This window comes from Geotoga petraea (genome assembly GCF_900102615.1).
Classification (GTDB): domain Bacteria; phylum Thermotogota; class Thermotogae; order Petrotogales; family Petrotogaceae; genus Geotoga; species Geotoga petraea.
The window spans coordinates 173,014-230,684 of the sequence record NZ_FMYV01000003.1 but is presented as its reverse complement, the minus strand read 5'-3'; the positions used below and the strand labels follow the sequence as shown (position 1 = coordinate 230,684).

At 29.2% G+C, this 57,671-nt stretch carries 55 protein-coding genes and 1 riboswitch (1 of these 56 running past the window's edge); of the genes, 39 read left to right on the top strand and 16 right to left on the bottom strand.

Features of this window, described 5'->3' with window-relative positions; genetic code table 11:
• Window positions 1-293, top strand: the end of a protein-coding gene (locus BLS00_RS05020) for a methyl-accepting chemotaxis protein (protein WP_091403310.1). Its footprint begins 1,648 nt before the window's first position; only the last 293 of its 1,941 coding nucleotides appear in the window; its start codon lies beyond the left edge, outside the window; it ends in the stop codon at window positions 291-293.
• A 38-nt stretch (window positions 294-331) separates the two neighbouring features.
• Here BLS00_RS05020 and BLS00_RS05015 read toward each other — a convergent pair whose 3' ends face one another.
• On the bottom strand, window positions 332-1,111 hold the full coding sequence (locus BLS00_RS05015; protein WP_091403309.1) for a hypothetical protein: 780 nt from the start codon (window positions 1,109-1,111) through the stop codon (window positions 332-334).
• A gap of 270 nt (window positions 1,112-1,381) precedes the next feature.
• Here BLS00_RS05015 and trpS point away from each other — a divergent pair, with 270 nt between their 5' ends.
• Both trpS and BLS00_RS05005 read left to right on the top strand, forming a co-directional pair.
• Complete coding sequence (trpS, locus tag BLS00_RS05010; protein ID WP_091403307.1) at window positions 1,382-2,437, top strand: tryptophan--tRNA ligase; 1,056 nt, start codon at window positions 1,382-1,384, stop codon at window positions 2,435-2,437.
• Window positions 2,438-2,603: 166 nt separating this feature from the next.
• The gene (locus BLS00_RS05005) at window positions 2,604-2,864 is read left to right on the top strand and encodes a hypothetical protein (protein WP_091403306.1); all 261 of its coding nucleotides are present in this window, start codon (window positions 2,604-2,606) and stop codon (window positions 2,862-2,864) included.
• A 265-nt stretch (window positions 2,865-3,129) separates the two neighbouring features.
• On the opposite strand, the gene BLS00_RS05000 is transcribed toward BLS00_RS05005, so the two are convergent.
• Both BLS00_RS05000 and BLS00_RS04995 read right to left on the bottom strand, forming a co-directional pair.
• Window positions 3,130-4,686 carry an ABC transporter permease gene (locus tag BLS00_RS05000; RefSeq protein WP_244885738.1) on the bottom strand — a complete coding sequence of 519 codons (1,557 nt, stop codon included), beginning with the start codon at window positions 4,684-4,686 and terminating at the stop codon, window positions 3,130-3,132.
• On the bottom strand, window positions 4,665-5,633 hold the full coding sequence (locus BLS00_RS04995) for a thiamine ABC transporter substrate-binding protein (protein ID WP_091403304.1): 969 nt from the start codon (window positions 5,631-5,633) through the stop codon (window positions 4,665-4,667). The genes BLS00_RS05000 and BLS00_RS04995 overlap by 22 nt, the downstream gene beginning before the upstream one ends.
• Before the next feature lie 67 nt (window positions 5,634-5,700).
• Window positions 5,701-5,799: riboswitch (TPP riboswitch) on the bottom strand.
• A gap of 315 nt (window positions 5,800-6,114) precedes the next feature.
• Between BLS00_RS04995 and BLS00_RS04990 the strand changes: the two genes are divergently transcribed.
• From BLS00_RS04990 to BLS00_RS04945, 10 genes are all read left to right on the top strand, one after another.
• Window positions 6,115-6,975, top strand: coding sequence for an amidohydrolase family protein (locus BLS00_RS04990; RefSeq protein WP_091403372.1), 861 nt, complete (start codon window positions 6,115-6,117; stop codon window positions 6,973-6,975).
• Entirely contained in the window at window positions 6,975-8,012 is a 1,038-nt protein-coding gene (locus BLS00_RS04985; protein WP_205742384.1) for an oxidoreductase, read from the top strand. Before BLS00_RS04990 ends, BLS00_RS04985 begins: the two co-directional genes overlap by 1 nt.
• 21 nt (window positions 8,013-8,033) lie before the next feature.
• Entirely contained in the window at window positions 8,034-9,278 is a 1,245-nt protein-coding gene (locus BLS00_RS04980) for a MerR family transcriptional regulator (RefSeq protein WP_091403301.1), read from the top strand.
• A gap of 1 nt (window position 9,279) precedes the next feature.
• A complete protein-coding gene (locus BLS00_RS04975) occupies window positions 9,280-10,665 on the top strand; it encodes a hypothetical protein (protein ID WP_091403300.1) in 1,386 nt (461 codons plus the stop codon).
• Window positions 10,666-10,709: 44 nt separating this feature from the next.
• Window positions 10,710-11,054, top strand: a complete 345-nt coding sequence (locus tag BLS00_RS04970) for a hypothetical protein (protein ID WP_091403298.1) — start codon at window positions 10,710-10,712, stop codon at window positions 11,052-11,054.
• Window positions 11,055-11,267: 213 nt separating this feature from the next.
• Window positions 11,268-12,245 carry a LacI family DNA-binding transcriptional regulator gene (locus BLS00_RS04965; protein ID WP_091403297.1) on the top strand — a complete coding sequence of 326 codons (978 nt, stop codon included), beginning with the start codon at window positions 11,268-11,270 and terminating at the stop codon, window positions 12,243-12,245.
• Between the two features lie 5 nt (window positions 12,246-12,250).
• Window positions 12,251-13,465: an ABC transporter substrate-binding protein gene (locus tag BLS00_RS04960; RefSeq protein WP_091403295.1), complete on the top strand. Its 1,215-nt coding sequence runs from the start codon at window positions 12,251-12,253 to the stop codon at window positions 13,463-13,465.
• Between the two features lie 56 nt (window positions 13,466-13,521).
• Window positions 13,522-14,691: a carbohydrate ABC transporter permease gene (locus tag BLS00_RS04955; RefSeq protein WP_091403293.1), complete on the top strand. Its 1,170-nt coding sequence runs from the start codon at window positions 13,522-13,524 to the stop codon at window positions 14,689-14,691.
• Window positions 14,692-14,702: 11 nt separating this feature from the next.
• Entirely contained in the window at window positions 14,703-15,593 is an 891-nt protein-coding gene (locus BLS00_RS04950) for a carbohydrate ABC transporter permease (RefSeq protein WP_091403291.1), read from the top strand.
• A gap of 134 nt (window positions 15,594-15,727) precedes the next feature.
• Window positions 15,728-18,010 carry a glycoside hydrolase family 65 protein gene (locus tag BLS00_RS04945; protein WP_091403290.1) on the top strand — a complete coding sequence of 761 codons (2,283 nt, stop codon included), beginning with the start codon at window positions 15,728-15,730 and terminating at the stop codon, window positions 18,008-18,010.
• Between the two features lie 16 nt (window positions 18,011-18,026).
• Here BLS00_RS04945 and pgmB read toward each other — a convergent pair whose 3' ends face one another.
• The 4 genes from pgmB to BLS00_RS04925 form a co-directional block, all read right to left on the bottom strand.
• Window positions 18,027-18,677, bottom strand: coding sequence for a beta-phosphoglucomutase (gene pgmB, locus BLS00_RS04940; protein ID WP_091403288.1), 651 nt, complete (start codon window positions 18,675-18,677; stop codon window positions 18,027-18,029).
• 99 nt (window positions 18,678-18,776) lie between these two features.
• Window positions 18,777-19,511, bottom strand: coding sequence for a DUF6320 domain-containing protein (locus tag BLS00_RS04935; protein WP_091403287.1), 735 nt, complete (start codon window positions 19,509-19,511; stop codon window positions 18,777-18,779).
• Between the two features lie 4 nt (window positions 19,512-19,515).
• Window positions 19,516-20,229 (bottom strand): hypothetical protein, encoded by a 714-nt coding sequence (locus BLS00_RS04930; protein ID WP_091403285.1) that lies wholly within the window; start codon window positions 20,227-20,229, stop codon window positions 19,516-19,518.
• 20 nt (window positions 20,230-20,249) lie between these two features.
• Complete coding sequence (locus tag BLS00_RS04925; RefSeq protein WP_091403284.1) at window positions 20,250-20,774, bottom strand: hypothetical protein; 525 nt, start codon at window positions 20,772-20,774, stop codon at window positions 20,250-20,252.
• 219 nt (window positions 20,775-20,993) lie between these two features.
• On the opposite strand from BLS00_RS04925, the gene BLS00_RS04920 reads away from it, so the two are divergent.
• The 6 genes from BLS00_RS04920 to phaZ (BLS00_RS04895) all read left to right on the top strand — a co-directional run bounded on the left by BLS00_RS04920 (window position 20,994) and on the right by phaZ (BLS00_RS04895) (window position 28,524).
• On the top strand, window positions 20,994-22,325 hold the full coding sequence (locus BLS00_RS04920) for an FAD-dependent oxidoreductase (protein ID WP_091403282.1): 1,332 nt from the start codon (window positions 20,994-20,996) through the stop codon (window positions 22,323-22,325).
• 95 nt (window positions 22,326-22,420) lie between these two features.
• Window positions 22,421-24,268 carry a response regulator gene (locus BLS00_RS04915; protein ID WP_091403281.1) on the top strand — a complete coding sequence of 616 codons (1,848 nt, stop codon included), beginning with the start codon at window positions 22,421-22,423 and terminating at the stop codon, window positions 24,266-24,268.
• Window positions 24,269-24,458: 190 nt separating this feature from the next.
• Window positions 24,459-25,067, top strand: a complete 609-nt coding sequence (locus BLS00_RS04910) for a histidine phosphatase family protein (protein ID WP_167848922.1) — start codon at window positions 24,459-24,461, stop codon at window positions 25,065-25,067.
• A gap of 102 nt (window positions 25,068-25,169) precedes the next feature.
• Window positions 25,170-25,991, top strand: a complete 822-nt coding sequence (gene phaZ / locus BLS00_RS04905) for an intracellular short-chain-length polyhydroxyalkanoate depolymerase (RefSeq protein ID WP_218119795.1) — start codon at window positions 25,170-25,172, stop codon at window positions 25,989-25,991.
• A gap of 168 nt (window positions 25,992-26,159) precedes the next feature.
• Complete coding sequence (locus BLS00_RS04900; protein WP_091403278.1) at window positions 26,160-27,554, top strand: ATP-binding protein; 1,395 nt, start codon at window positions 26,160-26,162, stop codon at window positions 27,552-27,554.
• A 28-nt stretch (window positions 27,555-27,582) separates the two neighbouring features.
• Window positions 27,583-28,524, top strand: a complete 942-nt coding sequence (phaZ, locus tag BLS00_RS04895; RefSeq protein WP_244885737.1) for an intracellular short-chain-length polyhydroxyalkanoate depolymerase — start codon at window positions 27,583-27,585, stop codon at window positions 28,522-28,524.
• Window positions 28,525-28,571: 47 nt separating this feature from the next.
• On the opposite strand, the gene BLS00_RS04890 is transcribed toward phaZ (BLS00_RS04895), so the two are convergent.
• From BLS00_RS04890 to BLS00_RS04875, 4 genes are all read right to left on the bottom strand, one after another.
• Window positions 28,572-29,135, bottom strand: coding sequence for an NUDIX domain-containing protein (locus BLS00_RS04890; protein WP_091403276.1), 564 nt, complete (start codon window positions 29,133-29,135; stop codon window positions 28,572-28,574).
• 27 nt (window positions 29,136-29,162) lie between these two features.
• The gene (mgtE, locus tag BLS00_RS04885; protein WP_091403368.1) at window positions 29,163-30,485 is read right to left on the bottom strand and encodes a magnesium transporter; all 1,323 of its coding nucleotides are present in this window, start codon (window positions 30,483-30,485) and stop codon (window positions 29,163-29,165) included.
• A gap of 157 nt (window positions 30,486-30,642) precedes the next feature.
• Window positions 30,643-31,146, bottom strand: coding sequence for a hypothetical protein (locus BLS00_RS04880; RefSeq protein WP_091403275.1), 504 nt, complete (start codon window positions 31,144-31,146; stop codon window positions 30,643-30,645).
• On the bottom strand, window positions 31,143-31,919 hold the full coding sequence (locus tag BLS00_RS04875) for an amidohydrolase family protein (RefSeq protein WP_091403273.1): 777 nt from the start codon (window positions 31,917-31,919) through the stop codon (window positions 31,143-31,145). Before BLS00_RS04875 ends, BLS00_RS04880 begins: the two co-directional genes overlap by 4 nt.
• Before the next feature lie 479 nt (window positions 31,920-32,398).
• Between BLS00_RS04875 and BLS00_RS04870 the strand changes: the two genes are divergently transcribed.
• The 3 genes from BLS00_RS04870 (at window position 32,399) to BLS00_RS04860 (ending at window position 34,806) form a co-directional block, all read left to right on the top strand.
• Entirely contained in the window at window positions 32,399-33,100 is a 702-nt protein-coding gene (locus BLS00_RS04870; RefSeq protein WP_091403271.1) for a nucleotidyltransferase domain-containing protein, read from the top strand.
• 127 nt (window positions 33,101-33,227) lie between these two features.
• Window positions 33,228-34,061 (top strand): glycine betaine ABC transporter substrate-binding protein, encoded by an 834-nt coding sequence (locus BLS00_RS04865; protein ID WP_218119793.1) that lies wholly within the window; start codon window positions 33,228-33,230, stop codon window positions 34,059-34,061.
• Window positions 34,062-34,170: 109 nt separating this feature from the next.
• Window positions 34,171-34,806 carry an acetoacetate decarboxylase family protein gene (locus BLS00_RS04860; protein ID WP_091403270.1) on the top strand — a complete coding sequence of 212 codons (636 nt, stop codon included), beginning with the start codon at window positions 34,171-34,173 and terminating at the stop codon, window positions 34,804-34,806.
• Window positions 34,807-34,853: 47 nt separating this feature from the next.
• Here BLS00_RS04860 and BLS00_RS04855 read toward each other — a convergent pair whose 3' ends face one another.
• Window positions 34,854-35,657, bottom strand: a complete 804-nt coding sequence (locus tag BLS00_RS04855; protein ID WP_091403268.1) for a type I phosphomannose isomerase catalytic subunit — start codon at window positions 35,655-35,657, stop codon at window positions 34,854-34,856.
• Window positions 35,650-36,279, bottom strand: coding sequence for a hypothetical protein (locus BLS00_RS04850; RefSeq protein WP_091403267.1), 630 nt, complete (start codon window positions 36,277-36,279; stop codon window positions 35,650-35,652). The genes BLS00_RS04855 and BLS00_RS04850 overlap by 8 nt, the downstream gene beginning before the upstream one ends.
• Before the next feature lie 122 nt (window positions 36,280-36,401).
• Here BLS00_RS04850 and BLS00_RS04845 point away from each other — a divergent pair, with 122 nt between their 5' ends.
• The 9 genes from BLS00_RS04845 (at window position 36,402) to BLS00_RS04805 (ending at window position 44,673) form a co-directional block, all read left to right on the top strand.
• The gene (locus BLS00_RS04845) at window positions 36,402-37,193 is read left to right on the top strand and encodes an energy-coupling factor transporter transmembrane component T family protein (protein ID WP_091403266.1); all 792 of its coding nucleotides are present in this window, start codon (window positions 36,402-36,404) and stop codon (window positions 37,191-37,193) included.
• Window positions 37,194-37,225: 32 nt separating this feature from the next.
• Window positions 37,226-38,635, top strand: a complete 1,410-nt coding sequence (locus BLS00_RS04840) for a clostripain-related cysteine peptidase (RefSeq protein WP_091403264.1) — start codon at window positions 37,226-37,228, stop codon at window positions 38,633-38,635.
• 42 nt (window positions 38,636-38,677) lie between these two features.
• Window positions 38,678-39,496, top strand: coding sequence for a GNAT family N-acetyltransferase (locus BLS00_RS04835; protein WP_091403263.1), 819 nt, complete (start codon window positions 38,678-38,680; stop codon window positions 39,494-39,496).
• 98 nt (window positions 39,497-39,594) lie between these two features.
• Entirely contained in the window at window positions 39,595-41,322 is a 1,728-nt protein-coding gene (locus tag BLS00_RS04830; protein ID WP_091403261.1) for an ABC transporter ATP-binding protein, read from the top strand.
• Between the two features lie 149 nt (window positions 41,323-41,471).
• On the top strand, window positions 41,472-42,350 hold the full coding sequence (locus BLS00_RS04825; RefSeq protein ID WP_091403260.1) for a metal ABC transporter substrate-binding protein: 879 nt from the start codon (window positions 41,472-41,474) through the stop codon (window positions 42,348-42,350).
• 19 nt (window positions 42,351-42,369) lie between these two features.
• Entirely contained in the window at window positions 42,370-42,750 is a 381-nt protein-coding gene (locus tag BLS00_RS04820; RefSeq protein ID WP_091403258.1) for a NusG domain II-containing protein, read from the top strand.
• Window positions 42,751-42,760: 10 nt separating this feature from the next.
• A complete protein-coding gene (locus tag BLS00_RS04815; protein WP_091403257.1) occupies window positions 42,761-43,153 on the top strand; it encodes a Fur family transcriptional regulator in 393 nt (130 codons plus the stop codon).
• Window positions 43,137-43,874: a metal ABC transporter ATP-binding protein gene (locus tag BLS00_RS04810; RefSeq protein WP_240724307.1), complete on the top strand. Its 738-nt coding sequence runs from the start codon at window positions 43,137-43,139 to the stop codon at window positions 43,872-43,874. Before BLS00_RS04815 ends, BLS00_RS04810 begins: the two co-directional genes overlap by 17 nt.
• A gap of 19 nt (window positions 43,875-43,893) precedes the next feature.
• Complete coding sequence (locus tag BLS00_RS04805; protein ID WP_244885736.1) at window positions 43,894-44,673, top strand: metal ABC transporter permease; 780 nt, start codon at window positions 43,894-43,896, stop codon at window positions 44,671-44,673.
• 23 nt (window positions 44,674-44,696) lie between these two features.
• Here the strand turns inward: BLS00_RS04805 and BLS00_RS04800 are convergent, their stop codons facing one another.
• On the bottom strand, window positions 44,697-46,373 hold the full coding sequence (locus BLS00_RS04800; RefSeq protein ID WP_091403256.1) for an HD domain-containing phosphohydrolase: 1,677 nt from the start codon (window positions 46,371-46,373) through the stop codon (window positions 44,697-44,699).
• A 189-nt stretch (window positions 46,374-46,562) separates the two neighbouring features.
• On the opposite strand from BLS00_RS04800, the gene ftsH reads away from it, so the two are divergent.
• Window positions 46,563-48,425: an ATP-dependent zinc metalloprotease FtsH gene (gene ftsH, locus BLS00_RS04795; RefSeq protein WP_091403254.1), complete on the top strand. Its 1,863-nt coding sequence runs from the start codon at window positions 46,563-46,565 to the stop codon at window positions 48,423-48,425.
• A 10-nt stretch (window positions 48,426-48,435) separates the two neighbouring features.
• Window positions 48,436-49,095, top strand: a complete 660-nt coding sequence (locus BLS00_RS04790; protein ID WP_091403253.1) for an HAD family hydrolase — start codon at window positions 48,436-48,438, stop codon at window positions 49,093-49,095.
• A gap of 40 nt (window positions 49,096-49,135) precedes the next feature.
• Here BLS00_RS04790 and BLS00_RS04785 read toward each other — a convergent pair whose 3' ends face one another.
• Window positions 49,136-50,806, bottom strand: coding sequence for a DEAD/DEAH box helicase (locus tag BLS00_RS04785; protein ID WP_091403251.1), 1,671 nt, complete (start codon window positions 50,804-50,806; stop codon window positions 49,136-49,138).
• A 209-nt stretch (window positions 50,807-51,015) separates the two neighbouring features.
• Between BLS00_RS04785 and BLS00_RS04780 the strand changes: the two genes are divergently transcribed.
• The 6 genes from BLS00_RS04780 (at window position 51,016) to BLS00_RS04755 (ending at window position 56,264) form a co-directional block, all read left to right on the top strand.
• Window positions 51,016-51,912 carry an alpha/beta hydrolase gene (locus BLS00_RS04780; protein ID WP_167848920.1) on the top strand — a complete coding sequence of 299 codons (897 nt, stop codon included), beginning with the start codon at window positions 51,016-51,018 and terminating at the stop codon, window positions 51,910-51,912.
• 12 nt (window positions 51,913-51,924) lie between these two features.
• Window positions 51,925-53,286 (top strand): aldehyde dehydrogenase, encoded by a 1,362-nt coding sequence (locus BLS00_RS04775; RefSeq protein ID WP_091403247.1) that lies wholly within the window; start codon window positions 51,925-51,927, stop codon window positions 53,284-53,286.
• Between the two features lie 235 nt (window positions 53,287-53,521).
• Window positions 53,522-54,913 (top strand): tyrosine-protein phosphatase, encoded by a 1,392-nt coding sequence (locus BLS00_RS04770; RefSeq protein ID WP_091403245.1) that lies wholly within the window; start codon window positions 53,522-53,524, stop codon window positions 54,911-54,913.
• A gap of 146 nt (window positions 54,914-55,059) precedes the next feature.
• A complete protein-coding gene (locus BLS00_RS04765; protein ID WP_091403244.1) occupies window positions 55,060-55,617 on the top strand; it encodes a sugar O-acetyltransferase in 558 nt (185 codons plus the stop codon).
• Window positions 55,618-55,666: 49 nt separating this feature from the next.
• The gene (locus BLS00_RS04760) at window positions 55,667-55,927 is read left to right on the top strand and encodes a DUF4160 domain-containing protein (RefSeq protein WP_091403242.1); all 261 of its coding nucleotides are present in this window, start codon (window positions 55,667-55,669) and stop codon (window positions 55,925-55,927) included.
• A gap of 19 nt (window positions 55,928-55,946) precedes the next feature.
• Complete coding sequence (locus BLS00_RS04755) at window positions 55,947-56,264, top strand: DUF2442 domain-containing protein (RefSeq protein ID WP_091403241.1); 318 nt, start codon at window positions 55,947-55,949, stop codon at window positions 56,262-56,264.
• A gap of 25 nt (window positions 56,265-56,289) precedes the next feature.
• On the opposite strand, the gene BLS00_RS04750 is transcribed toward BLS00_RS04755, so the two are convergent.
• Window positions 56,290-57,459 carry a type III PLP-dependent enzyme gene (locus tag BLS00_RS04750; protein WP_091403239.1) on the bottom strand — a complete coding sequence of 390 codons (1,170 nt, stop codon included), beginning with the start codon at window positions 57,457-57,459 and terminating at the stop codon, window positions 56,290-56,292.
• Between the last annotated feature and the right edge of the window lie 212 nt (window positions 57,460-57,671).

Here is a 57,671-nt window from a genome sequence, read left to right as displayed (position 1 = left end):
TAAAAGCAATAGAAACAAACTTTAAAAATATCGAAAGTTCAGTAAACAAAATGAACGATAGTATAGAAAACCTTTCAGCAACTGCACAAGAACAATCTGCAAGCTCTGAAGAAATAAATTCAAGTATACATGAAATAAACGAATCTATAACTGATATAGCAAAAGATATAGCAGAAATAAAAAAGAGTTCAGATGAACAATCAAGTTCCTCTCAGAGTATCAGTGCAAATAGCGAAGAACTATCCGCCTTAGCAGACAATTTAAACGAGCAAATAAAAAGATATAAATTCTGATTCTAACTAAAAATAAATCCCCTAAAGGGGATTTATTTTTAGTATAAATTTATTGAGAAATTAATTCTTTCAATTTTCATCTCTTCTCCAGTGAAATCTAACATTAATTCCAAATAACCTAATCTGTCTGCGTGATAAAATCCAGAAACGGACTTTAACACTCTGGCCATGTTCTTGTCTCCCCACTTTTGCACTTCAAATGCACCAATTCCACCTATCATTAGGTCTGTCCATTCATTTGATATTTTTCCCTCTGATGTGTAAAAACCTTGTTCAATGTACATTTCTTTTTTATGAGAAAGGTTTAGATCATAACTAAAATAATCTTCCATTACTATGTTGGCGATAAAATTTTCTTTGAAGTTCCCTTTTACATTGAAATAACTGTTTTCTGTACTGAAGAGCTCTTCTAAATACGTCCCATTAAAAGAGAGAAGTTTTACGTTAATGTATCCACCACTACCTCCTGTCGCATTTTTGATCAAAATATCCTTAATTCCATCTCCATCGAAATCAACTAATTCAAAATATGGGTCATAACCATCAGAAATGGCGTTTTTATAGAGAATAAATGTATCTTCTCTATTACTTATTACTAATTTAATGTTTTGAATAAATGGAGTTTCTGAAGAAATCTCTCCTATTAGTATAATTCTCTCTACTTTCCCATCTTTATCTATATCCTCATTTTCCTGTGTAATAATATAGTTAACTCTGTCAAAAGTTAACTCTTCAAATTTTTGATATGATATCTCTGTTTCCGCTGAGAAAATGAAAATAGATAAAGTTAAAAATAACACCATGTATAATTTTTTCATATAGCACCTCCACTAAAAGTTTTTAAAAGTTGACAATAAAATTCTTTCAAGCTATAATAAAATTGTACCAGAAAAAGGATGTGTTAAGATGAAAAATCAATTAAAACAATTAAATAAAAAATTATGGTGGTGGCATCTTTAAGGATGCCTAAAAAATGAATATAATCGGGCATCCATACAGGATGCCCTTAAATTTTTAAGGGCTTTCCGAAAGGAAAGCTTTTTTATTATAAAAAATTAATTTTTAAAATATATCGAGGAGGAAATCATATGGATAAGAAAAGAATTCTAACTGGAGATAGGCCAACCGGAAAATTGCATTTGGGACATTATGTTGGAACATTAAAAAATAGGGTTAAATATCAATACGAGTATGACAGCATATTTATAATAGCTGACTTACATATGCTTACAACAAAAAACACAAAAGAAGATATTGAAAAATCAGAAGAAAATGCCAGAAGTCTTGTTTTGGACGCAATATCTGCAGGTATAGAACCAGAAAATGTAAAATTCTATCTTCAATCAGCTATTCCAGAAGTACATGAATTATACACACTTTTGCAAAACTTAACAACTGTTGCAAGATTAGAAAGAATGCCAAGCTTAAAAGATATGGCGAGAGACGCAAACATTGAAATGCCTTTTGGTTTACTTGGATATCCAGTTCTTCAAACAGCAGATATTATAGGAGTAAAATCCCATTTAGTCCCTGTTGGGAAGGACAACGTAGCCCACGTAGAAATAGCCAGAGAAATAGCAAGAAGATTTAATAGTTTGTATGGTGAACTTTTCCCAATTCCAAAAGTTATACAGGGAGAAGAGGCAGCTTTAATCGGTATATATGGTGAAAGAAAAATGAGTAAAAGTGCTAACAATGCTATCTTTTTGAGTGATGATGCCAATACCGTAAAAAAAATGGTTATGAAAATGAAGACAGACCCTAATAGAATTAGAGCAGATATTCCAGGAAAAGTCGAAGGAAATCCAGTATTTATTTATCATGATTTATTCAACCCAAACAAAGAAGAAGTTCAGGATTTAAAAGATAGATACAGAAGGGGTAAAGTCGGTGATGTTGAAGTGAAAGAAAAATTAGTAGTAGCATTAAACAACTTCCTTGACCCATTTAGAGAAAGAAGACAAAAATATGAAACATCCGGGATGGTAGAAGAAATAATAGTTAGAGGAACTGAACAGGTAAGAGAAGAGGTTAGAAATACAGTACTTGAAATGAAAAAACTTATGGGTCTCTCAGGAGTTTACAAAAGAATCAGAAGAAAAGCAGAAAGATATCTAAAAAAACAAGAGAAAAAAGATAGATAAAAATATAATAACTATTCAAAAGCATGCATTTTTTAATGCGTGCTTTTTTTAATCAAAAAAATTTATTTTAACATGTAATACATAATCATTATACTATATTTAACCTTTATTTTTTAATCATGTGAAAATTATGCTTTTGTTTTAACTTACTTTTGGTTGAATAGAAATGAAAATAACAAATTTAAATACTTCAACCGAAGACATGACTGCAGTTAGTGAAGAGCAAAGTGCTGGAATTCAAGAGATAAATTCAAATATAGAAGATATATCAAAAAATATCGAGAACATTTCTGCACAACTTAAAGAAGCATCAACTTCAGTTAATGCTCAAGCACAGGCATCACAACAAGTTAGCGCAAGTGCAGAAGAATTATCTGCTTCTGCTGAAAGTTTAAATGAACTAGTCAAAAAATTCAAAACAAAATAATATCTTGATTCAAAATCAGCCCTTATTTAAATAAGGGCTGATTTTTATGTTTTAATGAAATTACTTATATTATTTTTTAAAAGTTTTTAAATAAAAAAGTAACCTTTACTTTTTTATTTAATCGAGGTATATCTATGTTTTTATCTTATATATTTTTATCTTAAATGCCAAACCCTCAAAAAATCTTTGGCACTTCTTTAGTGATTTTTGCTGCTGCAATAATTGCCAGACAAAAGAATTAATTTTTGAAATCAATAGGAATGGATTAAAGAGTTTTATAAAATCTATTTTTTATTCTATTGGATAGAACAAATATTATTATTATAATGGCTATGTTAAAAGCACTTAAGGCATTTGCTTCTAAATATTGTCTATTTGCAGAAAGAGAATAATTCACCACACTTACAAGAGGGAAAAAATCCCTAACCTGCATTGTATAGGTTATGGTGAATTCACCATAAATAATGGCAAAAATCTGTAAAAATACTGAGATCATAGAAGGAAGGATTAACGGAAGTTCTATGTTCCAAAAACTTTGCCATCTATTCGCTCCATCTATACTTGCTGCTTCCAAAAGAGACTTGTTAAACCCTACAACATGTTGAAATAAAAAAGAGTAGGTTATTGGTATTGTTATCATCATAAACCCTATTATTAAAAGGATGACAAAAGGAATTCCATATAAAATGTTTATATAAAGCAACCCCATAGCTAAAAAAGCAGAAGAAATACCTAAAAACGGTAAAATAACTCTATCTGTAAATTTGGTATAGTTTTTTAAAATAATATAGGTAAAAACAATACTCAAAGTAGCTGCTATGAGGGCTACAAAAAGAGAATTGAATATAGATTCAACTATTGGGTATTTATTATTAAACTCTTTCGAAAACAAATTAAGAAAACCTGAAATATCGAATTTCATGTCAAAAAAGTTGAAAAATGCTGAAAAGACTCCTACAAAAACTATTGAAAATTCAAATATCAAATAGATTATAGATGTACCCGTTACAAATTTAGAAACTTTTTTAGGGTGAGAAATGTCTCCCTCAAAAGAAAGGATATCAATCTTTGAAATAACGTAATTCAACACAAATAATATTGCAAATTGAATCAATGCATATCCCAAAGCTTTTGAGAAATCAAATGACCCTCTCAAGGTGTTTGCAATAGCTACTTCTAAAGTTGAATATTTTATTCCACCTAAGTTTAAAACTACAGCAAAACTCATAAAACTGTAAGAAAACACCAAAAAAAATGCTTTCATTATTGACGGCATTATCATTGGGACTTCTATTGAAAAAAATGTTCTTACTTTACTGGCTCCATCTATTTTTGAGGCTTCGACAACTCCATTTGGAATCTTTCTCAAGGCTTCCCCTATGTATTTTACAAATATGGGAGAATTATAAAAAACATGTGCCAAAACAATTGCTTTCATGGTATATAAAATGTTCAAATCGATCCCGAGTTTTGAAAACAATCCTGCGTTTGAATACAATAAACTAAAAGCCAGGACCATTGAAACTGGAGGAAAGAAGAAAGGGATGAATATACTTCCTTCCAAAATATTTGATATTAAATTTTTCTTTTTATATATGTAATAAGAAGGTATTATAGCTATTGCTAATGATATTAAAGTGGATAGAATTGATTGTAAAAAAGTAACCCCAAGGATTCGCGACAAGCGCGAATCCATTATGAGGGTGAAACTATTAAGTTCAAAAAAATCTCTGAATAAAAAAATGAAAGGAGTAACCCATAATGCAATATAAATTATGGGAATTATTTTTTTCTTGTTCATTAATACATTAGTTCTTCCCATTCATTCAACCATTTATTTAAATTATTTGCAATTTCTTCTGATTCTATGGTCAATATTTTTTCAGGTTTTAAAGCATATTCATAAGATTCTGGTAGTTCTACATTAGTTACTGGAAACATCCATTGGTTCAGAGGGACCTTTTTTTGAAATTCATCCATTAAAAGAAATTCAATAAATCTTTTTGCTAACTCTTCATTTTTTGTTCCTTTTACTATGCCTGCCCCTTCTACTTGAACATATCCACCTTCTTCTGGTATTAAAGCTTTGTATTTGGTACTTTCATAATATTCATAAGAATAAGCTCCATCTGTTGCGTAGCTAACCATCATTGGGGCTTCTCCAGCTTCAAATTTTGAAAATGAATCTGTCCATCCAGTTGTTACGGTTAAAATAGCCGGTTTTAATTCTTTCCAAAACTCTTTCCAGTCTTCTCCATAAATTGCGATTGTCCATAACAAAAACGCTTGGCCTGTGCTTGAACTTCTTGGATCTTGAATTATCAAAGATTTATCCATTTTTGTCAAATCTTCAAAAGTCTTTGGCGTTGTATCAAGCCTTTCAGGGTCGTATATAATCGCTATAGCTCCATAGTCATATGGAGTTACAAAATAATTTTGATTGAAAACAATATCTTGATTTTCAATTTTTGACGCGTTTAACGGTTTATAAGAAATTAACAAATCGTTCTTAACTGCTTCTACGACCAAACTTTGGTCTAACCCTATAACAACATCTGCTTTAGGATTCCTTTTTTCTAACTTTATTCTGGACAACACGTTCCCACCATCACCAAGTTTTACGACTTTCACATCAACACTGTACATATCTTCAAATTCAGAAATAACAGAATCTTCTATCCATCCCATACTCTCGTAAGTATAAACAGTCAGAGCACTGAAAGAAACCAAACTAAATATCAACATAGCTAAAAACAAAATCCTTCTCATTTTGAAAACCTCCTTAAAAATATTGAAAAAACAAAAAAACTCTCACGCTATCATATAGGTGAGAGTTTATATATTTGATTTCGCTTCCTACGCCGGCATTACCCGGATCAGGTTTTAGGGTCGGCATCTTGCCCTCTCAGCCTATATGGCTCCCCTGGTTCACTTATTTATTTTTCTAAACTCATAATAACAATACTTTTATAACTAAAGATTTCGTTAATATTTCTTATTAGTTAATTAAAAAAGCAATACCATTATTAGATTTAAAAATAGTTCTATACCAAACTATCTACATTGAACAAAAATTAATGGCAAAATTTTTTCTGGGATCTTTAAAATATATTTAATTCTTAGAAATTTATATGTTTTTTAAAAGCTTACAAAAACAAATGATATAATTAATATAGATACTACAATAAAACTTTTTCACCCATCACCGCCTCATTAATTTACAAAATTATAGCATAAGGATGTGATAATTATTAAAATAATTGATGCTCATATGCATTTTTCAGATATTCTGAGTTTTAAGGGAACTGCTTTAGAAATTTCCGACCTTGATTATTCTTCTATTGGGTTGAAAAATGAATATGAAGAAAACAATATAATAGCTGGAATAGGTATGGGATTATCTGAAACTGAAGAAGGAAAATTCCCCGATTATAACTCTTTAAATCCTATGCGATTGGACTTAGAAGTTCCAAACCCCGCTTTTATTTACGAATGCCTTGGAATAAATCCATACGACTTGCAAACAAGAAAAGAGAGTATATATGATATAGAAAATGCTATTTCAGAAACAAGAATTGTGGGGTTCAAAATTTATGCTGGTTATTATCCATTTTATGTTTATGACACAGTTTATGAACCCATTTACGAATTGGCAGAGAAATATAATCTTCCGGTTGTTATTCACTCGGGAGACACTTATTCAGAAAGAGGGCTAATAAAATATTCACACCCTATACACATAGATGAATTAGCTGTTTTTCATAGAAACATCAATTTTGTTATTGCCCATTTGGGAGATCCGTGGGTTATGGATACAGCAGAAATTCTTTCGAAAAACAGGAATGTTTTTGCAGATTTATCTGGATTGATAGTTTCAGATGAATTTAAAGCAAAAACATATATAAATGAAAAAACTTTTATTGATCACTTTAGAAGGGCTATCTTTTACAGTGAAACCTATGATAAACTTCTTTTCGGAACAGATTGGCCACTGGTACAAGTGAAAACGTACATTGAATTTATTAAAAAGTTGGTGCCTGAAAAATATTACGAGGATATTTTTTATAACAACTCTAACAATTTGTTCAAACTTTTTGAGGAGGGGGAATAATGGAAAAAATTAATGTTGGAATCATTGGTTTTGGTTTGTCTGCAAGTGTATTTCATGCTCCAATTATTGACTATTTACCAGAATTCAATTTGAAAAAAGTCTATGAAAGAAAATCAGAAAAATCCAAAAAAGAATACCCATATGTAGAAGTTGTTCATAACATCGAAGATCTTTTTGACTCTGATATAGACGTTATTTTAGTCACTACACCAAATAAAATACATTATGATCACGCGAAACTTGCATTACTACATAACAAACACGTTATTGTGGAAAAACCTTTCACTGTCACCTCTGAAGAAGCAAGAGAACTTGTAGATTTAGCAGTTAAAAAGAATTTAGTGCTAACTGTAAATCAAAATAGAAGATGGGATGGAGATTTTTTAACTGTAAAAAAACTTTTAGAAACCAAAAAACTTGGAAAAGTTGTTGAATTTGAGGCCCACTTTGATAGATTTAGAAATTTCATAAAAGACAAATGGAAAGAAAAAGACGAACCTGGCTCTGGAATAGTCTATGATCTTGGTTCACATCTAATAGATCAAGCTTTATGTTTGTTCGGAGAACCATATGCAATTTTTGCAGATATTAGAAAACAAAGGCCAGATGCCGTTGTAGATGATTATTTTGAGATAATTTTGGACTATAACACTTTAAAAGTAACTCTTAAAGCAGATATGTTATCTAATTACAAATCTCCAAAGTATATAATAAAAGGCCTTAACGGAACATTTATAAAATATGGGACCGATGTACAAGAAGGGCAGTTGAAAGAAAAAATAACACCAGATGATCCTGACTACGGTAAAGACAAAGAATCAAACTGGGGTAAAATAAACTACATTGAAAATGGCGAAGAAAAATCGGAAAAAATTATAACAGAGACTGGAAAATACCATTTCTTTTATAAAAACTTGTTCGATAGAATTAAAAACAATGCTAAAATAGAAGTTAGACCAGAAACAGCTTTAAGAACCATACAAATAATTGAAAAAGCATTCGAAAGCAATGAAAAAAGACAGTTTATAAAATTATAAGTTCATGGTGGGGGAATTCATATGAAAATTGGAGAATTTGCTGAAAAGTACAATCTATCCACAGATACAGTTAGGTATTACATAGATAATGGAATGATAATACCTGAAAAAGTTCATAATCGTTATCATTTTGACGAAACATGTGAAAAAAGTATGGATTTTATCCTACAGTTTAAAAAGATGAAATTTACAATTGAAGAAATAAAACACATCTTGACATATATGAGAATGATGCCAAAAACAGGGAAAGCTGAAACAGAATATCTTTTGAGTATTATAAATAATAAAATAGATCAAGTTGCTAAAGAAAAAGAAGAATTCAATATAGCTTTAGAAGAGTTGGAAAAGATAAAAAAGGATTATGAAAAAGAGATAAGAGATGCGAAAAATGAATACAAAACTTATTCGATACCTATAAATGTATTGCACTTTTTAGCCTGTCCAAAATGCCAAAAACCTTTAAAATTAAACAATGCTTCAATTAAAAATAATAAAATTGAAAATGGCGATTTGTATTGTGAATGTGGATATGAGGCCAAAATAGAGAATGGAATGATAGTCACAGAAGATTCTGACAAAAAATCCTTTCATAAATCATACGGTGAAGAACTTTCTTATAAAAGTGTTATCGATGAAAATGATTCAGAATATTTATCTTTCTTAATGGCTCCATCATATTGGATGGAAAAGAGAATCAACCTTAAAGATTTAAATGGAAAAAATATTCTTCTGGCAAGACCAATAGGTCATGAAATCCCCTACAAATTTATAGAAAATATTGAAAATGCAAATATTTTTATTGTTGATTATCAATATCTAAGAATGAAAGGGCTCAAAAAGAGAATGGAAAAAACAGATTTATCATCATCATCAAATGTAGTTTTTATGGCATTTGATTATTTAACAATACCTTTAAAACATAATAGTTTTGATTATATATTAGATCTATCAGGGATGATAAATTATGTCTCAAACACCAATAAATCTCCATTAAAAAATTTCTATGATATCTTAAAATACAATGGTTATATTTTCTCAACGTTTTTTCTAAAAGAATCAAGAGATAATATTTTTGTCAAAGAATTCAATTATTTAGATAAGCTATATACAAGAGATTTTATTGACCTTGAATATAGTATTTTTGAAAAAGAAGATTCTGCAGTTATTCAAGGCTCTAATTTCAAGACAGAGATAGATAGATTCATGAAAAAAAAATCAAGGCTCGATTTTTTTGTTTTCAAAGGTAAAAAAGTAGAGGGTGAATAATATGACATTTAGGGAATTTTCAAAAGAAATTGACGAACTAATTTTAAATTCCGTGAGAAAAAACAAAACCCAAAATATCATAAAAAAATTTTTAAAAGGCGAAATTACTGAAATTTATTCACAAGAAAGTATAAATTTGTTCATAAATAGGTTGAGAAAGAAAGCTGTAAGAGATTTTGAATCTATAGGAAATGAAATAGATTTAAGTGGTTCGGTAGAAGAAAAAATAAATGAAATCCAAAGAATATTCTTTCCAGAAAATCTTCTCGATTATGAAGAAACGATCAAACATGTAAGGGGGAAAAGGCGTGTTGAAATATCAAAACTCGACGAACCAATTATTGATAACCCTTATAAAGAAATTCTAATAACCTCTAATGTGTTATTGACAATGCCTAAAAATAAGGAAAACCTACCTTATGAATATAAAAGTAAGGTGGATTTTGAAGAAAAACAAAAATATTGGTATGACCACCCAGTACCTATAGACACTCCAGATTCGGAAAATGAAATAATATATGGATTGACAAAATTGAATGATTCTGTATCTGTTGAAACAAATGAAAAAGTAACTGTGGTTCTTTCGATAAGTTGTACACATGATTCACTGAATATAATTGCAAAAAAATATTTAAGAGATATACTACGAACCTACGATTTAGAAAATTTAAATGTGTATGCTTTTACAGAAGATGATGTTGAAAAAATGATCGATATAGTAATAAAAGATGATATAAAACGAGAAGAAACCAAGAAAGTTATAGGTGTAAGCGGTAAATATGGAAGACATTATAGCTTTTTAAAAGCTGTGTCGGTTTTTTGGAGCTATTATATTGACCCAAGAATAAAGGCTACTTTTAAAATAGATTTAGACCAAGTGTTTGACCAAAGAGCACTTCACAAATACACAGGTGAGTTTGCTTTTGAAATTTTCAAAGATAAGCTCTGGGGTTCAGTTGGAGTCCATAATGGAGAAGAGGTACAACTCGGGATGATAGCTGGTTCTTTGGTCAACGATTATGACATAAAAAAATCACTATTTGAACCTGATATTAAAAAAGATGAAATAACAATAACTTATGATAAATTCATCTTTAACTCACAAAAACCACAGTATATTTCAACAATTGCAGAGATGGGAACCAGATACAAAAAGAAAGATAATCCAATAATAAGATACCATGTAACTGGAGGTACTAATGGAATACTGGTTGAAGATTTAATAAAATACAAGCCATTTACCCCAAGCTTTATTGGCAGAGCAGAAGACCAAGCTTTTATATTATCTATTATTGACAAAAAAATACATGGAAAATATTTGAGATATTACCATAATGACAAACTTGTTATGAGGCATGATAAACATAATTTAATTAAAAAACCATAGAGGAATCAAAAATAGGAAAGCTAATAGGAGATTACGAAAGAATTTTGTTATTCAGCTATTATGCCTCAGATATTTTGGATAATTATGATTATATAAAAGAAGAATTGTTCCCTTTCACTGGATGTTTTATAACAAAAATACCTTTTTTAACTGTTTACTTCAGAGCTCTATTAAAAACATACTCTTTAGCAGAAGAGAATGAAATCGAAGCAAAAGAATTTTTATTAGAGATTTCCGAAAGGTTAAACGAAATTATATCAAAGATTGAAGATGGATACTATAAGGATCAATTTCAAAAAGAAAAAATTGTCTGGGAGAATTTTTATAATTCTTTCATCGAAAAAACAGAAGAAAATGAACAATTATTAGCTGATATAAGGATTAAATAAACCCCTTTTAGGGGTTTATTTTTTTTATAGAATTATTATTATTTTTATGAAAACGATTACATATTTTTATTAATTGTAAAAAGTGAAGAATCTTTTTTCTAATTATAAATATTTTTATATAAAAGCTTCATAACAAGTATAAATGCATTTTGATTTTTTGTAAATAAATAGTAATATAGCAATGTAATCGATTACATTATAGAGGTGTTGTATATGAATATAAAAGAAATTGCCAAAAAAGCAAATGTTTCAGTAGCAACTGTATCAAGAGTTTTAAACAACCCTGAAAAAGTTAAAAATGAAACAAAAAATAGAGTTTTAAGTGTTATTAAAAAATATAATTATAGGCCTGATGCAATTGCAAAATCAATGAGAAAAAAAAAGACAGGAATTTTTTCTATAGTTTTTTCTGTTCATACAGATCGAATCTTTGAAACATCATATTCCCAACAATTATTGCAAGGAACTATATCTTATATGTCTAAAAAAGGTTTAAAGCTAATAGTAGATACCCACGCTCAAAAAGATTTGATAGATTATTATGGATCAGTAATTGATAGCAAAATAGTAGATGGTTTTATTTTACTTGATTTAAAAGAAAATGATAAAAGAATTGATTTTTTAAACAAAAAAAATTTTCCCTATGTAGTTATAGGAAGAAATTCTAAAAATAATTTTAATTATATTGATTCTGACAATACATCTGGTGCTTTTTACGCTATTGAAAAGTTTTCAGAAATGGGGCTAAGAAAAATATTGTATCTGACTGGTGATAAAAATAATCCTGTTACTGAGCAAAGAAACGAAGGAGTTAAGAATGCAGCAAGATTGAATAATATAAAAATAGATATGGAATACGCAAATTTTGATGAAGAAAAAGCTGTTAAAATTTTTAAACAAAAAATCACTAAAACAGATTTTGAAGGAATTTTTTGTGCTTCAGATAAAATGGCTATAGCCATTATGCAAGAAATGAGAAGAACTAAAAAATATTTCCCAATAATAGGGTTTGATAACATCGAGCTTGCTAAATTTTTTGATTTAACAACAGTAGATCAAAACATCTTTGATATAGGTTTTAATGCAGCCAAAAATGTACACGAATTATCTCAAGGCAATAAAATTAATTCAATAATAATTCCCACAAAATTGGTAGAACGGGAAAGTACCAAAAAATTTAAAAGGGGGTAAGTTGGATGAAAAAAGTTTTAAGTTTTTTCTTGGTTTTAACTTTCGTATTAACAGTTTTTTCTGTAACAACAATTACAATATCAGGGTGGCCTGGTAATCCTACAGAAGAAGCAGCTATTAAAGAGGCAGTTGAAGTATTTAACAGTGAAAACTCAGATGTACAAATAAAATGGGATCCGATCCCTGGAGATTACAAACAAGCCCTTCTCACAAGGTTGTCAGCAGGAACCGGACCAGATATCTTCTACGTAGACATATACTACTTCGAAGAATTAGCTAGAAAAAATGTTTTATTGCCTTTGGATTTGTACATTCAAAAAGAAAACTTTGATGTAGATGATTTTTATGAAAATTTAATTGACGGTTTTACATTCAACGAAAGATTATACGGTTTGCCAAAAGATTTTTCTACATTAGTATTATACTACAACAAGGAAATATTTGACAAATACGATGTCCCATATCCTACTGAACATGATACATACGAAGATATGTTGGCTAAAGCTGAATTGTTAAAATCATCAGGGTTTGAAACTCCTATGGTTTTAGCTCCAGACTTTAACAGAGCCATGCCTTTTATTTATGCATTTGGTGGAAAAGTAGTGAACGACGATATGACACAAGCATTAACTTCTGAGAAATCTCTTGAAGCAATTGAATTTTACACTGATCTTGCAAGTAAATATAAAGTTGCATTTGAACCTTCAAATGTTGGTTCCGGATGGATTGGTGAAGCAATAGCAGCCGGTAAAGTAGCTATGGGTATGTCAGGACCTTGGACAAAAGGTTTTATTGATGATCAATATCCTAATATGTCTAACAAAATAGGAATGACTTTAATGCCAAAAGATGAAGAAAGAGCAAGTATGATTTATACAGTTTCTTGGTCTATTAACAGACAAACACAAAATAGAGAAGCAGCTTGGAAAGTGTTAAAGTTTTTAACAAATGAAGGTCAAAAAATATTTACTGAAAAAACATCTATATTAGCTTCAAGAAAATCAATAGCAGAAAATGCAAGAACACCTGAAAACAAAGTTTTTTATGATTCAGTTGAATTTGGTTATCCTTGGAGTGTTCCTACACCAAGTGGTGTTTTCTCAAAGGCTAACGATCAACTCAATTCTATGCTTAAAGATTTAATGTATGAAAAAATAACCATTGAAGAGTTTGCAAATAGAATCGAAAATAATTATCAAGAATGGGTTCAAAGTAACTAACATTATAATTTTTAGAGGGGATATTTCCCCTCTAATTATTTAGAGAGGTGCGTGTAATGAAAAGAAAAACCCGAGAAGCATTAACTGGATATACTTTTGCTTCGCCTATGATATTAACAGTTTTGATTTTCACTATATATCCAATCATAGCAATATTCTATTATAGTTTTACAAATTATCAGCCATTAGAGGCTCAAAAATTTAATAATCCTGTTTATCCTTCTGAATCGTTAGAATTCAATTTAGGATATTTTCAAAGCGATGTTGGGCCTGATGATTATGAAAAGTTATTATCATCATTTGAGCCAGTGAGTTTTATTCAATATGATGTTGGGGTTAATTTAGATGAAAAAGAAAAGGAATCTATAAAAAAGAATTTTAATTCCGAAAAATTAATTAAAGATTTCGTGAATGATGATCTGCCAGAAAAAATGGTTGTATCCGAATTTATGAAAGAATATATGATAACGGGTTTTCAAGCTTTTTTAAGATATATACCAGATTTTGTTGGATTCGATAACTTTAAAAGAATGTTTAATGACCAATATTTTTATATATCACTTTGGAACGCAATATTGTATTCTTTAATTGTTGTGCCTATACAAACACTTTTAGCAGTTATTTTAGCTGTTGCAGCTAATTCCAAAATAAAAGGTAGAAACATTTTTAAGGTAATATTCTTTATTCCAGCTGTAACTTCTTCAGCAGCAATTTCAATGATTTTTTGGTTGATTTACTCAAAACCAGGTATATTAAATAGAATTTTAGAATCATTATTTGGAGGATTTGGATACCAACCAATCGACTTCTTAAACGAACCAAATATAGCTCTATATTCAATAATGGCAATGAATATTTGGACAACCGCAGGATATTTCATGATCACATTTTTAGCAGGGTTGCAGGATATACCAAAAAGCATATATGAAGCAGCAAGCATAGATGGAGCAAAAGGTTGGACAAGATTTTGGAAAATCACAATGCCTTTATTAAGGCCCCAAATATTATTTGTTATGATTATGAGTACTATAGGATGCTTACAAGTTTTTGACCAGATATATTTTTTAATAAAGAATATGCGGAATATAACAATATCATTCTATATATATAAAAATGCTTTTGAATATGGAGAAATGGGCTATGCTTCTTCTCTTGCAGTAGTATTGTTTGGAGTTATTCTTTTTATAACATTTATTCAAAGAAAATACATTAAAGAAGAGTATTGAGGAGGGTTTTTATGAATAAAAAATGGAAAACAGCAAGAATTGTTTCTTATATCATTTTAATAGCCTATGCTCTTCTTTCTTTGTTCCCATTTTTTTGGGCAACATTGGTTTCATTAACTCCTTTAACTTATACTAATGAAGCGGGGGAAGAGCAAGGTGTAAACATCATGGATTGGCCACCAGAAATAGATTTAATCGATAAAGAGCCATCTGCTTTTGGAGCACCTTTAACCTTTGAAAACTATTTCAAAATTTTTGAAGTCGTTCCTTTATATGGAAGATGGATTTTAAACACTGTTATCTACGCAGGATTACTAACTTTAGGAAATATATTATTTAACACCCTGGGGGGTTATGCATTTGCTCGACTTAATTTTCCTTTAAAAAACTTTTGGTTCACACTATTTTTAGCTACTTTAATGATTCCAGGACAAGTTTTGATGATTCCACAATATAATTTAATGGTTAATTTTGAGCTGGTTAATACCTATTGGGGATTATTTTTACCAAAATTAACAAATATTTTTGGTTTATTTTTAATGAGACAATTTTTTATAAATTTTCCTAAAGAATTAGAAGAATCAGCAAGATTAGACGGCTCATCAATCACAGGGACATTTTTCAGAATAGTACTACCAAATTCAAAACCAGCAATAGCAGCTCTTTCTATATATACTTTTATGGGAGCTTGGAATGATTTTCAATGGCCTTTAATAATTACTTCGCAAAAGGAAATGTATACATTAACAATGGGCTTAAATTTCTTTAAATCTTCTTATTATACATTTTGGCAATATTTAATGGCTGGTTCAATTTTAATGACAATCCCTATGATAATAATATTTATATCTTTTCAAAAGCAATTTGTTGAAACTGGAAAAGTTTCTGCCGTAAAAGGCTAATCATCCTGAGTAATTTGGGAGGGAGACCGGGGCTAAGGGCGGTTAATTTAAAATATAGGAGCAATAAAAATAATTTCTGGGTTTTAAGCTAAGAAATTGACATTAATAAATTTTTCATAATAGGAGGAAATCGGATGAATGATAGCTGGTATATAGTTCAAAATGAATTCCTTAAAGATAATTTTGGTAAATATGAAACTGTCTTTACTCTTGCAAATGGTTATAGAGGATACAGAGGAATCAATGAGTTTTCTGAAAAAAATGAAAAAGGGAATTTTATAGCAGGGATATATGACAAATCGGAAGCTCAAGTAAACGAAATAGTCAATAACCCAGATAATTTAACCTTAAATATATATGTTGACTATGAAATTCTAAAAATAGATGAGTCTAATATACTAAACTTTAAAAGAACTTTGGATATGAAAAGTGCTAAACTAATTACAAATATTACCTTTGAGACAAAAAAAGGTAAACAAATTAAAGTAGAAGCAGAAAGATTTGTTAGTAAAAATAATTTCCATAGAACGGGTTTGAAATATAAGATAACACCTCTCAATTTTTCAGGTAAAATAACACTTGAAAATATAATAGATGGTAGTACAACTAACTCAATCTTCGATCCTATAAACAGAGTAAAACATTACAATATCATAAAAACTATGGATTTATCTCCTGGTATGCTAATGCTTACTAAAACAAGAGATAAAGGAATTTTAGTCTGTGAAGCCACTACAATTAAAGCTCAAAATAACGGGCAAAATATTTTAAAATCAAGAAATTATCGTAAAGTAGGGCAAACTATTCAAGAAACTTATGAATTTTTATGCGAAAAAGATTCAACTTATATTATTGAAAAATTCAATTCTACCTTCAGCTCAAGAGAAACTAAAAATCCAGAATTAATGGCCCAAAAAGACTTAAGGGAGTTTTTTTATAATTCATATGATCAAGAATTTGAATTACATAAAAAAGAATGGGAAAAGATTTGGAATAAAATAGACATAAAAATCGAAGGTGATGAAGAAGCTCAAAAAGGCATCAGATTTAACATTTTTCAACTAACTTCTTCAGCTAACGAAAAAGATGATACTGTTTCTATACCTGCTAAAGGATTACATGGAGAAGGATATAAAGGCCATATATTTTGGGATACAGAAATTTTTATGCTACCTTTTTTTATATATACAAGCCCTGAAACAGCAAAATCTTTACTACTATATAGATACAACACTCTAAAAGGGGCTAGAAAAAATGCACAAATAAATGGTTATAAAGGGGCACAGTTCCCCTGGGAAGCAGCTGATAAAGGGATTGAAGAAACACCTAAATGGGGAATAGACTACGTTGGAAACCCCGTTAGAATATGGACAGGGGATGAAGAATATCATATAAGTGCAGATATTGCTTTATCTTTTTGGGAGTATTATAGAACTGTTCAGGATGAGTCATTTTTACTTGATTATGGAGTTGAAATATTTTTTGATACTGCTAAGTTTTGGAAATCAAGACTTGAATACAATAGCAAAACTGGTTCATATGAAATAAATAAAATTATTGGCCCAGATGAATTTCATGAACATGTTAACAATAATTTCTATACAAACTACTTAGCTAAATGGAATTTGAAAAAAGCTTATGATCTTTCGAATTGGCTAAAAGAACGCCATAAAAATAAATATGATGAATTATGCGTTTTATTAGGCTTAAATGACAATGATTTTCTTGAATTTCTTGAATTATCTAAAAAAATATATCTCCCTAAAAAAGAAAATTCTAATTTAATTGAACAATTTGAAGGATATTTCAACTTGAAGGATATTGTAATAACTGAATGGGACAATAACGGAATGCCTCTATGGCCAAAAAATATTGAACTTGATAAGTTAGGCGAAACTCAATTAATAAAACAACCAGATGTAATTATGTTAATGCTAATTTTACAAGAAGAATTTGATAAAAAAACTAAGAAAATTAATTATGATTATTATGAAAAAAGAACCATGCATAAATCTTCTTTAAGCCCTTCTATGTATTCTATAATGGGATTGAAAGTAGGAGATACTCATAATGCTTATAAATATTTTATGAAAACCATCATGACTGATTTAGAAGATAATCAAGGGAATTCAAACGCCGGACTTCATGCTGCTTCTACTGGAGGATCATGGCAATCTGCTGTAATGGGGTTTGGAGGTTTATCTGTTGATATAGATAATATTTTAAATTTTGACCCTTGGATTCCAGATAAATGGGAAAGTCTTTCTTATAAAATAAATTGGAAAGGCAAAGATTTAAATATTAAAGTCAAAAGTAAATCTATTGAATTTTTATCAGAAAAAGATTTAATTATTAAAGTTCAGTCAAAAAAATATAATTTGATAAAAGGTCAAAAAAAAGAAATAGAGCTCTCTTAAAGAGGGCTCTATTTTATCAATCAAACATTAATAGCTCAAAATCTTTGTTTTTAAACCCAGAAATTATTTTGTGCGCATTTTTTAGATTTTCTGGCTTTCCCACAGCAATAGCTTTCATTCCAGCAGCTAACGCTGCATCTATCCCTGCTTGAGAATCTTCAAAAACCACACAATCTTCGTATTTTTCATTCATTTCATCTGCTGCTTTTGTGAATACTTGTGGATCTGGCTTAGCTTTTGTTATTTTTGTTCCATCTACTATTGCGTCAAACTTATCTATTAATCCTATTCTTTCCAGTATTGTTTTTGCATTCTTAGAGGCTGAACCTATTGCTATTTTTACCCCATTTTGTCTTAATAACTCCAAAAATCCTTCTACTCCTGGTAATATTTCATCTTTTTCCATTTTTGTTATGTATTCTCTATACCATTCATTTTTCTTCGTTGCCAATTTTAATTTTTCATCTTCGGTATATTCGCCTTTTTTATTTCCAATTTCTAACAATATTTCTAATGAAGTCATTCTACTTACGCCTTTTAATCTTTCGTTATCCTCTTCAGTGAATTCAAACCCCAACTCATTTGCCAGTCTTTTCCATGCTTTATAATGATATTTTGCTGTATCTACTATTACTCCATCCAAATCAAATATACACGCCCTAATCATTTTTATTTCCTCCTCATGTTTTATATTACCCTATAATTATACATTGACAATTTTAAGCGAATACTAAAAAAGCCCTAATATTTCATTAGGGCTTTTATTCTAAGTATGAAACTTTCTCATTAGTCTTTCAATAAAATGTTTAAAATTTCTTTTAAAATTCTCTGTAGAACCGTTGTGTAATAAAAACATAAAAAAAGCTATCGGAATCAATTGAAAAGCCGCTATTAAAGACCAATCAAGATCTATTATTGAATATACATTTAATTCTACAACAAACTCCAAAGCTATCAATAAAAAGGCAAAAAATATCAATATATAGGCTACTGAATCCAATCCGAACTTTTTCGTCTTTTTGGAAATAAAAGAAAAAACTTCAATACCAAAATAAGAAACAACTAACAATGGTAAAGCCAAAGTCAATGAAAAATCAATTTCTCCATTAAATATATCCAGCAAAAAAACCATGACAAAAGTGCCTAAATGAACAGTTAAAAGGCCCCTATGATATCCTTTTGTCAAACCAAAAATAAACCTTAAAAAATAAGTTGTATATAAAACAGGAACTATTACATATTTACTCCAGGTTATTCCCCCTGTAAATACAAAATCTTCGATTAAAAAGATAATCGATAAAACTAGCGCCATAAAGTTGTAATAAGACATAAATATCTTTCTTTTTCTTCTGTATGATTTTGGATATCTATCTATTTTGTCTGGATATTTTTTAAATTTTTTACCATCATCCTGATCTATAGCTGGGATATCAAAATTACACAAAGGGCACTTTTCTACTCCTTTATCAACTTTTACACCACAATTAGGACAATATGGCATTTTATCAGCTCCTATAATTCGTTTCAATTTTTGCAATTATTCCCATTTTTCTCAATTCGGAAAAGAAAATTCTTTCCAAGTCCTTTTCTTCTGTTAATTTTCCAAATGTTATATACATTTTATCTTTATAAGTTAATGAAGCTACTTTTATTATATTTCCTTCACTTGGTGGGGGATACGCTTCCATTTTTTCAATATATTTCTCTAAAGGACCTAACTTGATAACCCCCATATTTGAAAAGCCTGATGTGTAATTACTTTCTCCCCAAATATTATATACAGCAGACATAGCAGAATCTTTTATTATCAATGGAAAAAATTTCAACCAATTTTTAGTATTTCTAACAGATCGATTTATATACCTTGTTAAATACTCTTTTTGTTTTGCTTTTCTCATATATTTTTTCACTATTTCCACTATTTCTTCCAAAGAGTATAAATCTTTTTCAAAATCTATATGAGGAGTTACACTAACAAAAAAATTTTTCATTGTTTTCGAACCAAAAACACTTCTCAAATTCACCGGAGAATTAGTATAGATAGGTTTTTTTGGAAGGTTGTTTTCAACTATATATTTGTAAATAGAAAATATATATAGTGAAATTAAAAACTCTCCCACGCTTGAATCGTAGTTAGTCGCCAATTTCTTTAGTTCTTTACTATCAAGAATACCAGTTACTGTGTAATAAATACCAGGTTCCGTTTTATTAAATGGCAATTTGAAAGCATCCACAAATTTTATCTTTTTTTGTTTGTAGGATCAAAATATTTATCAAACCCATCTTCAAACTCGCCTGGGTCTGGAGTCTCATCTTTATAAAATAAACCCGGAATTTTTTCTATATTTTCTCCTTTTAAATTTAAATACTCATAAATCAAAGAAAGTATATAAACCAAAGCACCATTTCCATCTGTCATAATATGGCTAAATTCAAAAGACAGTTTATTTTCAAAGTAAAGCAATCTATAAAGATAAATTCCCTGTTTGTTATATTTTATATCCATACAAGGATAATATCTCTCTAAATCTATTGTTGGGTTCCTATCGGTTGTTTCCAAATAATGCCAGAAAAAACCTTTTTTCAAAAGAACATTGTAATAAGGAAACCTATCTTTTAAATTATCTACTGCTTGTTTTAAAATTAATACATCAACTTTTTCTTTTAAATAAATACTTAATCTAAAAATAGTGGTTGCTCTATCGTTCATAATAGAAGAATACAGTTTACCTGCATTATCTAATTTATACCAAGCTTTTCTCATAATTACCCCCTTTTCGAATCTATAAATAAAATTATATAATAAATTAATCAATATTAAAAATTTTATAAAACAATAGGTCAAGAATGTTTACATAATCTTATAAAACAATTTCATTTTCCTCTTGAAAAATAATTTAATTAGTTGTATAATTTAAATACGATTTATTTTATCTTATTTATTTGAGCTTTTTTTAACAATATATATTATGGAGTGATTTATATGAAAATAGTGGTTATTGGTTGTACTCATGCAGGTACAGCAGCAATAAAAAATGCAATTAATTTATATCCAGATGCTGATATAACAGTTTATGAAATAAATGATAATATATCTTTTCTTTCTTGTGGCATTGCTTTATATATAGGTGGGGTTGTAAAAGATCCCAAGGGACTTTTTTATTCATCTCCAGAAGAATTGTCAAAAGATGGGGTAAAGACTTATATGAAACATGATGTTTTGGATGTTGATTTTGACAAGAAAGAACTTGAAATTAAAAATCTTGAAAATGATGAAATAAAAAAAGATAGTTATGATAAGCTCGTAATAACAACTGGTTCATGGCCTGTAATTCCAAATATTGAAGGAATAAACCTTGAAAATATTCAATTATCCAAAAATTATTATCATTCAAACAAGATAATAGAAAAATCTAAATCAGCAAAAAATATTGTTGTTGTTGGTGCTGGTTATATTGGGGTAGAATTAGCAGAAGCTTTCGAACAAATGAATAAAAATGTTACTTTAATAGATGCAGAGAAAACTATTCTACCAAAATATTTAGATAAAGAATTTACAGATATAGCCCAAAATTCTATGGAAAATCATGGTATTATCTTAGCTTTAGGTGAGAAAGTCGAAAGGTTTGAAGGAAAAGATGGAAAGGTTTCAAAAGTTATTACAAACAATGGCGAATATAAGGCTGATATGGTTATCATGTCTGTTGGGTTTAAACCCAACACAAATTTATTCAAAGGGAAATTAGAAATGCTTGAAAATGGTGCCATAAAAATAAACGAATATATGGAAACAAGTGAAAAAGATGTTTTTGCCGCAGGAGACTGTTGTACAGTTACTTACAATCCGCTTCATACTCATCAGTACATCCCTCTTGCAACAAATGCAATAAGAATGGGGACACTTGTTGCAAGAAACCTAAAAGAAAATAGAATGAAGTACATAGGTACGCAAGGAACTTCAGGCATCAAAATATATGAAAATAATATAGCTTCTACAGGTTTAACAGAAGAAAGAGCTAAAAATGAAAAAATTGATGTTGAATCAGTGTTGATAGAAGAGAATAATAGGCCTGAGTTCATGCCTTCTTATGACAAGATAATCATTAAACTGGTATATAACAAAAAAACAAAAGAAATATTAGGTGCTCAAATTATGTCAAACGGAGATCACACTGAAGCAATCAACACTATTTCTGTAGCCATACAAAATAAAATGACAGTAGACGAATTAGCTTTTACAGATTTTTTCTTCCAACCTAATTATAATAAGCCTTGGAATTATTTAAATAGTGTTGCTTTAGAAGCATTAGATTAATTCATTTTATAACGCCTGTTTAAAAAACAGGCTTTTATTTTACCCCAACAATTTTGGTATAATATAATAAAGACAAGTAAAGGGGAAAGAAAAATATGAATGATTATTTATTCGATGAATTCAAAATGTTAAACTATATAAACGATCCTGTTTATATACATAAGGTTAATCCAAATACAAATATCCCTGGAAACTTTGTTTTTGTTAACAACGCAGCGGTTGGTAAAATGGGTTATTCTTTTGATGAATTCATGAATCTTTCTCCTACAGACATAGACGATACTTCCCGTATAGAAAATATTCCAAAAATCATAAAAAAATTAAAAGAAAACAAAGATGAAATTTTCGAAACAAAACACATCACAAAAACTGGTGAAAAATATGATGTTGAACTATCCTCTAAAATAATCCGCTTAAATAATGATCCAAACCTTTATATAATATCTGTTGCCAGAGACATAACCAAAAGAAAAAAACTTGAGTATGAATTAAATAAATTTAAAAAACTTGCGGATAATTCGACATCTGGAGTCTGTTTTTTAGATCTAAATGAAAAAATAGTTTATATAAACGATTATATGGCTGAAATACATGGATATACGCCAGATGAATTATTAGGCAAAAAATGGAAAACTTTACATTTTAAAGAAAATTATGATAAATTGGATAACTTAATTCAAAAACTATATGAAACAGGTTATCTGGAATCTATAAAGATGCCTCATAAAAAGAAATCTGGAGAAGCATTGTCTATTTTGTCCAACATTGTCTATATAAAAACTGACTTAGGCGCAATAATGGGAGTTACTTCAAGAGATTTATCTGATGAAGAAAAAATAATTCAAAATCTAATTGAAGCTAAGAATAAAGCAGTAGAAGCAAACAAAGCAAAAGAAATCTTTTTAGCTAATATAAACCACGAACTAAAAACTCCTTTAACTGGATTACTTGGCACTTTATCCATTTTGAAAGAAAGTGACTGCACAGAGCAAAACAAAAATTTCTTTGAGATGATGGAAAAATCTGCAAATACTTTAAAAGATTTAGTCAACAAGCTCCTATTATCCTCAGAAATAAAATTCAGTCATGTTAAGAAAAATTTTAGTTGGATTAGCTTTGAAAATATTTTTAATGAGTTAAAAACTAAATATAGCGAAGAGGCAAAAAATAAAAATCTTGTTTTTAAAGCTGAATCCCAGAATTTAGACAAGATCGTCAAAACAGACGTAATAATGGTTGAAGAAATTATTGAAAACTTACTAAATAATGCTTGTAAGTTTACTGAAAAAGGGTTTATAGAATTTAGTATGGTTCTAAAAAACAGAGTTTTAGAAATAATAGTTAAAGACTCTGGAGTAGGAATAGATGAAGAATATTTAAAAAATTTATTTAATGAATTTTCTCAACAAGATTTATCTTACACTAAAAAATATGAAGGATTAGGACTTGGACTTTTTTTAACAAAAAAATATATTAACATGCTCAAAGGTAATATATCTGTTGAGACCTCTACAAAAGGAACAAAATTCGTAGTTAAAATACCCGTAGAAATAAAAACTGAAGAAAACAAAAAAATTGATTTTAATAATAAAAAAATATTAATAACGGAAGATAACTCTATAAATCTTGAACTTATGAAAGAGTTTTTAAATGATGAAAATTTTTTAATAGATACAGCCGCTGATGGAGAAGAAGCATTCAAAAAATATGAACAAAATAAATATGATCTTCTTTTAATGGATATTCAGATAAAAAAAATAAACGGCCTGGAGGTTATTAAAAAAATTAGAAAAAAGGACGAATCAACTCCTATATTAGCTATTTCTGGTTTTACCAGACCAGAAGACAGGTTTAAATTTATTTTAGCTGGGGCAAATGATTTCCTACCAAAACCTTATACAAAAGAAGAGTTAATAAGCTTTATAAAAAAATTAATAAAATAACTTCAAGTGACAATACACAATAATACCTTCAAAGTAGCCAAGTAATTAATAAAAATTACAAAACTATTTTGAAGGTTTGTTACTTAATAAATAAACTTTTTTATATTATTATAAATAACTTATCAATTGATTAATAAATTTAATATAAAATATTAGTATAAATGAAAAAATGTAGGAGATGATTTTATTGTTGAGATTATATCTAACAAGACACGGCCAAACCCAGTCAAACCTTAACAAAATTATGCAAGGTTGGCACAATTCTGAATTAACTGAATTGGGGAAAAATCAAGCAAAAAAATTACATAAAAGAATTAAACACATAGACTTCGAAGAAGTATATAGCAGCCCCCTTAAAAGAGCTATAGATACAGCTAAAATAGTTTCTGGAAGAGAAAATATAAAAACTATAGATAATTTAAAAGAAATTGGATTGGGAGTATGGGAAAGTAGAACTCAAGAAGAAATTAAAAAAACTCACGCAGATCTTTTTGTTAATTTTTGGGAATATCCACATATTTTCAAAGCCGAAGAAGGAGAATCTTTTCATGATGTAAAAGAAAGAGCTAAAAAAGCAATAAATGTCATTATTTCAAAACATGATGAAGGAAACGTGTTAATAGTTACACATGCAGCCATATTGAATGTAATAATGCTTTTATTTAATAACAAAGATTTATCTCTTGTATGGCAACCTCCTGTTCAACAAAACACAGCTCTAAACATAGTTGAAGTTTATAACTCAAATAATTATAATGTAAGATTAGAAGGATGTACATATCATTTGGATAATATGTGAGCTAATGGCATATGTTTTTTGATGGCATATTTTTTTTGAAATAAATGTTAAAAGTATTATAATTGTTGTGAGAGTTGATTCATAATAAAAGGGGGCTAAAAAATGGATTTTCCAGTAAAAACAATTAAATTAAGTAACGGTGAAGAATTGGGTTATAGAATAAAAGAAGGTGGAGACAAAAAGTTATTATTGATTCATGGAAACATGACTTCTTCAAAACACTGGGATATATTGATGGAAAAGTTCGATAAAGATTACACTATTTACGCTGTAGATATGAGAGGATTTGGTGCATCAACTTACAAAACACCTGTTAACTCATTAAAAGATTTTTCAGATGATATTAATGAATTTATGGATAAAATGAATTTAACAAATGTAAATGTTGCTGGTTGGTCAACTGGTGGTGGAGTAGCTATGATTCTGGCTGCAGATCACCCTTCAAAAGTTAAAAAATTAATTCTTATTGAATCAGTAGGTACAAGAGGATATCCAATGTTTAAAAAGGACCAAACCGGAAATGCCATAGCTGGAGAATATTTAACTACAAAAGAAGAAATAGCAAGAGATCCCGTACAGGTTCTCCCATTACAAAAAGCATATGATAATAAAGACAAAGCAACTTTAAGAGCTATATGGGAAGCCACAATATACACACATAACAAACCCGATCCAGAAAAATACGATGAGTATTTAGACGACATGTTGACACAAAGAAATCTTGCAGATGTTGATTATTCATTAGTCCATTTTAATATAAGTGAAGAACACAATGGAATAGAGCAAGGAAACGGAAAAGCAAAAAGCATAGAGTGCCCTGTTTTAGTTCTTTGGGGTGAGAACGACCTCGTAGTTCCAGAACAAATGGCATTAGATATAAAGAAAGACATATTTTTGTTGTGGACATTCACCTTTAATAGATAACTTAGATCAGCTTTTAGATAATATGTACTCGTTTTTGAGAAAATAAAATCAAAAATTTAACTACCTTCTATTAAGAAGGTAGTTTTTTATTTACTTGTCAATTACTTACTCGTAAGTTATTAACTTTAGAGTTAGTAAAATACGGTATAATTGTTTGAGGTGATAATTATGTTTTTTAATCGTAAAAAAGAATTAAATTCTTTAAATGATTTATATTTAAAAAGAGGATTTCAATTTTTAGTAATGTACGGAAGAAGAAGGGTAGGGAAAACTTCTTTATTAAAAGAATTTTCTAAAAATAAAAATAGTATTTTCTTTGTTGCAGAAGAGTATAATGACAAGTTAGCTTTAGAAAAATTTTCAAATCAAATTTTAGAACATTTTAAAATGAATGATTATTTAGACTCGTTTACTAGTTGGGAAAAAGCCTTTAGATTCATAGGAGAAAAAGCCTTAAAAAATAAATTGGTTCTAATAATTGATGAATTCCCTTATATTGCAAATTCTAATAAAAGTCTTATTTCATTGCTTCAAAATTTAATTGATAATTTACTACAGAAAACTAATTTATTTTTAATTATATGCGGTTCTTCTATGAGCTTTATGGAAAAAGAAATTCTAAGCTACAAAAGTCCTCTTTTTGGAAGAAGAACATCTCAAATGGAAGTTAAACCTTTTGATATTTTTGAAAGTAGTTTATTTTCAAAAAGCTATTCTAATAAAGATAAAATAATTAATTATGGAATATTGGGAGGAACTCCGCAATACTTGAATAAATTTGATTATTCTATTTCTGTTAAAGAAAATATAGTTAATAATTTTATGAATAGAAACTCATATCTATTTGATGAACCAAAACATCTTTTAAAACAGGAACTAAGAGAACCTTCTTTATATAATTCAATAATAGAATCTATAGCTAATGGATATACAAAATTAAATGAAATTTCAACAAAGATAGGCGAGAAAAATGATAAAACAGCTAAGTATTTAAAAACATTAATAGATATTCATCTAGTAGAAAAAGAACTGCCTATTTTAGATAAAAAGACATCGAGAAAATCAATTTATAAATTAAAAGATAATATGTTTAAATTCTATTATAGGTTTATTTTTTCTAATTATTCTTTAATCGAACAAGAAATGTATGATTATGTTTTTGAAAAAAAAGTAGAACCTTTTTTAAACCAATATATGGGATTCGTTTTTGAAGATGTATCTATTCAATTTTTAACGAAATTAAACTTTCAAAAAAAATTACCTTTTGTTTTTGAGAAGATTGGTAGATGGTGGGGACATAATCCCGTAAGAAAAAGACAGGAGGAAATAGATATTTTAGCTTTTTCTAACAAATCTGCATTATTTGGAGAATGCAAGTGGTATGATAAAAAAGTTGGAGTTCAAACTTATGAGCAATTAAAAGATAAAAGCAATATTTTTGATTTTTCTGAAAAATATTTTGTTATTTTTTCTAAATCTGGTTTTGAAAGAAATTTATCAGAAATTTCTGAATCAAATGATAATTTATTACTTTTTGATTTAAATGATTTTTTCAAAGGATGATATATTAAAAAGGGGGGTAAAACTTATAATGAAAAAATTATTAGTAGTAACGATGGTATTGTTAACTTTCTTGATGGTATTTTCAATGGATTTTCCAGTAAAAACAATTAAATTAAGTAACGGTGAAGAATTGGGTTATAGAATAAAAGAAGGTGGAGACAAAAAGTTATTATTGATTCATGGAAACATGACTTCTTCAAAACACTGGGATATATTGATGGAAAAGTTCGATAAAGATTACACTATTTACGCTGTAGATATGAGAGGATTTGGTGCATCAACTTACAAAACACCTGTAAACTCACTAAAAGATTTTGAAGAAGACATAAATGAATTCATGGATAAAATGGATTTAACAAATGTAAATGTTGCTGGTTGGTCAACTGGTGGTGGAGTAGCTATGGTTCTGGCTGCAGATCACCCTTCAAAAGTTAAAAAACTAATTCTTATTGAATCAGTAGGTACAAGAGGATATCCAATGTTCAAAATAGACCAAGCAGGAAAACCTATTCCAGGTGAATTTTTAACTACAAAAGAAGAAATAGCAGTTCAAGTTTCACCTTTACAAAACGCTTATGATAATAAAGACAAAGAAACTTTAAAAGCTATATGGGAATCCTCAATATATACTCATAACAAACCCGATCCAGAAAAATACGATGAGTATTTAGACGACATGTTGACACAAAGAAATCTTACAGATGTTGATTACGCTTTAGTCCATTTTAATATAAGTGAAGAACACAATGGAATAGATCAAGGAAACGGAAAAGCAAAAAGCATAGATTGCCCTGTTTTAGTTCTTTGGGGTGAGAACGACCTCGTAGTTCCAGAACAAATGGCTCTAGATATCAAAAAAGACATTGGAGAAAATGCAGAATTAGTGTATCTCAAAAATTCTGGACATTCACCTTTAATAGATAACTTAGATCAGCTTTTAGATAATATGTACTCGTTTTTGAGAAAATAAATGATACCATTTAACTACCCTCTTAAAAGAGGGTAGTTTTTTATTTTTTATGTTTCGTCTATTTTAATTCCTTTTGGATTTTTTTGATAATAGTAATTGATTATATGTATATCAGCATCAAAAGCCATCTCTGGCATATCTTCTCCATAATTAAACCATTTAACCTGTGAAATGTCATCTCCTGCCTTAGCTTCTCCATTAATTACTGTAGCATGTAAAACTATCACCAAACTATGTAGATTCTTATTTAAAAAGTTGTGGGATACGTTTATTATTTTGTCTATCTTTATGTCCAAATTAGTTTCTTCTTTTACTTCTCTCTTTGCTGCAGTTAAAAAATCCTCTTTGAACTCTATAAATCCCCCTGGAAGAGCCCAATATCCGTTCTTTACATTTTCACTATTTCTTTTTCCAAGTAAATACTTTTCTCCATCTGTGATCAGGATGGCTGTGGCTGTTTGTGGGTTGACATAATTAACATATCCACAATTATCACATTTTTGAAAATCGTCGTCCCTTGGTGCTAATTTCTCCCCACAATTAGGGCAGTAATTCACTGTTCTATATTTGTTTATATTCTTATAATCGTAAAATATATTCTTATTTTTCATTTAATTTAAAAATCCACCTTTATTTTTTTATAAATTCAAAAACGTTTTGGCAAAGGTAAAGTATAATATCAAAGATGTAGTATCTACAATTGTTGTTATCAAAGGAGCAGCCATTATTGCAGGATCTAATTTAAGTTTTTGTGCAGCCATAGGAAGCATAGCTCCTATCATTTTCGCTATCACAACAGTAAAAAACAATGTCACGCCTACGACAAAAGCTATTGTAAAGCCAACTTGAGATATAAAGTAAATTCTTAAAAAATTCATTAAAGATAATGCAAAAGCTACTATCAAACTTACTTTGAACTCTTTTAATAAAACTTTCAACACATCTTTTAGTTGTATTTCATCTATAGCTAATCCTCTTATTACAAGAGTCGCAGCTTGCGATCCAGAATTTCCTCCAGTATCCATAAGCATTGGAATAAAAGAAGCTAAGATAGCTACAGAACTCAATACACTCTCTGCGTCTCTAATAACAATTTCAGTAAAAGTTGCTGAAACCATTAAAATTATAAGCCACATAATCCTTTTTCTTGCCAAAGTCCAAGTTTTTGCTTCCAAATAACCTTCTGCTAGAGGTTCGATAGCTGCCATTTTTTCAAAATCTTCTGTATTTTCTTCTTTAATAACATCTATAATATCATCTATAGTTATTACTCCAATCATTCTATCCTCTTTGTCTAACACAGGAATTATATTAAAATCATATTTACTCATTTTTTTCGCTACATCTTCTTGATCTTCATATGTTCGAGCTGTTATTAAATCTGTTTTGACCATTACATTCTTTACTTTTTCACTTTCATCAGACATTAGTAATTTTCTTAGAGAAATTATACCTTTTAACTTTCTATGTGGACTTAGAATATATGCGGTATATATTGATTCAACATTCTCAGCCACTTTTTTTATATGATCTAAAGATTCTTTCACAGTCCAATTTTGATTCAATCCTACATACTCTAAAGTCATTATTGTTCCAGCTGAAAAATCTGGATAATTTAAAAATTTATTAATCAACCCTCTTTTTTCTCTAGACGTATTTTTAATTATTTTTTTTACAACAGAAGCTGGCATTTCTTCAACTAAATCGACCATATCATCAAATTGTGATTCTCTTAAAATATGTTGAGTTTCAGAATCTGTAATCTTTTCAATAATCTTTTGTTGATAACCTTTATCCAAATAATAAAACACATCTACCGCTTTTTCTTTTGGTAAAAGTCTATAAATCATCAAGGCTTCAACTGATGGAAATTCTTGAATAAGTTCTGATATATTTACCACGTTCATCTGCATTAGTTCATTTTTTAATTCGCTAAAGTTTTTCTCCCTAATCAATTCCATTATTTTTTTACTGGTTGTTTTCAATATCACATTTTTTACCTCCTAAAAATCAGAAGATAAAAAACCATTTATAAAAGTGATTTTTATCTTCTTTATTCATTATTATCTTATAACTATCTGGTAAGTCTTCTTCCATAAAAATCACCTCTTTTATAATTTAGATTCTAAAAATCACCCCATAATTCTTCAAATATATTTCAAACAATTCTTCATTTTTTATGTTGTATTTGAACCTTTCTATAATAGATATTTGAAACACGTCTTCACTTGATCTTTTAATATTATCAAGAGTTTTTTCGTCTGTATCGTCATAATAATCAGTCATATAATTATCCGCACCATAAATTTCTATTCTGTTTCCCTGGTTTAACTCATTAAGCAGAGAAAGACTTTCTAATTTTATGCTCTCTTTTTTAATTGACCAGTAATAGTAAGTTATGCCAATAACATCAAAAACAATTGATGATTTATCCATCATCTCGATTTCAGGTATATGATATTTTTCTTCAAAATACTCTTTGTTCATGTAAAACCCATTCCTTGTTGAATATATAAGTTTGGAATAATAATTGTTTTTTTCTAAAAACTTGTGAAAAGTCTCAGCACTTTTATACAAATTGTTATAGAAATTATGAAACTCTACAATGTCTCTTGGCGTCATAGATCAAATAACCTTCTTGCATTGTATCTAAAAACATTTTCGAAATCTTCTTCAGAAAGGTTTTCATGTAAATATTCAAACATAGTTAAATATTTTTCGTATGTATTAGTTCCATCTATTATTGCATCAGTTCCAAACATAATTTTCTTACTCCCACATTTTTTTACTGCTTCCAAAACATTTTCTTTTGATACCCATGTAGTGTCTCCATACAAATTGTCTAACTTGGAAATATATTCGATAGCTTCTTGATTATCTGTCCCAAGGCCCATATGAACAGCAATAAAATTGACTTTTGGATTTTCTTTAGCAGTTTCGTATAAATACTTAACTTTTGAATTTTCATCTTCTGCTGTATGTACTGCAAAAGGAATATCTAATTCTTCTGCCAATTTGATATATGGCCTGTAGTTTTCTGTAGTGAATTTCATTTTAGAGTGGTAAGGATGCGCTTTTAACCCACAAAAAAATTTTTTGTTTTCAATTAAAAAATCTTTGATTTCATCCGAATATTTGTTGGTATTAGGTTTTATCCAAAATAAGCCTTTTAATTTTTCTGGATTTTCTTTTACAAGATCAAGAGTTTTTTTATTGACTTTTAATTGATCTTCGTCATTTTCAATTTTATCAAATTCATGTCCAAACTCTGCTCCTTCTATATTTGAAACAATTCCAAAATCAATACTATATTTTTTAAAAGCGTTTATTAAATCTATACCTTTTAAATCCCATTCCATAGCTTTTCCAAAATGAACATGAGAATCTATTACCATAATAAAACAACTCCTTTTTATGCTTTTAATCGTTATTAAAATTATAGCATGTTATATCAAAACAACTTTATATTTAGAAAAAAACTTATCTAAAACATTTTTAAAAACAATAAATAGATGCGATGAACTATTGAAAATTATTGTACAAAATTTATCTGAAAGAACGCTGGAAATGCGTTAAAAAAATTGTATGTCTGAGCTGCTTTTTGCGAGTTTACAATTTTTAGTATTTCCAAGTGATTGAAGATATTATTTTTTCAATAATTTGATCTAGTAAAGAGCTCTATTTATTATTTTCGATAATCTATAAATTTTGCAAAGCAAAATTAACTGACAAGTTGTCTCCATGCACTTCGTTTAGCCGACATGACATACGCAAAAGTTTTCGATAAAGTTTTTTCTTCCAACATCTATCTTTCAACCAAAATAGCAACTGCTATTTCAATTTTGTTATAATTATTTTAAAAGGAGTTGATTTTATGAAAGAAAAGCCAATAGAAGCTGCAAAAAAATTTGTTGAATATTATTTCCCAAAAGCACAAGCAGCAATGCTTGCTGGTAGCGTTGCCAGACAAGAATATAACGATAATTCTGATCTAAATATTATTGTAATTACCGATGAAGTTGATACACCATATAGACAAAGTTATGCTGAATTTGGATGGAATATTGAAGCTTTTGTTTTCAACAATAAAAACTATATGGATTTTTTCGAAAAAGATGCCAGACGAAAAAGGCCATCTCTCCCTAACATGATTTTAGAAAGTATTATTCTAAAAGATAATCAGATTATAAATATCATGAAAAAACAAGCAAAAAGTCTTTTGAAAAAAGGGCCAGAAGAATTAACCCTTGATGAAATTAGAGATTTTAGATACGAAATAACAAATCTTTTGGATGATTTTGAAGGTGAAGAAGATTACTTCAAAAATCTTTTTACTGTTTCAGAATTGATTGAAAAATTAAAACAGTTCACCCTTTTGGTAAATGGATATTGGGATTCAAAAGGTAAATACAATGCAAAAGCACTTAAAAATTTTGATGAACAAATTGCAGATATTTTTCTTATGGCTATGGAAGAATATTACAAAAATGAAAATAAAGATGTTTTAATATCACTCACCAACGATATTCTAAATATAAAAGGTGGGAAACTTTTTGAGGGTTATAGAAAGGGTTAATTCATTACTGAAATTTTTTTGATTTAATAATGATTTATCATTTACTTATCATTGACTTGATATAAACTTGTTATAGTTGAAATGTAAAAAAATATTTTATAATCATTAACAGGGAGGGATTTTTGTAGTGAAAAAATTATTGATAGTAACAATGGTATTACTTACTTTCTTAATGGTGTTTTCAAAAGAAACAGTTAGATTGGCAACAGGAAATTGGGCAGAAGGTATCGCTATGACAAACTTGGCAAAAGTGGTTCTTGAGGAAGAAATGGGGTACGAGGTCGATATTATCATTGCAGATAATGGCCCTATTTACCTTTCTTTGTCACAGGGAGATATTGATGCTTTCATGGATGCTTGGTTACCAGTAACTTCAAAAGCTTACATGGATAGATTCAAAGAAGATCTAACTGATTTAGGGTATAACTATAAAGGTGCAAAAATTGGTTTGGTAGTCCCAGCATATGTAAACATAAATTCAATAGAAGAGTTGAATACACACAAAGAAAAATTTGATTCAGAAATCATTGGGATTGAAGCTGGAGCAGCTATAGCTGGTAAAACTGAAATTGCAATAGAAGAGTACAATTTGGATTTTGAACAAATAACAAGCTCAGGCCCTGTTATGACAGCTTCTCTTGCAGATGCTATAGACAACAAAGAATGGATAGTTGTTACAGGTTGGGCTCCACATTGGAAATTTGCCAGATTTGACTTAAAATTTTTAGAAGATCCTAAAGGTGTTTATGGTAGAGAAGAATTCATTCACACTTTAGCGAGAAGAAACTTCATAATTGATATGCCCGAAGTCGCACAATTCTTGAACCACTTCTTTATGAATGACAAACAACTTGGCGAATTGATGGGTTATATTTCAGACAGTGGAAAACCAGAAGAATCTGCAAAAAAATGGAAAGAAGAAAATATGGATTTAATAAATAATTGGATACCAAACAAATAATATTAAAGGGCTGGAATTTTATCCAGCCCGATTTTTATTTTAATTTTATAACGTTTAAACCTAAAAATTATTATATAATATAGATATAATATATTTTTAAGGTGATAATATGGTCGATAAAATTTCAGCTCCTTGGAATTTGAAAGGGCGAGGTTATGTAATAATTTATAAATTTAATAAAGATTTTGTTAAAGATAATTGCTCTTTACCACCTTTTTTGAATTACCGTTTTAAAGGTGGTTTTGGTGCAATTATGATTATGGATTATTTTGAATCAAATGTGGGACCTTATCAGGAATTGCTTTTTATTCCAGGTAAGTTCATTTATAATAATAAAAAATACTACTCAATAACTAAAATATACGTTTCTTCAATGGAAAGTGTAGTTAACGGGAAAGAAAATTGGGGTATGCCAAAACAATTTGCTAATTTTAATTTTAACGATGATTTTTCAAAAATTTCTGTAGATATTGAAGGCATTAATATTTTAGATTTTAAAGCTAATTATAGGCACCTAAAATTCCCGTTATCCACCAAATTGGTACCTTTACCTCTTGTTCAAAGATATAATAAAAAAGATTATTATACAAAATTTTTCGGAAAAGGCAAAGCCAGGTTCGCAAAAGTAAAAAAACTAAAAATAAACCCTACTCTTTTTCCTAAAGTAGAAGATCAAAGAAGACTTTTTAGTCTTAGAATTGAAGATTTCAACATAACTTTTCCAAAAGCAGATTTACAATTTTAGAAAAATGATAAAACAACAATTAAAATAAGTATGCTTAGCACACTTATTTATTTCCAACCGTTTTTATTTAACTTATATTCTATCCATTCACCCTGAAAATTATGGTCTATTCCATCAGGGAGTACTATTGTGGTAAAATCCTTCAAAGATAAGTATATACCAAATCCTTTTTTTGTTTCATCTTTAAATTTTTTAAATGAAAAATATTTGCTTTCAATTCCTTGTGTTTCTCTTGATATTGAATAACTTGTGTTAATACTTTCCATAACTTTTTTAGCCTTTTCTACGTGTATTTCTCTTGGCCTGCCCCAATCATAAAGCCTGTAAGTCATATCAGAACTTTGTTGTATTTCTAAAAGAAAGCTATTTGGTCCTAATGTGTGAACTGTCCCAGCTGGAAGAAAAACACTATCAAATTTATTCATTTCGTAATCTTCAAGAACATCTTCCCAATTATTATCTTCTAAAGCTTTTTTCACACCTTCGTTATCATTACTTATTTTTATTTTCCCATTATTTTCTATGAAATACCAACACTCTGTTTTTCCCCATTTTTGATTTTCAACTTTTCTGGCAAATTCATCGTCTGGATGGACTTGAACAGAAAGCCATGAAGAAGTTCCTAACAATTTTAATAACAAAGGAATACCTGGAAAAATTTCAGATGGATACCCATATATTTTCCCAGTACTCATTCCGATTAATTCAGTTTCTCGATTTTTTACATCTGAATATAACCATACTTCACCTATTGAATTTTCATTACCTTTATCAAAAACATCATTTAATTTTCTGTTTCCCCACACTTTTTCAGAAAATATAGGTCTTGTTATTAGAGGTTCTTTAATCATACTGATTTCTCTCCTTTTGCTTTCTATATTGTTTATATTTTTCTTCAATCTCATTTATGATAACCATAATATCCTGATGGTAATATATATTTCCACCATTATAGTGAGAATAAGCATATTCTTCTGAAAACCTATCTTTCAAATAATAAAGATAAAGCATGGAAGACAAAAGTTGAGCATCTGGTCTCACTCTGACATTATCCCATATCCAAGGCAGTCCCAAAAAATTTATTTCATAAAATAGATCTTCATATTTGTTTTTCACAAACCAGTATGTTGGCTCTTGAACTTGAAAAAACCCCAACGAATCGTCTCCATCACCTTTTATATTTCTAAAATTAGTTTCTTTTTCTCCAATTGCAATCATCTCAAGTGGAGATATTTTTTTCGCTATATCTGGCCTTTTCTCATTTAGCATTTCAAAAACTTCTACAAAATCTGCTATAATCATATCGTTTAACCCATAATTATCCCTTAGATAGTGCTGAAAAAACTCTATCTTGTATTGATAATCCTTCCTTCTATTAATTTCATAAATCTCAAAAATCAAAAAAATTATAAAAAATAGTAGACAAGCTGTTATAATAAACTTGACTAATCTTTTTTTTAATAGATCATCCACTTAATTATCCCCCCAATAAAATTTTATCATATAGTATAATTAAACGAGTAAAAAAGTCATAGTTACAAAAAAATATTATAATATCCTTATACAAAATAAATTTAGAGAGGTTTGATATAAAAATGCTTTTAGATAATGTTGCTTTAGGAAGATATGTTGAAAAAGATTCATTAATGCATAATTTAGACCCAAGAGGAAAATTATTAGGTTTGTTTGTTTTAGCAGGCTTTGCTTTTTCTATAAACTCTATTTTTGATGTTTTTTTGATGACTTTATACACATTTACTTTGATGCTTGTTTCTAAATTACCGATAAGATATTATTTAAAGTCTTTAAAATCTATATGGTTTATTGTAGTATTTGCCTTTGTTATACAACTTTTTAATTCTATGGGTGAGGTTGTATTTGAGTTTGGATTTTTAAAAATCACAGACCAAGGACTTTTTAATGCTTCAATTATCACTTTTAGAATTTTATTTGCCATAATGCTCTCAAGTGTATTGACCTTGACAACATCGCCAACATCTTTAGCTCATGCAATGGAAGACGTTTTGAGATGGTTTTTTGTGCCAAAAAGCTTTGCACACGAACTCTCAATGGTAATGACAATAGCGATAAGATTCATTCCCGTTATGGCTTCAGAAGCTGACAGAATAATAAAAGCTCAAATGAGCAGGGGTGCAAAGTTTGACGATAGAAAACTTTCAGGCAAAATAAAAGGTGTGGTGTCAATAATAATCCCTCTATTAGTTTCAGCTTTGAGAAGGGCAGAAGAACTTAGTATAGCTATGGAAGCGAGAGGTTACTCTGGATATGAAGGAAGAACAAGATTTAAAACTTTTAATTGGAAATTCAAAGATTCCTTATTTACTGCTTCTTTTGTTTCTTTGGGAGTTATTGTAATTTTTATATAATTGTATAATTGTTCATATAAGTAGGTGATGTTATGAGAAAACTGTTTTTTATATCGATAATATTTTTATCATTTATTTTGACTTCTTGTATTTCCATAAAAAAAGATATAGATACACCTTTAATAACTAAGAGCATTTATGACGTTAATTTCTCACAATATATAGAATTTGATGTGGAAATAAAAAGTTATGAAATAGACGGAATAACCTATGAAATGGAAACACCTTCAAAATATATATATTTAAACAGAAATGTCATTAAAGGAAATGACTCCATTTTAATTAAATATATCGACGAGTATGGAAGAAGCTGGAAAGAAACTATATCAAAAGTATACCCTGAATTTCAAATGTTTTTGTGGGGTGGTGGTGACAATAATTTAACTACTGGTCCCAACTATTTAAAAAAAGATATAAATGAAATTAGAAACGCCCTCCAAAACTCAAACTCAGATATGGTTGTAAACGTAGTTGCGGATTTTTCAAATGATCCTGATACAATATACAATATTTATTCTATAGAAGGACATTACTACGAAACTCAGGAATCCCCATATTATTCTTCAGAAGGGGAAATTAATTCTGGAAATATCCAACTATTGGAAAATTATCTTTTTGAAATGATGAGTAGATCACAAGAAACTATAAAATACTTGGACATTTGGAATCATGGTGATGGTTGGTTAGGTGAACATGATTACAATACTGATTATGTACAAAAAAACATATCTATAGATGAAGGGAACTACAATTCATCTTTAAAAATAAAAGAAATAACTCAACTGCTGAAAAACTTTCAAATTGAATTTGATGATAAAATAGATGTTTTTGGTACAGATGCGTGTGACATGGCTTTTATAGAGATTATCTATGAATTTGCTGATGAGATAAACTATTACGCAGGTTCTGTAAATGAAGAACCAGGAGATGGCTGGGATTATACATTTTTAAAAGAATTTGATGGAAACTTAGAAAATCTTTTAAAAAAACAAGTTGAGTATTATGCGAGGTCTTATGAAAAAGGCCTAGATGATGATTTTTATTTTTATAATGATAAATATTATGCTATAACTTTTTCTGTTCTAAAAACCGATGGTTTAAGAGATTATATAAAAGATAATTTAACTGAAAACTTAAAAAATATTTTACTTGAAACTTCAGGCTCAATCTATATATCTCCATATGTTGCAAACTATAATAAACTTTTAGATTTAAACCTTGCTTTGACTGATTATGAAGACTTCAAAGAAAAATTTATAATTGAAAAAAGTGTTGAATCTGAAGAGCTTTTAATAGGTGAGTATAATTATCCTGTAGACTACTTATCTGGAATAGGTATTTCTTATAAAATAAAATCTTCTGTTTTATCTGATTATATGGAATTACAGTTTTATAATGATTTTATAGAAACTGGTTTATGGGATTTTGAAATTTACAACTAAAATTTTGGGTTATATTTGAAAGAAATATTAGGGGGGGAACAAATGATCGAAAAATTAAAACAAGAATTATTAGTTCCTGTGGCAAAATTTTTGAATGAATACAATTCAAAAAAAGAGCACAATGTTTTCTATCTTGAAAAAGATTACAGTGCTCTAATTAACCAACTACAAAATTTAGACGAAAACAACAGTTTTGTTTTAATCGACAAAAATAACATAGTTGGGTTTATTTCTGGGGAAAAAGATGAAGATAAAGGGACTATTCAATTGATAGGTCCAATAATTGATGAGATCTATTGGGGAAGAAAAAACGATAAATTGTTTACTACTTTTATGAAATCTATAAACAAAGAATATTACAAAAAGTTAAATATAAAATTTTATAAAGAAAACAAAAATCTAAAAAAATTCTGTAGCTCTAATAAATTTAAAATGAAAATATCCCAAAAAAAGATATATTTAGACAAAGATAAATTTGACGACCTCGAAGAAAAAGACTTTGAATATGTAAAGGAATACAAACCAAGCAACAACGAATCTTTCAATGACATAGACTTTGGAAATTACGATAAGGTATTTTATTACAAAAAAGATGATGAAATCATCGCTCATATTTCTTATAGAAAAAAAGGTAAGGCCGCTTATATAGAAAATTTTGAAGTTGAAGGCGATTTTAGAAACAGAAACATAAGAAAAAATCTTTTGATATATACAATAAAACACCTTTTTGAGAACACTAACACAGAAAGGGTATATTTGACAGTAAACGCTAAAAATCTAATTTCTCAAAACTTGTATCAAAAAATAGGTTTTGAAGATTCTGAGACCATTTTGTCTTATTATAAAAAATTAAATGGTTAATTAAAATTAAATTGATGCTTATAAATGATAGGCATCAATTTAATTTTATGATAGAATGGTAAGGGAAGTTAACCATATTTTATGAACGGGGGTAAAAAATGTTAAAAAGATTTATTGAATTCTATAAAAACCATATAAAACTATTTATTTTAGACATGTTCTCGGCTTTTTCACTTGCTGGACTCAGCCTTGTCTACCCAATGATTACAAGAAAGGTCATCAACGATGCTATACCAAATAAAGATTTGGGAATGATAATCTGGCTTTCAGTAATTCTATTGGGAGTTTATTTTTTGATGATGATTTTTCAATATATAGTTAATTATTGGGGGCATGTAATGGGTGTGAGAATGCAAGCTGATATGAGAAAAAACTTGTTTATCCATCTACAAAAGCTGGATTTTAACTATTACAGTAACACAAAAGTTGGGCATCTTATGTCACGTATTATAACGGACTTACAAGAAATAGCTGAAGTAGCCCATCATGGGCCAGAAGATTTATTCATTTCTTTAGTAAGAATAATAGGGGCTTTTATACTTTTGTTAACTATAAACGTACCACTAACTTTAATCACATTTTCAATTGTTCCTTTTATGTTCATTTATATGTATATATTTAACAATAAGTTAGAAGCAGCTTTCAGAGAAGCAAAAGAAAAAATTGCTGATGTAAACGCAAGAATAGAAGAATCATTATCTGGTATAAGGGTAGTAAAATCTTTTACCAATGAAGAACACGAAATAAAAGAATTCAACAAGGGGAATGAAAGATTTAAAGAAGCTAGATCAAAGGCTTTTAAACATCTGGGAGTTTTCTACTCTCAAACCAAATTTCTTTCAAATCTGGCAATAGTAATAATGCTTTTGGCTGGTGGTATCTTCGTATACAACGAACAAATAAATATTGGAGATTTCTTTGCTTACTCTTTGTTTGTTACCCAGTTTTTAGAACCTTTGAACATTTTACTTAGATTTGTTGAAATGTACCAACAAGGTGGAGCTGGGTTTAGAAGGTTTTTACAACTTATGGACATTGACCCTGAAGTTAAAGATAAACCAGATGCAATAGAAGCTGGGAAATTAGATGGTAACGTAAAATTTGAAAATGTTGGCTTTAGATACGAGGAAGGAGAAAAAGTCTTACACAATATCTCTTTATCTGTTAAAAAAGGTGAGACTGTAGCCATAGTAGGACCATCTGGAGCTGGTAAATCAACACTCTGTTCTTTAATACCAAGATTCTACGATGTGCCGGAAGGAAAAGTCTCTATAGATGGAACCGATGTTAGAGACTTCACTCTCTACTCTTTGAGAAACAACATTGGTGTAGTACAACAAGATGTCTTTCTTTTTTCGGGATCAATAAGGGACAATATAGCTTATGGAAAATTCAATGCAACTGATGAGGAAGTGATTAATGCTGCAAAAGCTGCAAACGCCCATGATTTTATAACAAAATTGGTCAATGGATACGATACAAACATAGGTGAGAAAGGAGTTAAACTTTCTGGTGGGCAAAAACAAAGAATTTCTATCGCCAGAATGTTTTTAAAAAATCCTCCTATACTTATTTTAGACGAAGCCACATCTTCTTTAGATAATTACAGTGAAATGATTATACAAGAATCAATAGAAAGATTATCGACAAATAGAACCACATTTATTATTGCCCATAGATTGGCAACAATAAGGCATGCCAAAAGAATCATTGTTCTCACAGATAAGGGGATTGTCGAGCAGGGAACTCATGAAGAGTTGATAAACAAAAAAGGTGCTTACTATTCATTGTATAACGCACAATTTGAGCCTTTATTGCTAAGTTAATATATTTTATACCAACGGAGAAAGCAAATATCTTTCTTCGTTTTTTATTTCTAAACGGATAATTTATTTTTTCTTAATATATTATCTGTTATAATATTAAATGCAAACAAGTTGCAAATACAAATAAATTGCATTTACGGAGGCCTAATATGAAAAAATTTTTGTTGATATCAATCATTTCAATCTTAGCTTTAACAAGTTTTACTGCTAAATTCACAGCTTCAATTTATCCTTATTACCTTGTGTTAAAAGAATTGAAGACCGATGAAGATCACTTAGATTTAATAATTCCAGAAGGGAAATCCCCTCATACATATTCTCTTATACCATCAGACGTTAAAAATATATATGAAAGTGATTTGCTGGTAGTAAATGGTTTGAATGCTGAAATATTCTTAGATAATTTATCCAGTGATAAAATCGATATTTTTTATGCTGGAGAAGTTGTATTACATGAACACTTTGAAAATTTTGAAGAAGACTACCCTCCCAAAAAATCAGAAACAAATGAACATGATCATGGAATTAACCCACATGTTTGGATCAATCCGGTTTTTATGTATAAGTATATTGTCCCTGAATTAACAGATAAAATGATAAAAGTCAACCCACAATCAAAAGAAGAATACATTCAAAATTCTAAAACACTTATATTAAAACTAAAAGCTATAGACCAAGATTTTAGAAAACATAAACTATCAGGATCTGTTTTTACATTCCACAACTCTTTTTCATACTACGCTGAAGAATATGGTATACAAATAGCGGGAGTTGTTCAAACTTCACCCGGAGAAAACCCTTCACCAAAAGAATTGGCAGAGCTCATAAATAAAGCAAAAGAAAATAACGTAAAGATTATTTTCGTTGAACCACAAATGTCAGATAGGGCTGCAAAAACAATTGCAGAAACTTTGAACATAGACATTGCAGTGATTGATCCTTTAGGTGATCCAAATACAGCTGAAACAATCATGGATTATTATAATAATATAAATTCTATATTCTTAGAATCTTTGAAAAAACAATAAATTATAAAGGAGTTTTATCATGCCTAACTTTGTAAAAAAAAGAGATATTTATATTCTAATAGTTATCTTTGCAATAGCTGGTATTTTTATGCTCTTCAATTCATTTTCAAAAGAAGGCATAACAGGAGCAGAGGTTTATTTAAAAGGTGAAAAAATAATGACCATAACAGAAGAAGGCACATATTCAGTTTACGATGAAAATGGAGTCTATCACCTGAAAGTTGTTTTTATGAATGGGACTGTAAAAGTTGTCGACACAGATGAAAAAAATCCTTTGAAAATAGTTGAACATATGGGGCCAACCAATAAATCTAATCAACAGCTAATAGCAATGCCAAACTCTATAGTTGTAAAACCAATTGGAGGAAAAGAATCAGAAGTGGACGTGATAGTTCAATGAGGTGTTTTTTATGAGAATGACAAAGGCAAGAAGAGACATTTTAAAAATATTTAATGAAAATGATAAGCCATTAAATGCAGAACAACTAAGCAAAATTCTCGAAGAAGATTACGATCTTTCGACTATATACAGAAATTTGAATTTTTTTGAGGAACAAGCTATTTTAAGGTCTATAGTGTTTTCTGACAAGATAAAATATTATTTCACATCAAAAGGTCACTACCATTTTGTTTATTGTACTAAATGTAAAAAATTTCAGAAAATAAACAAATGTTTTGAAGAAGAGTTCAAAAAACATATTAATAAAAAGTTAGACTTTGAAGTGAAATCGCATACTCTTTATTTTGAAGGATTATGCCACGATTGTAAAAATAGGAGAGATTATGATGAAGCAAATGATTAAAGTAGAAAATCTAAATTTTAAATCAGACAATAATCATATTTTAAAAGACATCAATTTTGATATATATAAAAAAGATTTTGTCGGAATAATAGGTCCAAATGGTGCTGGGAAATCTTCTCTTATAAAGTGTATTTTGGGTGAACTTGAATATACTGGAAAAATTACAATTAACGGAAAGGTAGGTTATATTCCTCAACATGATGACTTTGAAAAAGATTTTCCAATAACAGGTTCAGAAGTTGTATTAATGGGCCTATACAAAAATAAAAAGATTTTGAAAGGGTTTGATGATTTAGACAAAAAAAAAGTTAAAGAATTGTTAAACCTATTAGACATCGAGTACGTTTTCGATAGACAAGTTGGGAAATTATCTGGCGGTGAATACCAAAGGTTAATGCTTGCAAGAGCTGTTATATTTGATCCAGATATATTGGTTCTGGATGAACCAGAAGCTGGCATTGACAAAAAAGGCCAAGAATTGTTTTACAAAGTTTTAGAAAGATTACAAACTGAAAAAAACATGACCATAATTCTCGTGAGCCATGATCTATCAATGGTGTTTAAAAAGACGAACAGAGTTATGTGTCTGAACAAAACCCTTCATTGTCATAAAAGCACAAAAGAAATGACCGCTGAAGATCTCAAAATTTTATACCCCGATAGTTTGGAAATGCTTGTACATGTAGAAAACAAAGTGAAAGTTGTTGATAGAAATGATTGAGATACTGTCTTATCAATTTATGTTATACGCACTAATAGCATCAATTCTTTCGGGACTTTCTTGTTCCATTCTTTCGAACTACATCGTTTTGAGAAAGATGGAATTCATAAGTGATGGTGCAGCCCACACTGCTTTTGGAGGAATAGCCGTAGCGATTTTTTTTGGATGGAATATGAATTTAGTGAGTATTATAACAGGGATATTATTTGCTGTTTTTATTTATTTTGTAGGTAAAAAAGGTAAGATAAGTGAGAATTCCTTAATTGGAATGCTTTTTCCATTATCAATGGCATTGGGTGTAATTATTATGAACTTAAAACCGGGATATACTCCAGAGATAGAAAGTTATCTTTTTGGAGATATTTTGATGGTCAATCTAACGGATATCATCACTTTGGGAATAATTTTATTGTCGGTCATATTTTTTATAACAATTTTCAACAAAGAGCTAAAATATTTCAGCTACAATGAAAGAATGGCTAAAATTTACGGAGTACCAACTGAACTAATCAGATTTTTATTTTTAATAGCGGTTGCTCTTGTTGTTGTTACATCAGTAAAAATCATAGGAATAATTTTGGTTACTTCCATGCTTATAACCCCAGGAGTTATAGCAAAGCTTTGGGCAAAATCTATAAATCAAATGGTCATCATTAGTTCCATTTTCGGTTTACTAAGCTCGTTTTTGGGAATATACTTCTCCTATTACCTTGATATACCATCTGGGCCATCGATAGTTGTTTTACTATTCATATTTTTCTTGATAAACTACTTTCTTAAAAAATTGATAAAAGCATAAATTAAAGAGTAGAAGCGAGGCTTCTACTCTTTTAAATCGTCGAAAATTTTTTCTATATCTTTTTCATACTCCAAAAATATTTTCAAAAGTTTTGGGTTGAAATGTTCAGGTTTTGTTCTTCCATCTCCTTTTGAGATTATATCAACTGCTTGTTGATGTGTGAAAGCCTTTTTATAAGGCCTTTCGTCTCTTAAGGCATCGTAAACATCTACAAGAGAAACAATTTGTGCTTCTAAAGGAATTTCATCACCTTTCATTCCAAATGGATAACCTGATCCATCCCATTTTTCATGGTGGTAATAGGCTATTTTTTTAGCCAATCTAAAAAAGTCCTCAGAAAGAAGCCTACCAGATAGAACTGTATGTTTTTTCATGATCTCCCATTCTTCATCTGTCAACGGGCCTTTTTTATCTAAAATAGCTTTATCTACAAATATCTTTCCAATATCGTGAAGTGGCGCTTCATTTCTGATCCTATCAACAAAACTTTTTTTATAACCTAATTTTTCTGCAAAGAAAGCTGATAATTCACCTACTCTATTAATATGTTTCCCTGTAATATCGTCATGTGCTTCAGCAATCGTAGCAAGTTTTTTTGAAAAGTCTAAATAAGAATCTATTATCTTTTTTGAATAAACTTTGTTCTTAAGATATGTACTTGCTATATTTTTGAAAGCTTGAAAAAGCATTATACTATTATCGTTAAAACCCTTCTTACTTTCTGCTGCAATATCTATGGCTATATTCAAATATATATCGTCATCTATGGGAACAGAAATAATGAGAGATTCTTTTATATCACGAGTGGCTTCTTCGAAAATACGCCTTTGAGCATCGTTAAATCTTTTCATGTTCTCTTTTTTTATATCTTTTATAATAGTAGGGCTACTGACTATTATTGAATCTTTTTTGTGCAATTCGAGTTCTCTCAACTTTTCTAAATTATGTCCTGAACTTGCTATAAACTCCCATTTATCTTTTTCAATAATTGATATAGATCCATAATCTGCCTCAGTCATAACATCCATAGCCACCAAAAGGATTTCGCTGTAGAATTGATCTAAAGACATATCTGTTTGATCGAATCTGTTGAACAGCTCTATCATCTCTCTCATTTGATCAGATTGATTTTCTATTATTTTATAAGATTCTTCTAATTCTTCATTTGAACTGTACAATTCTTCATTAGTTTCAGATAATTTTTCAACTGTTTTTTTCAATTCTTGCTGATATTTTGTTTTCTCAGTAACATCTTGAGCCATTGAAATTGCACGATAAAAATTCCCTTTTTCATCTTTTTCTACTATAACATCCCATTCACAAAGAATTCTTCTTCCATCTTTTGTTATATTTTCACTTACGTTTTTCACCCTATTCATATCTAGTATTTTCGAAGTTACTTTATCCACATCTTTTCTTAAATCTTCTGGAACAATAAAATCAAAATAATTTTTACCTATTATTTCTTCTTTTTTATAACCAAAAATATATTCTGCATGTTTATTCCAATCTAAAACTTTTAAATCTTTTCCCCATACAAAAATAGCTACTGGTATTGAATTAAAAAGATTTTTATATCGTTTTTTCGACTCATTAATGTTTTGGTTGTTTTTCCTAAGCTTTAAAATAAAAACAATCATCATTAAAACTATAAAAATAAAAGTTGAAAGAATTAATATGTTTATCCAAAAATAATCCATTTTGTTATCTCCTTTTTCAAATCACTCATTTAAATTATACTTTTTATTTTAGTCTATTGTTTTAAAATTTTATAAACTTATTTTAATCTTTTTAAAAGGTTATAAAGATATAATTATATGAATATTTTTTGATTTTATCTGATATACTGATATAATTGTATTATAGATATCAAACAGGAGGTCGAATAGATGGCTAATGGTAAAAGAACTTCTAATATTGGTGTTTTTTGGATATATTTAATTTTAGCGGTAATATTTTTCTTTTCTATATCACAGATGAATACCACAGGGCCAAGGCAAATAGATTATTCTCAACTAATTAATTTGATTGAAGATGGACAAATTCAAAGGATGACTATTGAAAGTGGTGGCAATATAACCCTGACAACCACTGAAGGAGTACAAATAAAGTCGTATGCTCCACCTTTAGTTGTTGATAAGCAGTATATAAACCAAATTGCACAAAATGGAGTTGAAATAATATATATAAAAAGTTTAGCATCAAATTGGTGGTTCAGCCTTTTAGGTTCTTTATTACCAATTGTGATAATCATATTGTTCTGGTTTTGGCTTTTAAGACCTATGATGAATGGAGGAGCTGGCGGAACTTCTGGAATGCCATTTGGAAAAACAACAGCCAGAAAATATGATCCAAAGAAAAATAAAATTACTTTTGATAACGTTGCTGGTATTGATGAAGTAAAAGAAGAACTTCAAAGTATAGTAAAGTATTTAAAAGACCCAAAAGAATTTTTAGAAATCGGAGCACGTATGCCCAAGGGGGTTATTTTGGTTGGACCTCCTGGAACAGGTAAAACTCTTACTGCAAGAGCTGTAGCGGGAGAAGCAAATGTTCCTTTCTTTTACATGAGTGGTTCTGATTTTGTTGAATTGTATGTTGGAGTTGGTGCTTCAAGGGTTAGAGATCTCTTTAAAAAGGCAAAAGAAGAAGCTCCTTCTATAATTTTTATAGATGAACTTGATGCAGTTGGAAGGCAAAGAGGTGCAGGCCTCGGAGGCGGAAACGACGAAAGAGAGCAAACACTTAACTCTTTATTGGTAGAAATGGATGGTTTCGATAACGATACAAACGTTATAGTAATGGCGGCTACAAATAGACCAGATGTTTTGGACAAGGCTCTTTTAAGGCCTGGTAGATTTGATAAAAAAATAGTAATCGATGCTCCAGATAAAAAAGGAAGAGAAGAAATATTGAAACTTCATTTGAAAGGAAAAAAGATTTCAAGTGATGTCAACCCAGAAAAATTGGCTGCAAAAACCCCAGGGTTTGTTGGTGCTGACTTGGAAAACTTGGTCAACGAAGCAGCTTTGTTAGCTTTAAGAGAAAAACATAATCACATGACCATGGAAGATTTTGAAGAAGCAGTAGAAAGAGTTATAGCCGGCCCGGCAAGAAAGTCAAGAGTAATATCCGAAGATGAAAGAAAAATTCTTTCTTATCACGAACTTGGCCATGCTTTCATGGGCTATTATTTAGATAATTTGGACCCTGTACAGAAAATTACCATTGTTCCAAGAGGTAATTCAGCACTTGGATACACACTTTTAATCCCTGAAGAAGACAAATTCTTGAACTCAAAATCGGAAATTGTGGATAGAATTTCTTTTGCCTTAGGTGGAAGAGCTGCTGAAGAATTGATTTTTGAAAAAATTACAACAGGAGCTTCAGATGATATCAAAAGGGCTACCGATATGGCAAAAAAAATGATCTATTCTTTGGGTATGAGTAGCAAATTGGGTCCTTCTGTCTGGCAAGATGAAAATGATGAAGTTTTCTTAGGTAGAGATATGACAAGGAGCAAAACCTTTTCAGAGGAAACTTCAAGAGCTATTGATAATGAAATAAAAAGCATCATTTTCAATGCATATAACAAGGCTAAAGAAATACTTCAAAAAAATAAAGAAAGATTGGAAATTATGGCTACTTATCTTTTTAACAACGAAAAAATATCTGGAGATTTATTTAAAGAATTGATGAGAAAAGACATTGATGAATTAAAAAACTTTGTTAAAGAAAATCAAAATGGATAGGTGAATAATAATGCTTGAAGCAGTTATTTTTGATATGGATGGAGTTATTATAAATTCTGAGCCATTACATTACGAAGCGAACCAACAACTATTCGATAAACTTGGCTTTTCAGTACCCATGAATGAATATAGTAATTATATTGGTATTTCCACAGAAAAAATGTGGGAAGATCTAAGAGATAAATATGATTTAAACGAAAACCTTGATACACTGACAGATAAACACAGGAAGCATACCCACGATTTTATAAGAAAAAATATGAATGGGAATGAAATCCCTGGAATAAGAAAGATTTTGGAAGAGTTAAAAGACAAAAACATAAAAACAGCTGTGGCTTCTTCATCTTCCAAAGATTTAATAGAAACAGTTATAAAGGGATTTGATTTATGCCAATATTTTGATATTTTGGTAAGTGGAGAAGAAGTTGAAAAAGGTAAGCCTAACCCTGATATTTTTATTTATGCTGCAAAAAAGCTAAAAGTTAATATTAAAAACTGTTTAGTTATAGAAGATTCTACAAATGGTATAAAAGCCGCAAAAAAGGCTGGTGCTAAGTGCATTGGGTTCAATAACCCAGACTCACATGGACAAGATCTTACAAAAGCAGATATCGTGATAAATAAATTTGATGTATTAAATTATGATTTATTGAAAAGTTTGTTCATATAGAAAAAACGCTGAAGTTTTTGAAACTTCAGCGTTTTGTTTATTAATTTCTTTTATTTTTGTAACTTCTCCTGGCATTATCTTTTTTATAGTTCTTGTTGCTTCTATTGCTTCTACTTCCCCTATTTTCATTGTTTCCACCGCTTCTTGGTTTAGCTTTTTCAACAAGAGATTTTCTTCCTCTTTTTTGTTTTTGGAAAGTTCCCAATATTATTTCTGCTTCTTCAAAAGGAACTGTAACAAAAGAAAAATTGTCCATTATTTTAATGTCTCGTATTTTCTTTTGATCAACTTTTGTTTCTTTTTCGATGTATTCAGCCAACTTCTTAGGGTTGTAACCTTTTTCTCTACCCAAAGCAACAAATAATCTGGTTTTCCCACTTTTATCAATGTTAACTTCTTTTATTTCATTGTATCCTTCTTCAGAAAGTTCATCACTAAAAGATAATTTTATAAGAGCTGCTATTGCCTCTTCTGGAGAATTTTCTTTAATCATTTCTTTTGCTAAATCCATATACTCTTCGTAATCATTTTTGGCAACGATATCTTTCAGTTCATCTTGAATTCTTTGTTTTTTAATTGAAATAATGTCTTTAATTTCAGGTATCTTTTCTTTTCTGATTTCTGTTTGAGCATATCTTTTTATGAATGCAAGTTTTCTATACTCTTCTGGAGTAACAAAAGTGATAGCTGTGCCTTCTTGTCCTGCTCTACCTGTTCTACCTATTCTGTGAACATAAGATTCAGGATTTTGTGGTAGAGAATAGTTTATTACATGTGTTAAGTTGTTTATGTCTATCCCTCTTGCAGCAACATCAGTAGCAACCAATATGTTGATATTTTGAGATTTAAATTTTCTCAAGATTCTTTCTCTTTGATATTGAGAAATATCCCCGTGTAATGCTTCTGCACTATAACCTCTGTCAATCAATTTGTTGGCTACATTCTCAACGTTTACTTTTGTTCTACAGAAAACAAGCCCATAAAACTCTTTTTCAACATCAATAATTCTACAAAGAGATTCAAACTTATCTGAATTTCTAACTTCAAAATAAATCTGATCTGTAAGATCTGTAGTTAAATTCTCTTCTTCCACAGTAACAATTTCGTAATTTTTCATGAATCTTTTTGCCAAATTCAAAATCTTTTTTGGCATTGTAGCAGAAAATAAAAGCATCTTTTTATTTTGATTTGTTTCTGCAAGGATTTTTTCCACATCTTCAATAAATCCCATGTTCAACATTTCATCTGCTTCATCCAAAATCATGTATTTAAGGCTGTTTAACTTTAATGTCCCTCTATTTATATGGTCTATGACTCTTCCAGGAGTACCGACTACTATGTCAGCACCTCTTTTAAGGCCTCTTATTTGATGGTCTATTGAAGCTCCACCATAAACAGGAAGAACAAAAAGATTTCTGCTACCTTTTAACGAATTGATTTCTTCTGCTACCTGAACAGCTAACTCTCTTGTAGGTGCTAAAATTAAAGCTTGAACATCTCTACTTTTACTATGTTCTAAATCTTCAATTATGGGAATACCAAAGGCTGCTGTTTTCCCAGTACCTGTTTGAGCCTGTCCGATAACATCTTTATCTTCGTTCATCAAGATAGGGATAGTTTTTTCCTGAATCGGCGTAGGCTCTTCAAAACCTTTCTTTTTTAACGCACTTAACGTTTCTTTACTTAAACCTAATTCCTCAAATTTAATCATGCTTTAACTCCTTACTTAAATTGAATTACAATCAATTATAACAAAACAATATAAATATTACTTTAATCAATTGTGAACGGGCATAACTTACTATATTTCATTATAAATGAATAATGCAATCTTTTTAATGATCATTGCATTAAAAATTATATATAATGTATAATAGAAATATAATACGCATTTTTAGTTGTAGTAAAGGAGGACAAAATATGTTAACTGCCATAATAACAATTATTTTTATTGGTTTGATGATTTATATTCTTACTATTTTTCTTGCAAATAAAGTTGTGAAACCAAGAACTAAGGATTATGATTATACAAGAGAATATATTTTTGAAAATGACTCTATTGATAAAAGTTGGGTAGAAAATGTTGAAAAAGAAGAGTTTTATATAGAATCTTGGCGTGGAAATAATATACATTGTATTTTTATAGATCAAGACACAGATAAAACTGTCGTTTTTGGGCATGGAATAACTTGGACTTTATGGGGAGATATGAAATATGCAAAACAATTTTATGATAGGGGATATAATATTATGATGTATGATCATCCTTATCATGGAAAAAGTTCGGGTAAATTTGTATCTTTAGGTTTTTTTGAAAGCTATGAGATGAAAGACGTTGTAAATTGGGTTAGAAATAGAAAAGGTAAAGAACACAAAATTGGATTACACGGAGAATCTATGGGTGCTGCTACTGTTTTACAATATGGTGCACTTGACGACTATTTGGAATTCATAATTGCTGATTGCCCTTTTTCTGATTTGAAAGAACTATTAGAATTTAGATTAAAAAAAGATTTTAAGCTACCCCCTTTTCCAATTTTAAATTTGGCAGAATTATATATTACAACCAAATATGGGTTCGATTTTAAAGAAGCATCTCCCAAGAATATTTTGGACAAGATAAAAGCGCCTATTCTTTTTATACACGGAAAGAAAGATGACTATATACCTTGTAAAATGAGTGAAGAAATGCACAATTTAAAACCAAATAGCAAGCTTTTTCTAATGCCAAATGCTCCACATGCAGGTTCTTATAATGAAAATCCAGAACAATATAGAAAAGTGGTGAGTGATTTTTTAGATGAAATCGAAAAATAATGGGGGGATATTATGATTTCTGAAAAAATAAATTCAATGAAACGATTTTTTAATGATAACAACACAAAAGATGTAGATTTTAGAATTGAGCAATTAAAAAAATTGAAAAAAATCATATTAGAAAATGAAGAATATCTTATGACAGCTTTAAAAAGAGATCTAAACAAGTCTTTTTTTGAATCATTTGAAACTGAAATAGGTTTTGTAATAAAAGAGTTGTCTTATATTATAAAAAAGCTAAAAAAATGGTCTAAACCAAAAAAAGTTAGAACGTCTGTTATAAACTTTTATGGTAAAAGCTATGTAAATTACGAACCATATGGGGTTTCTTTGGTAATTTCACCATGGAATTATCCTTTTCAACTTACCGTTTCTCCCATAATCGGTTCCATAGCAGCTGGAAATTGTACAGCTGTAAAAGTCTCCGAACATTCTCCAAATATGTCAGAAGCTCTCGCAAAAATAATAAATGAAAATTTTGATGAAAATTATTTGCATGTTTTTCAAGGCGAAGCAGGTGTTGCAAAAGAACTTTTAGAAAAAAAATTTGATTATATATTTTTTACTGGTAGTACGGTTGTAGGCCAAAAAGTTATGGAAGCAGCATCAAAAAACTTAACTCCTGTCACCCTTGAACTTGGAGGTAAGAGTCCTTGTATAGTAGATGATACTGTAAACTTATCAACTACTGCAAAAAGAATTGTTTGGGGTAAGTTTATTAACGCTGGGCAGACTTGCATAGCTCCTGATTATCTGTTTATACATAATAATATTAAAAATCAATTAATAGAAGAAATTATTAAAACTATAAACGATTTCTACAAAGAAGACCCAAAAAAATCTCAATACTATCCATCGATAATCACTGAAAAACATTTCGATAGATTAGTAAGTTTAATAGAGAATCAGGAAATCTTGTATGGTGGAGAACATCTAAGAAAAGATAAATACATACAGCCCACTTTGTTAGATTCACCAGATAAAAATTCTAAAGTAATGCAGGAAGAGATTTTTGGCCCTATTTTACCAATTTACGGGTATGAGGACATAGACGAAGTTATCGATTTTGTAAAAAGTAGACCAAAACCCCTTGCACTTTATTTATTTTCTAAGGATAGAAAATTACAAGATAAGGTAAATAAAGAGATAAGTTTTGGTGGCGGAACTTTTAACGACACCTTAATGCACATAGGAAATATTGAGCTTCCTTTTGGCGGCGTTGGTGATTCTGGAATAGGTCAATATCACGGAAAATACTCTTTTGAAACATTTTCTCATAAAAAAAGTGTTTTGAAAAAATCATTTTGGCCTGATTTAAAATTCAGGTATCCCCCTTATAAGAGCTTATGGTTGTTAAAAAAAATATTTAAATAAACAAATTTTAAAATACCGCTGAAAAGAATATCACAATCAAATAAAATTATGTAAAACTTTAAAAGACTTTTAAGAATTTAATGATAACTAAATTTAATAAAGACCCACTGAAATTGAAAAATTTGATCTAAAAAAGGATAAAATATACATTTATTAATGGGTTCTCTAAAAGAGAATCCATTAATAAATGATATAATGTTATAAATGTAAACTTTTTTTCGTGGGGGTGCTTTTAATGAAAATTAATGACGATTTTATAGATAGCGTTAAAAACAACTTTAAAAAATACGATGATTTAGCTATATTACTTGCATATGGTGATTTTAACTATAACCCAGATATTTTTTCTAATTTATTTGTAATATTTTATTCTGAAAAAGACGACCATATCGAAAAAATAGAACTTTTTAAAAATTTGGTTCATAACTATTTCGATGTAAAATACGAAATCTTGGAAGAAAAACAGTCATCTTTCTATACAAAAAATAGTTTAAAAATTGATTTTAAAATCAAAAAACCTTTTACCATAGAAAAAGACAAAGAAATATTAGAAAAAAGAGGTATTAATTGGGATAAATCTGTTTTGGTTCGAAAAAATTATGAAACGCAAAACATAAAAAGCAACTTTATAAACAACTTTATAAAAAATTATGATGATTTTTACACCCACTTTTATCTCGGTGATTTTATAAAAGCCTATAAAAATTTTAATGAATTGTTATACACTTTATTTGATATGAAAGGAATATATGACTCAACAGAACAAAGCAAAATTTGGTATTCTTCAAATCATCCAGCACGAAAAGATTTAGAAATATTGGTTAACTTATCTTCAAATTTAAACCCAAATAAAATGATGAAAAAGATAAAAAAATTGTCTGAAATATTTATCAAATTTTTAAACGAAAAAGATCAAGATTATAAAAAAGTAAAATCGGTATTATTATCTATAAACAAAAAATATCCTTATTTTTTTAATTTAAGAGACATTTCAAAAATAGCGAACAATGATTCTGAAAAAGTTATATTGAACGAAGGCCTTGTTTATAGATCGGCTTCTCTTGAAAGATACAAAGAAGAAGATATAGAAGAATTTATGAAAAATAATGATATTACTAAAATAGTTGATCTTAGAGATGAAGAAGAATTAGCTTTGTACAAAGAAAAAAGAAACACTTTTTATTCGGATGATTTTAAAAAAAAGTACGTCATTAACATCCCAATTAGTAATTTTTCTGTAAATAAAATTTTTAGAAATAATATTATAAAAAATGGTTTTGACGAATTTCTCAATACTCAAAAAAAATCTATAAAAGTTCTCTTTGAAAATCATTTCAACAACGCTGATAAAGATAGAATGATTATTCACTGTGAAAGTGGAAAAGATAGAACAGGTTTAATAATAGCTATTTTACTGGATTTTTTAGGAGTTGAAAAAAGAGTTATAAAAAAAGATTTTATGTCTTCTTATCAAGACAGTTCTGAAATACTGATAGATATGTTAATAGATACCATCAATCAAAAATACGGTGGAAGCGAAAATTATTTAAGAGACTACTGTAGTGTTTCACAAGATATTTTGAACTCAATTAGAAAAAAATTTGTTTTAGTTCAAAAGGCGTATTAGAAATCATCTTCATGATTTCTGTTAAAGGATGGAAGAGAAGAAATCAAAGATTTCTGTTGGAAGATGATGAGGTTGAAGTTAAAAACATTGTTAAAATCTAAAATAGGTAAAAACCAATGCATTTTATATAAATAGGAGGAAGTAACATGGATATGACTGAATACGAAAATATGATTAATAACAGAATGTATGACCCATTAGATGATTTTTTAGTGAAATCCAGACAAAATGCGAGGAAACTAACTCGTCTTTTTAACCAAACTACAGAAGAAGACGGAAAATACCGAAAACAATTGTTGAAAGAACTTTTTGGAAAAACTGGAAAGAGTATTTATATCGAACCTTCTTTAAAAGTTGATTATGGATTTAATATAGAAGTAGGAGAAAATTTTTATATGAATTACGACTGTGTAATTTTAGACTGTGCTAAGGTAAAAATTGGAGACAATTGTATGATAGCTCCAAAAGTTCAAATATATACTGCTTATCATCCTTTAAATGCAAAAGAAAGAAATTCTGGAAGAGAGCTTGCAGCACCAATAACCATTGGCGATAACGTCTGGATTGGCGGGGGAGCTATTATAAATCCTGGAATTACAATAGGTAACAATGTTGTAATAGCCTCTGGAGCTGTAGTTACAAAAGACTTCCCAGATGATGTTGTAATTGGTGGTAACCCAGCAAAAATAATTAAAAAAATATAATATATGGTATAATTAGAATATAAAATTATTAAATAAAAGAGGTTTAAAAATGCCAACTATATGTATGTTTAGAGGAATTAAAATATATATTAACTATAGAGATCATTTACCTCCACATTTTCATTGTGAATATGGTGAATTTAACTGTATTATTTCTATTGAAGATATAGAAATTATTAATGGTGATATGCCTAACAAACAATTAAAAATGATTTATGGATGGGCTGCGTTACATCAAGAAGAATTAAATGAAGAGTGGTATCTTGCTCAACAACAAAAAGAACTATTTCCTATTGATCCTTTAAAATAATTAAAGGTGGTGAGAAATAATGAAAACACAAAATATTCCAGAAGATGTAGAAAAATATTTTAAAAATGGCCCAAGAAAAATAAAGAAAGTTCTTCCAAAAGAAAATTATACTCTTGAAATTATTTTTGATAACAATGAAAGAAGAATTTATGATATGTCTAACAATTTATTCGGGGTTTTCGGATTTTTAAAAAATATTGATAATTTTAAAAAAGTATTCATTGATGAACATGGTAATATAGCATGGTTAAACGAAGAATCACAAAGAGAACTAAATAAAAAAGTTGACATTTGTAAAGACTCCATTTATTTGGAATCAAAAAAAATCGACAATTAAAAAACTCCTCTTTCGAGGAGTTTTATTATTGTTGAGCCATTATAGCTAATTTTTTATCTACTGCTTCTTGTAATTCTTCTATTGTGAAAACTTCAGGTGGTGTAATCCCGTTAAAATGTGGGGATGCATATTCTATGGTGTAAGCACCTGTATTCATAAAGTATACAACATCGTTGTATCCCACATCAACTGGTAATTCTACTTCATCGTATATAGTATCAACACTATCGCAAGAAGGGCCAGCTAAAGTCATCTCCATTGTTTCATGATTTTCTTTTCTATCTACAACAACTTCATATCTAAAGTTTTCAATTGTTTCCATCAATCCGTGGAATACTCCAACGTCGAGGTAAACCCAGGTTTTTGTTCCTTTTCTGCTTCTTAAAAGGACTCTTGAAGCCATAATACCCGCATTTCCTACCATTGATCTACCTGGTTCTGTTATTACTTTTAAACCATCTACCCAATATAAATATTCTTTGATAGATTCGTTAATAACTTCTCCAATTTCTTTTACCTCTGGAATGGGTTTAACGTGTTGAACGGGCATACCTCCACCCAAATTTAATAATTTAAGATGAATTCCTTTTAAAGCTAATTTTTCAAATACTTCGCTTGCATTAAGAATTGCTTCTTTCCATTTATATTTGTTGTAAGATTGAGAACCTACATGAAATGAAACCCCATATGCTGATAAACCTTTTCTATGAGCATATTCTAATATAGAAATTACATGATCCACATCAGTACCAAATTTATCAGACAAAGGCCAGTCCGCATCATTTGAACTTGTTGAAATTCTTCCATACACTTTGGCTCCAGGAGCATTTCTTGCAATTTTTTCTACTTCCATTTCAGAATCTACAGCAAACATTGTTATACCATTTTCCCAAGCATATTTTATATCTGATTCTTTTTTGATTGTATTACCAAAACTAATATTATTAGGATCAACCCCTAAAGATAATAATTTATCTATTTCTCCTTTTGATGCAGCATCAAAAGAACTTCCTAAATCTTTTAACAACGACAATATCTTTGTATGGGAATTTGCTTTAACTGCATAATAAACATCTACATTATTAATGGAATTTTTTAAACTTTTGTAATTATTTTCTACATAATTTAGGTCCAAGGCTAAAAATGGAGTATCTAAAATTTCGGCTGCTTGTCTTACTAATGGCGTAATTTTCATAATTACTACCTCCTTCTAATTTTAATTTATAGTTATCTAATTTAAACTTTTTAAAGAAGGATTATTTCGATAACTAGTCTATATTTAACAGAAATAAAGTAACAAGAAAAATATCAAAAAGTTAATAATACATACATCACATGTAAAGATTTATATACACGGTGTAGCATTTGACATTCTTAATTTTTGTGTGTTATAATTCATTTGACTCA

Coding starts and splice junctions, on each gene's coding strand:
- BLS00_RS04840 (WP_091403264.1), top strand. CDS start 37,226: ATGAGAAAACTGTTTTTTATATCGATAATATTTTTATCATTTATTTTG.
- trpS (WP_091403307.1), top strand. CDS start 1,382: ATGGATAAGAAAAGAATTCTAACTGGAGATAGGCCAACCGGAAAATTG.
- BLS00_RS04960 (WP_091403295.1), top strand. CDS start 12,251: ATGAAAAAAGTTTTAAGTTTTTTCTTGGTTTTAACTTTCGTATTAACA.
- BLS00_RS04855 (WP_091403268.1), bottom strand. CDS start 35,657: ATGATTAAAGAACCTCTAATAACAAGACCTATATTTTCTGAAAAAGTG.
- BLS00_RS04945 (WP_091403290.1), top strand. CDS start 15,728: ATGAATGATAGCTGGTATATAGTTCAAAATGAATTCCTTAAAGATAAT.
- BLS00_RS04785 (WP_091403251.1), bottom strand. CDS start 50,806: ATGATTAAATTTGAGGAATTAGGTTTAAGTAAAGAAACGTTAAGTGCG.
- BLS00_RS04750 (WP_091403239.1), bottom strand. CDS start 57,459: ATGAAAATTACGCCATTAGTAAGACAAGCAGCCGAAATTTTAGATACT.
- phaZ (WP_244885737.1), top strand. CDS start 27,583: ATGAAAAAATTATTAGTAGTAACGATGGTATTGTTAACTTTCTTGATG.
- pgmB (WP_091403288.1), bottom strand. CDS start 18,677: ATGATTAGGGCGTGTATATTTGATTTGGATGGAGTAATAGTAGATACA.
- BLS00_RS04770 (WP_091403245.1), top strand. CDS start 53,522: ATGAAAATTAATGACGATTTTATAGATAGCGTTAAAAACAACTTTAAA.
- BLS00_RS04890 (WP_091403276.1), bottom strand. CDS start 29,135: ATGAAAAATAAGAATATATTTTACGATTATAAGAATATAAACAAATAT.
- mgtE (WP_091403368.1), bottom strand. CDS start 30,485: ATGGAATTGATTAGGGAGAAAAACTTTAGCGAATTAAAAAATGAACTA.
- BLS00_RS04950 (WP_091403291.1), top strand. CDS start 14,703: ATGAATAAAAAATGGAAAACAGCAAGAATTGTTTCTTATATCATTTTA.
- BLS00_RS04875 (WP_091403273.1), bottom strand. CDS start 31,919: ATGGTAATAGATTCTCATGTTCATTTTGGAAAAGCTATGGAATGGGAT.
- BLS00_RS04935 (WP_091403287.1), bottom strand. CDS start 19,511: ATGCCATATTGTCCTAATTGTGGTGTAAAAGTTGATAAAGGAGTAGAA.
- BLS00_RS04870 (WP_091403271.1), top strand. CDS start 32,399: ATGAAAGAAAAGCCAATAGAAGCTGCAAAAAAATTTGTTGAATATTAT.
- BLS00_RS04805 (WP_244885736.1), top strand. CDS start 43,894: ATGTTATACGCACTAATAGCATCAATTCTTTCGGGACTTTCTTGTTCC.
- BLS00_RS04800 (WP_091403256.1), bottom strand. CDS start 46,373: ATGGATTATTTTTGGATAAACATATTAATTCTTTCAACTTTTATTTTT.
- BLS00_RS04985 (WP_205742384.1), top strand. CDS start 6,975: ATGGAAAAAATTAATGTTGGAATCATTGGTTTTGGTTTGTCTGCAAGT.
- BLS00_RS04765 (WP_091403244.1), top strand. CDS start 55,060: ATGGATATGACTGAATACGAAAATATGATTAATAACAGAATGTATGAC.
- BLS00_RS04815 (WP_091403257.1), top strand. CDS start 42,761: ATGAGAATGACAAAGGCAAGAAGAGACATTTTAAAAATATTTAATGAA.
- BLS00_RS04775 (WP_091403247.1), top strand. CDS start 51,925: ATGATTTCTGAAAAAATAAATTCAATGAAACGATTTTTTAATGATAAC.
- BLS00_RS04830 (WP_091403261.1), top strand. CDS start 39,595: ATGTTAAAAAGATTTATTGAATTCTATAAAAACCATATAAAACTATTT.
- BLS00_RS04900 (WP_091403278.1), top strand. CDS start 26,160: ATGTTTTTTAATCGTAAAAAAGAATTAAATTCTTTAAATGATTTATAT.
- BLS00_RS04955 (WP_091403293.1), top strand. CDS start 13,522: ATGAAAAGAAAAACCCGAGAAGCATTAACTGGATATACTTTTGCTTCG.
- BLS00_RS04825 (WP_091403260.1), top strand. CDS start 41,472: ATGAAAAAATTTTTGTTGATATCAATCATTTCAATCTTAGCTTTAACA.
- BLS00_RS04860 (WP_091403270.1), top strand. CDS start 34,171: ATGGTCGATAAAATTTCAGCTCCTTGGAATTTGAAAGGGCGAGGTTAT.
- ftsH (WP_091403254.1), top strand. CDS start 46,563: ATGGCTAATGGTAAAAGAACTTCTAATATTGGTGTTTTTTGGATATAT.
- BLS00_RS04975 (WP_091403300.1), top strand. CDS start 9,280: ATGACATTTAGGGAATTTTCAAAAGAAATTGACGAACTAATTTTAAAT.
- BLS00_RS04755 (WP_091403241.1), top strand. CDS start 55,947: ATGAAAACACAAAATATTCCAGAAGATGTAGAAAAATATTTTAAAAAT.
- BLS00_RS05000 (WP_244885738.1), bottom strand. CDS start 4,686: ATGGGAAGAACTAATGTATTAATGAACAAGAAAAAAATAATTCCCATA.
- BLS00_RS04810 (WP_240724307.1), top strand. CDS start 43,137: ATGAAGCAAATGATTAAAGTAGAAAATCTAAATTTTAAATCAGACAAT.
- BLS00_RS05005 (WP_091403306.1), top strand. CDS start 2,604: ATGAAAATAACAAATTTAAATACTTCAACCGAAGACATGACTGCAGTT.
- BLS00_RS04845 (WP_091403266.1), top strand. CDS start 36,402: ATGCTTTTAGATAATGTTGCTTTAGGAAGATATGTTGAAAAAGATTCA.
- BLS00_RS04780 (WP_167848920.1), top strand. CDS start 51,016: ATGTTAACTGCCATAATAACAATTATTTTTATTGGTTTGATGATTTAT.
- BLS00_RS05015 (WP_091403309.1), bottom strand. CDS start 1,111: ATGAAAAAATTATACATGGTGTTATTTTTAACTTTATCTATTTTCATT.
- phaZ (WP_218119795.1), top strand. CDS start 25,170: ATGGATTTTCCAGTAAAAACAATTAAATTAAGTAACGGTGAAGAATTG.
- BLS00_RS04965 (WP_091403297.1), top strand. CDS start 11,268: ATGAATATAAAAGAAATTGCCAAAAAAGCAAATGTTTCAGTAGCAACT.
- BLS00_RS04760 (WP_091403242.1), top strand. CDS start 55,667: ATGCCAACTATATGTATGTTTAGAGGAATTAAAATATATATTAACTAT.
- BLS00_RS04835 (WP_091403263.1), top strand. CDS start 38,678: ATGATCGAAAAATTAAAACAAGAATTATTAGTTCCTGTGGCAAAATTT.
- BLS00_RS04920 (WP_091403282.1), top strand. CDS start 20,994: ATGAAAATAGTGGTTATTGGTTGTACTCATGCAGGTACAGCAGCAATA.
- BLS00_RS04995 (WP_091403304.1), bottom strand. CDS start 5,633: ATGAGAAGGATTTTGTTTTTAGCTATGTTGATATTTAGTTTGGTTTCT.
- BLS00_RS04820 (WP_091403258.1), top strand. CDS start 42,370: ATGCCTAACTTTGTAAAAAAAAGAGATATTTATATTCTAATAGTTATC.
- BLS00_RS04880 (WP_091403275.1), bottom strand. CDS start 31,146: ATGACGCCAAGAGACATTGTAGAGTTTCATAATTTCTATAACAATTTG.
- BLS00_RS04790 (WP_091403253.1), top strand. CDS start 48,436: ATGCTTGAAGCAGTTATTTTTGATATGGATGGAGTTATTATAAATTCT.
- BLS00_RS04915 (WP_091403281.1), top strand. CDS start 22,421: ATGAATGATTATTTATTCGATGAATTCAAAATGTTAAACTATATAAAC.
- BLS00_RS04980 (WP_091403301.1), top strand. CDS start 8,034: ATGAAAATTGGAGAATTTGCTGAAAAGTACAATCTATCCACAGATACA.
- BLS00_RS04925 (WP_091403284.1), bottom strand. CDS start 20,774: ATGAGAAAAGCTTGGTATAAATTAGATAATGCAGGTAAACTGTATTCT.